Raw genomic sequence first — 57,671 nt, forward strand, 5'->3', positions numbered from 1 at the left:
TGTGAAAATCCTGACCGGAATCCGCCGCTGTGGGAAATCAACTATTTTGAAAATGCTGATAGATGAAATGAAAGAACAGGGTATCCGTGACGAACAAATATTGCATTATAGCTTTGACTCTTTGGAATATGAGGATATAAAGACAGCCAATGCCTTGTTTGCACACTTGAAGCAGCATTTGTTTTTGAAGGGAAAGACCTACCTTTTTTTGGATGAGATTCAGGAAGTAAAGTCATGGGAAAAAGTTGTAAACTCCCTTATGACTGGCTATGATGTAGACATTTATGTAACCGGCTCGAACTCCAGGATGATGTCCTCTGAAATATCCACCTATTTGACTGGCCGTTATATTGCGTTTCGCATTTACCCTTTATCCTTTTTCGAGTATATGATCTTCCGAAAAGAATACACAGAGGTTCTAGATCCTCACACAGAATTGGCAAATTATCTGAGACTTGGGGGCTTCCCAGCAGTTCATCTGCAAAAATACACGCCGGACGAAGTCTATACCATCGTAAAGGATATTTACAATTCTACGATTTTTACTGATATTGTAAGGCGTAATCAAATCCGTAAGGTGGATCAGCTGGAGCGTATTGTGAAGTTCGCTTTTGACAATGTAGGAAGGACCTTTTCCGCCGCTTCCATTTCCAAATATCTGAAAAGCGAAAATCGGGCCATTGATAACGAAACGGTTTATAATTACCTCAGCAAGCTGGAAAACGCCTATATCCTCCACCGCTGTTCACGCTTCGATGTACAGGGCAAGGAAATTTTGAAAACACAGGAGAAATTCTATCTGGCCGATTCGGCGCTGCGTTACAGCGTGCTGGGATATTCAGCGGACAGTGCAGCGGCCATGCTGGAAAATATCATTTATCTTGAATTGCTGCGCCGTGGATATGAAGTGTACGTTGGAAAACTGGACAGCGCTGAAATAGATTTCATGGCCGTTAAGCAGGAAAATAAGCTGTACATTCAAGTGGCCCAAGAAATCGGTTCCCCTGAAACCGAAAAACGCGAATACGGCAGGCTCCTTGATATTCGGGATAACTATCCTAAGTATGTGCTGCGTACAGACGCATTTGCGGGCGGCAATTATGAGGGAATCAAAACCATGCACGTTGCTGATTTCCTGCTAAGTGATGAATATTAAAAAGGGAAAGATGTGTCAGGGATGGCAGCTGGATCATTTTGAATTAGTATCAGAATACGATACCAACTGTTAGTAAGCATCAGGCCGTCACCGAGATGATCAAGGGATTGGATGTGAGGAAACACGCACCCATGGAGGTACTAATGAAGAGCCAGAAATATCAGCACCCTACCAGTCTATATAAGGATCAAGAAAGTCAAAAAAACAAACACCGGATCGATCTGCTTTTTATCGCCGGAGCAGCCCTGTTCTTTATGATCTGGGCCTGGCAGTGGAACCGGTTCGACCTGGGGCTGGACGGTCCGGATGAATGGATGCGTTTTGACATCATCCGTTATCTAACGGAACATTGGGACCTGCCCCGGGGAGACAATCCGGCGATCATCAATCCGATCTGGGGATTCAGCTATGCGTTCCACCCCTATATTCCTCATATCATCAGCGCCCTTTTCATCAGGGCCGCGCGCTTTTTTACCGATGATATACATATCCTGGTTTTTACGGCCCGGCTGGCTAGTGTTATGTTTGGCACCGGAACCGTGTGGATGTCCATAAAAATTGCCAGAAAGATCTTAAAAGACAGGGCGGATCAATGGATCTTTCTGTTCTTTATCACCTTCCTGCCTCAGATGGTATATCTGAACGCATATGTAAATTGTGAGTCCATGGCCATATTTTCCACTGCGGTGATGATCTACGCCTGGCTGTTGGGAATGGAAAGCCGGTGGGATCCGAAGTCCTGCATAATTCTGGGAACCGGGCTGGCCTTGTGCGCCCTGTCTTATGTGACCGCGTATGGTTTCCTGGTATGCAGTTTTCTATTTTTCTGCTTATCCATATTATTATGTCAGGACAAGAAATGGGAATTTAAAACATTATTCCAAAAAGGCGGTATTGTCCTGCTTGTATTTGTGCTGCTGGCAGGCTGGTGGTTTATCCGCAATGCGGTGCTGTATCAGGGAGACTTCCTGGGCATCCGGTCCAGAGACCTGTGCGGGGAGATCCATGCCCAGGATCTCTATAAACCCTCCCTGCATCCCACCTATGAGAAAGACGGGCTGTCCTTCCTGCAGGGAGTTCGTGCGATGTGCAGCGGTCTTGGATGGCACAGGGATACTTTTAAAAGCTTTGTGGGAGCGTTTTATGATACTTCCGTCCGGCTGCCCCAGCTCATATATAACTTATATAAAATCCTGTTCGCGGCAGGAATCCTGGGCTGTCTGTTATCCTTTCGCAAGCTTTTTTCAGTGAGAAAAGACGGCGGATGGAGAGAAGAGGGAATCTTTCACTGGATGCTGGTTTTGGCGGTCATTATTCCAAATTTCCTGAATCTGTACGCATCCTACGCGGTTGATTACCAGCCGCAGGGAAGGTACAGTATGCCCATGCTGCTTCCCTTCATGTATTTTATAACGTTTGGAATCACACAGATCATGGACAGGCTGGTCAAATGCCAAAAAGCCAGGGCCATTATAAAAGGAGCCCTGTGTTTCGGACTCTTTTCTATTGCCGTCTATGCTCTGAGATATTATAGTCTTTGGATTCAGGCACAGTAGCGGTATAACGGGAAGATCTAATATGCTTCCAGGTGGTAAGCGATGGGAAGGGTCAGGGTGAGCTGGTAGGAGTCACCGTCCAGATGGGCCTTCAGGGAGCCGTGATGCAGCTCCAGGATCTCCTGACAGGTGCGGATGCCTACCCCGTAGCTCTCAGGATCGGGATGCTGGGAGATCCTGTTCTTCCCCTTTATGATCAGTTTCGTATCGCACAGGCAGGCATGGTACTGGATCGGGACGGTATTGTCGGCATATTTTAGCAGGTTGCCCTCCAGATTATTGAAGACACGTATGATCTGGATGGCGTCTACCTTCAGGAAGAATTCGTCCTGGATGTCGATATGGATTTCGACTTCGTATCCCTGGTCGCGCAGAACTTCTTTTAAGTTGTTGAGAAGGTAAAGGAGGAAGTCGTTTCCGGTGATCCATTCGTAGTGAAGCTCATATTCCGTGCTTTTGTTGACGAAATGAGTGAAGAGATTGTCGGTCAGGTCACGGATCAGAGAGGATTTCTCTCTGATTTTTTCCAGGTACCGGGTTTGGTCTTTTGCAGGTATCGGATTTGGGGCAAGCATCAGGTCCACGTAGCTGATGATGGAAGTCAATGGAGTGCGGATGTCGTGGGAGATGGAGGTTACCAGACTGTAATTCTTCTGCTGCATCAGCTCCTCACCGCGGCGCTTAGTGTCCAGTTCCTGGCTCATGCGGTTGATGCTGCCCACCAGATCGGCCAGCTCGTCGTCCCGGTGGATGTCGATCTGATAGGTGAGATCGCCGCTCTCCAGGATGTGAATGCCTTTTTCGATGCGCAGTACGGCTTTTACCAGCTTACCAAATTCACGGAAAATGTAAGAGGAAAAGAGCAGGATGCACAGGACGGCAATCGCGAACTCCAGACGGTCTTCGATCCGCTTCCGGTACAGGATATTGACGGAAAGGTAGGCGGGACCGTCTGTGAAGCGGATGGTGACCGGTGTATAACCGATGTTGGATATGGATTTGGTGAACAGGTTTTTAGGAAGATTCTGGGACAGGTAGCTCAGGGAATCGTATATAATCTGGTTATCTTTGATCAGCCAGATATGAACTAATTTTTGACGCCGGTCCCACTGGTAGATCTGGTCAGAGTCCTGGCTGCTCAGTTCGTGCTCGGTTACATAGGCCTGAAAGTCTACCGTAGTCTCATCGATGACGGACTGATAGAGTTCCCGGTCGATATCCATACGGTTCACATAGTAGTCGGCGGCCTCCACCAGCAGGACATAGAGGGCGATGCTGAACAGGGCGGCCGCCACTGCTTTCAGAAAAAAATGAAGGCCCAGCTTAGAGGGCCTGTATCCTTTGTTCCACATAATAGCCTTTCCCCCACATACTCTTGATGTACTCCGGCGTTTTTGGATCTACTTCTATCTTTTTCCTAAGATTGCTGATATGGACGACGATCGTATTATTTTCCACATAACTGTAGGGCTCATTCCAGACGGATTCGTACAGCTCCTGGACGCTGAACACTTTGCCGGAATATTGGATCATCAGTTCCAGGATTCCATATTCGGTAGGTGTCAACAGAATGGGTTCTTGGTTCAGGGAGACGGTTTTGGTGTTGGTGTTAAGGGTCAGACGGCCCAGTTCATAGACCCCTACCTGGGAACCGCGTCCGGGATGGCGGTAAATATAGCAGCGGCGCAGCAGGGCATTGACCCGCAGGAGCAATTCCGCGTTGGAAAATGGTTTCGCCAGATAGTCGTCCGCGCCGGACGAAAAACCGGCGGCTTTATCTGTCTCCTGAGTCCTAGCCGTGAGAAATAATATGGGGGCCATGGATTTGCTGCGGATCTCCCGGCAGGCGAAAAAGCCATCCTTAACCGGCATGGCGATATCCAGGATAAATAAATCGATGTCAGGGGAAGCAAAGCGGATCGCTTCCTCTCCGTTTTTGGCAAGTACGACTTGATAACCTTCCCGCTTAAGGACGATATCCAGGATCTCCAGAATATCAGGATCGTCGTCGGCCGCTAATATTTTAATCTGATCCTTATGCATAGGTCAAATCCTTCTTTCTCCTTCGTCCGAACATTCTCAGATGTATCGTAAAACAGATGATAAAGCTGATCAATAAAAACAGATAAAAACTGATCCCGCGGCTGACGATCATAGCGGTAGCCAGCGCAGACTGGGGAAACAATAATCCAAAAGCCCACAAAAAGCCTCCTTCCGCCGCACCTACAGCACCAGGCAGAGGGACCGCGGATACGGATATGGTCAGTATGGACTGGCAGGTCAGAAAATCCAGAAAGCTGTGACCGGAAAAGCCCAGGCCACAGTAGACGAACCAGGGAACCAGATTGAGGGCAGTCATTTGTATCATCGTAACAAATAGTACTTTAAAAAACAAGGTTGGATTTTTTTTTACATAGCCTGTTTTCTCATGATAGGTCCGGATCGATTCGTGAAGGCGGGTCCGCATCGATCCGGGATCCCGGATCAGACGAAGCCTGCTTCCGATTCGGATCACCAAATTCACCAGGAATGGTACAGTCCGCTTGGAATACATCAGCAGCAGGATGCCAGCCACCGCGGCGGCGTTCATGATCACTCCGTAGACCAGCAGCAGTCCCAGCTTTCCAGCCATCTGCCCGGCCAGTCCCGGCCGGATCAGATACATCAGCCCTCCCAGCAAAAGCATGGCCGTCTGATAGATCAGTACGATAAAGAAAATGGCGACGGAGGAATAGGTAACGGGAATGCGGTCCTTATTCATATAGTACATCTGCATCGGCTGTCCTCCGCTGGAGGAAGGTGTGATTGAACTGAAATAAAAGCCGATAAATGCGTAGCCGACACAGCGCCGGAAAGGTACCGGCAGGGAAAGTTCATGGAAGATCAGTTTCATATTCACCGCTTCACAGCTGACGAACAGAAACATCATACCAAGGCCTGCCAGCAGATAGAGCGGATTCGCTTTTCCAAGGGCCTCTAACAGCTGCCGCGGGGAATAGTCCTTTAAGAAAATCCAGACGGTAAGCGCAGTTAACGCCAGCAAAAGCAGAATCCCTCCGGCCTGTTTTTGGGGTTTTGCAGTTTCATTCATTTGGCTTAAGCTCCTCTACTGTTTTAAAAACGTATTCTTGTTTTAACTCGGGCAGGGCCATGCGAAGCGCTTCGATCGTGCGAAGGGGCGCCCCGCAGGAGCCCCCGGTCTTTTCGCCGGCGTCATGAAGGCAAAGGACAGCGCCGTCAAAGACGCGTGCCAGAATCCGGTCGCTGGTACGCTGGGCCGTGGCTTTTGCCTGCCAGTCCTGTACCATGACATCCCAGAGCACCAGCCGCAGGCCGTACTGTTTTAGGAAATATCCGGTAAATGGATTGCGGGCTCCCCAGGGCGGACGATAAGTATCCGGGCGGCAGCCAAGACTTCTCATGATATCACAACTGTATTGAAAATCCTTTTTCATATAGTGATAAGAACTAAACCATGCATGGCGGTGGTTGTAAGAGTGCATTGCCACCTGGTGATGTTCCGCCAGCATCCGCCTGATCAGATCGGGATTGCTTTCCGCATTGGAAGCAACCACGAAAAAAGTGGCCGGTATATGATGTTCCTTTAACAGATCCAGCAGAAGCCCGGTGTAACGCGGGTCTGGACCGTCGTCAAAGGTTATAGCCAACTGCTTCATGGAGATAATCTCCCTTCTTTAATTGATAAAGATCCTGCAGGGATGCGTAATCCAGTGCCTTTTGGGCCACGTCCAGTATAGAATTCTGAGAGTAGTAGGCTTTTAACGCGTGCATATTTTTCCGCAGAGTCTGCATTTTCCGGTCGTCAGACAGAAAGCCACAGACTTTCCGGATCCCTTCCACCGTGTTTTCATGGATGACAGCGCCGATCTGCATCACCTCCAGAAAATCTCCATTATATACCTCCTGGCGCAGGCCGGGATTCCAGGCAAAAATGGGGGTTTCGCTGTGAATCGCCTCAAATGTAGTGATCCCGCCCGGTTTTGTGACTATGGCGTCGGCTTCCTTCATATACGCTGGAATGTCATTGACATAACCCAGAACCCGAAGAGAGGGATAAGCGGCGCTTAAACGGAGCATGAGGCTTTTGTTCCTGCCGGTGATAATCGTGGTTTCCAGCCTGTTCGCCTGGGATTCCAGATATTGATAGAAGCCCGGGACCGTGGGCAGCATGCCAAGCCCGCCGCCCATGATCAACAGTTTCTTTTTGGGAGTTCCCGTGAAGGAGGAATCTGTCATATGTTCGTGATCGAAGGAAGCCTCCCTGGGCTCATCAAACCTGGGATTGACCGGAATACCGGTGACCGTGATCCTGCCGGAAGGGATGCCCTTTTTAATCAGCCCTTGCTTCACAAGCTCAGAACCGACCATATAAGCGTCGGTTTCCTGGTGAATCCATTCGGAATGGGCGGTGATATCCGTCACGCAGGTAATGAGAGGGACCCGATTACCGGTCTTTTCCCGATAATAACATACAGTCTGTGAACAGAGCGGGAGAGTGGCGATGATCAAATCCGGCTGTTTTTCCCAAAGAAGATGGTGGAAGCGCCAGAGCATCAGGGCCGGAATCTGTGGTTTGAACTCCGTTTGTTTATTTTCCAGGCGGCAGTATCTCTCATTGTAAAATTTTTGTGCGTGCTGAACTATCCAGCCAAATAACCGGTATCCGGGCAGCGAAAGATGCGGGAATACGTAGTGGAACCAGTCAATGACCTCGATCTGGGCATTTGGCTGCGCAAGCTTCCAGTGCTCGGCGATGGCGCTGGCTGCCATATAGTGCCCCATACCGAATTTTCCAGTCAGAATTACGATTTTCATGTGCAGATCCCCCTTCTTTTTGGACATGTGATCAGAGGTCCTATGAAGCTATATAGGAAATTCTATCGAACAATTCTTCAGATCTCCTGAAGGAAATTATTAAGAAAAAAGAAGGAAAATCTAAAAGATTCTTTACGAATAGGCCGGAAAAGTCTAAACTGGAGATAACAGAAAAAGGATAGGGGAGGATGTGCTATGAAAAAGAAACGGGTGATATTAAAAAGTATCCTGGCGGTTCTGGGGGTATTCCTCCTGGTCGTGCTGGGGTATGTGATCTATGTATTTGCCAGTTACCACAGGATAGAGGACCGGCTCGCCGTCGAGCCTGAGAATAATGTGGAAGCTATGGTCCAGACACAGACGCCCTATAAGATCACAACATTTAACATCGGATTCGGGGCATACTCCGCGGATTACAGCTTTTTTATGGACGGGGGAACCGAGTCCAGAGCATTCAGCAAAGATGCGGTGATAGAGAATACGGACGGGGCAGCCGGATTAATCAGTAATCTGGAACCGGACTTTGCGTTTTTTCAGGAAGTGGACCTTGACGCCACCAGGAGCTATCATGTGAACCAGTATGAGATGCTGAAAGAATGGTTTCCGGATCTGGCCGTGGATTTCGCGCTGAATTTCGATTCCGCTTATCTGTTTTATCCGATTCTGGAACCTCATGGGAAGTCAGTAGCCGGCCTGGCCACATTTTCCAGATACCGGATAGAGAGTGCCATGAGAAGAAGTCTGCCGATCGATACCAGCCCCATGAAATTCGTGGATCTGGACCGGTGTTATGTGGTAAGCAGGATTCCGGTGGAGAACGGCCGGGAATTATGCCTGTATAACATTCATCTGTCCGCGTATACGAAGGACGGAAGTATCCGGGAAGACCAGATTGAGATGCTGTCGGAAGATATGCAGCAGGAATACGGGAAGGGAAATTACGTCGTCTGTGCAGGGGATTTTAACCAGGATCTCTATGGGAATTCGGCCGAGATCTTCCAATCAAAGCAGGAGACTCCCGGTTGGGCGGAGGCCTTTCCCAAAGAAATGCTGGGGAAAGGGCTGCGTTTGCAGCTGCCAAAGGTTGATGAGAATCTGGTTCCCACATGCCGGAACGCGGACCGCCCCTATGTAAAAGGGGAAAATTTTGTTACAGTTCTGGATGGATTCATATTGTCCGAAAATGTAGAGTGTACGGCGGTGGAGAATATTGACGCCGGATTCCGGTATTCGGATCATAATCCAGTGCTGCTGACTTTTCAGCTGGGGGAATGATACACTGCCTCAGCCATTTCCCGCAGAGCTTCGATGAGATGCTGATTCGGAAATAGACAGCTGGACCGGTCAATGGCATACACCTCCAGATTCTGAACCGCAGTAATATTTTCCCAGCCGGGCCGGTTCAGGATCTCTTCCACGGCATCGGTATCCGTGCCCGCAGCAGCGGTGAGGATCACATCGGGATCAGCTTCAAGGGCTTGTTCTTCCTCAAGAGTCACCCAGCCGATTTCCCCGTCAAGTGCATTTTGGGCGCCGATCAGTTCCAGCATTTCATTGAGATAAACGCCGGTTCCAAAGCTTTTGATCGAAGGAAGTCCGGAAAACTCCAGCATCACGGTTTTGGGGTCGGAGATGGTCCTGCCGGTGGATGCTATCTTCTGAAGATCAATTTCCATCTCCGCCACAATGGTTTCTCCCTCCATCGTTTTTCCAACACAGTCGGCTACAAACTGTATATCATCCTCAATACTCCCGATCGTATGGGAAGAGGGAATTTCTGCGACACAGATACCGGCCTCCTCAGCGCTCTTATACATATTTACCCCGGAAGAATCCATCCGGGTGTCGGTAAAGATGATATCCGGCGCAAGAGTGAGCATCTTTGGGATATCCGGCACCAACGGATTACACACGGCAACATCTGCCTTTAGACCTGCTATGTATTCCAGTGAATCCGGATCCACGCAGATGATGCGGTTGGAAAGGCCCAGATCACAGAGCAGTTCGGTGACGGCCGGGAGCAGAGATACGATTTTATGGATTTCTTTAGGAATGGCGATCTCATTTCCGGCCCGGTCAATACCGGGAAGCGTACTGGCCAGGGTTTCCGCCTCAGATTCCAGCGAAGATTTGCCTTCCTCCTCTTCGGAGGCGGCGGCAGGACCCGCAGGCATGGGAGAATCCGCCGGTTTCGTGGAGGCAGGAGTACTGCCGCAGGCGGCCAGTGCGCACAGCAGTAATACCGTGAGAAAGAGAACAAGGGATTTCTTCATAGTTTAAAGCGCCTCCCAGTCTCCGGATTTGATCATTTCCTTATAATACTGAAGTTCATCAGCGATAAGCTCATCGATCACCTTCATACCCAGAAGCTCCACGGGTGCCTTGTCATCGGTCAGGATCCGGTTCCCGCCCTTTACCGGTGTAAGTCTGCCGCTCACCTGCTCCATCATAGCGGCGAGATCCGGATCGGAGATAGAAGCCCGGCCCTGATCGAAGGCGGCCAGCATATCCGGATTCATAGATGCAAAAAGTTCGATATTGGTGCCCCGTTCCAAAACGGCCGTATATACCTGAGGAAAAACCGAGGCGATGGTATCACAGAGATATTCGTTGATGGAGCCCTCCTTTGAGGAGTGCATATTCATATTTACCACCATCACCCCTTCTTCGTTCAGATGATCCCTCACCATGGTAAAAAACTCTACGGTAGACATCTGAAACGGAATCGTAATATCCTGATAGGCGTCCACCATAATGACATCATATTTCTTGTCTGTGGACAGATAAGCCCGGCCATCGTAAACGCTGACATCGACGCTTTCGGGCAGATCAAAATAAGTATCCGCCAGTTTGACAATCTTCGCATCGATCTCCACGCCTTCAATCTTTACATCGGGCAGGTATTGGGTGCACATGGAAGCATAAGTGCCGGTTCCAAGCCCCAGAATCAGGATCTCCCCGCCCGGCTGGTTTCCGGCTCCGGCCATATAGGGGGCGGCCATGGCATAATCATAATACATACCGGTCAGATCCGCGTTTTTCATCTTGATGGACTGTACTCCAGCCAGCACGTTGGTGGAGAGGATGATACTGGAGTCGTCCTCCTTCACCTGCAGATAATTATAGATCGACTCCCCCTCGTAGCTTAAGTCCTTTTCCCAAAAAGCGAAGCTGTATTGAACGGAAGAGAGGCTGAAAATTCCGATCAGCAGGACGCTGACCACGCATTTGGCCAGCTTCTTTTTCACGGTGAGGAAATAAAGAATGCCGAGCAGCGCCAGAACAGATGAAAATATAATAAATGTGGCGGCGGTTCCTACGGCAGGTATGGTGACAAAGGTAGGCAAAAATGTACCGATGATACTCCCGATCGTATTTAAAGCGCCTAATTTCCCAACGATCACGCCGTTATTCTCCAGATCCTCCATGGTGTATTTTACCAGAGACGGGGTGACGGTACCCAGTAGCATCAGAGGAAATACAAAGATCACCAGGCAGCAGATCAGAGAAGCCCAGACCAGGAAGTTCTTTTCCACCACCATGGCTACGGCCAGGGAAATCCCGGCGATCACATATTTACCGGCAAAAGGGATCGCGGCGATCCAGACCGCGGCAATTAACAGCCGTCCGAACAGCCGCCCCGGGTCCGGATTCTTATCCGCCATCCGGCCTCCCCAGATATTCCCCAAGGCCATGGCAATCATGATCGTACCGATGATCACGGTCCAGACGATCTGAGAGGAACTGAAATAGGGCGCCAGCAGGCGGCTGGCACCCAACTCAATCGCCATAACCGACATACCGGCGAAAAATTCGGTTGCATACAGAAAATATCTGCTTCTCAATAAATTTCTCTTGTCCATATAATACTCCTTTATCCTGTTGTTGGATTAACATCTTACAGAGTATTATAAAAAATCTTGTTGGCTTTTACAACTAAAAGCTGGACAATGGAGAATTATTTTTGAGACCGGGAAGCCTGAAATCCCATCCAGACCACCCAAACATAGGCGATGGTCTTGGGAATCATGAGGGCTCCAACGGGCGGAATGGTATCGGCGAACAGTACCACAGGAATATACATCAAAAAACTGATGGTGATGGCCAGCCACATAAAACGGAAGTCTTTGTCAAGGTGGCGGCGCGATTCCTGGTAAAAGAGAACGATGATAATAAGGCCGATCAGAGCGAAGGGGATGTTCCGCCAGATACCCCAGGAGAGGGGAGGAGCGGCTTCAAGCCAGGCGTTCTGCGGAAACAGGCACAGGACGACGCGAAGGGCGGCCAGAATGTAGATGGCTGTGGTCAGAGCCCCGCGCTCGGTGATCTCGTAGCGTTTCCTCCAGACGTGATAGAGGAGGACATAGAAAATGGTCATAGTGATGGAGGTGACGAGCTTTCCGATACCCAGGGCGGCGGCATGGGCGGCCAGGCCGTCGGTGCAGAGCGCGTAGGCCCGGGGGATCAGATGGAAGGCGTCGCCGCATCCCAGCACGACGGCCATGATTCCGAACAGTTTGGTTTGGGTGTTGGAGCCGGCACGCCGGATCATCAGGATTCCCAGGGTGATGACGGTGGTTAAATATACGATATCGAATAAAGTTTCCATAATTGCCTGCATAGTAGACATCCTTTCTTTTTTACAATAATGAGTTTCTACAATAAAAAGTTTCTACAATTTTACAATAATGAGTTTCTGCAATAAAGAGTTTCTACAAATATTTGCTTTCTAATTAATTTGTATGGCAGGATTATTTTGTAAAATATGAACAAGGTTCAATTTGAAAGATAAAACTAAATACTTCCGGAACGAAGCTCTTTTACGGAATCGGTACCGATGCGGCCTGTGCGATATAGAATCAGTCATAAAGCAGCCGGTTCAGCAGTTCAATAAAAAAGGAGCATTCAGTCTGGTCATTCCGCAGCATACACATCATGTTGGCAAAAAGGAATAGGGAGAAATTCTCCTTCGTGAAATTTTCGTTCCAGATGTCTTCCCGGATCTGGGAATCCCGTTCCAGCAGAGTCAGAAAGCCTTTTTGAATGTGCTGGAAGGTTTCGGCCTCGGCTTTTCGGCCGGCTTCTTTCTCTGCTACCGAAAGAGAGGCGATCTGCTGCAGAAAATTTTGACGGAACTCCTGGAGATATGTATAAAATTTATGATAGATATCCTCGAAACTTTCCGTAAACCGTGTTTTATCGGACCAAGTGCAGATATCCCGGTGAAACAGACCACACCAGAAGTTTTCGATGACAGCTATGATCAGGGCCGATTTGGTGGGATAGTAGTTATAAATGGAACCAATGGCTATATTGCACCGCTCGGCCACCTTGCGGATACTGATGTTCGCAAGCCCCTCGCTCTTCGCTATTTCCTGTGTAACGGACAGGATATGTTCTTTGGAAGTTACATTTTTGTTCATACGCTATTCATCTCCTCAACTTCAACTTGAACAATGTTCATGATACTACCCTGGAACGAAACTGTCAAGAGGGATATACAGTTTTATGAAGAGCCAGAATACAGTTTAATGAAGTGATCGTATAAAATAAGAAATGCAGGAAAAGAGGATCCGCTACCTGGGAAGAGAATCTAAAAATGTTCGGATATTATAAATAGTAGCCTCATTAATATAATGCTCGATCAATTCTACGGTTTCCAATTCATTGTCGGAGTGGTTGATCAGGCAGAACAGCTGGTGAAGGATATTATGGCGTTCAAGAAGGAATTGCCCTTTTTGGACGCCTTTTTCCGTTAACTGGATATAGCCATAGGGCTGAAAGGACACGTAGCCCATGTCTTTGAGCTTGTTGACCATTTTAGAGGCGGAGGGAGGCGTGACATGCAATAGGGAGGCCAGCACGTTAATGCGCATAATGTTCCCTTCCTGAATATGGCGGCAGATCATTTCCAGATAGTCTTCCATAGCCGGAGACAGTTCACCCGGGTTTCTGGTCTCATAGCCTTTGCTGGTATAAAATTGGTCATCCTGCATGGGTTCACTTCCTGTTCTGTATGTGATATTGAATTTGAAATATCGCAGCAGCGGGATGGATAAATAATCCGCGGAGACATTTCCTTTTTAAGTTTATGTACCTGCATGGCAGGATATGCCCCAGAAGCCGGCAAGGACTTCTGAACGCTGTAAGATAAGGCGAATAGAGGAAAGCGCAGCACATAGGGGAAGCGTGCATGAAAAATCGGTAAAAAACCGGCAAGATCGCTGTAACACTTGAAAGGGGGCTGAATATCATATAGCAAGAAACAAAGTTTCCCTGAACTAAATTTTAAAAAAGGGAAATGGGAAATAACAGGAGTTGGTCGTATGGCAAGAGGAAAATCATTGTGTGACCTGAAAGAAGGACAGTCGGCCATAGTTGCCGGAATTATCAATAAGGGAGCAATGCGCCGCAGGCTATTTGACCTGGGCGTAGTCGCGGGTACTAAAATATTATGCAGGCAGAAAAGCCCCAGCGGTGACCCGGCAGCCTATGAGATCCGGGGAGCAGTGATTGCGCTGCGTACGGAGGATTCCTCCGGTATTCTGGTCTGGGAATGCGCAAAGGAGTAGTCTATGGAATATAAAAATGAAGAACGCAGTATCGCTTTGGCAGGAAATCCCAACGTAGGAAAAAGTACAGTATTCAATGCATTGACCGGCATGAACCAGCATACCGGAAACTGGCCGGGGAAGACGGTAGCGGTGGCTTATGGCCACTGTACATATGAGGGGGAAACATACCGAATCGTGGATCTGCCCGGTACGTATTCCTTATCGCCCCATTCGGCAGAGGAAGAGCTGGCCGGGGAATATATCTGCTCCGGCGAGGCGGAGGCGGTGATCGTGGTCTGTGACGCCACCTGCCTGGAGCGGAATCTGATTCTGGTATTGCAGACACTTTCCTTTACGGAAAACGTTATAGTCTGTGTGAATCTGCTGGATGAGGCAAGAAAGAAAAAGATCAGGCTGAACTTACGGCTGCTTGAACAAAGACTGGGCATTCCGGTAGTGGGAACCAGCGCCAGAAGTAAAGAGGGGCTGCCCGAACTGCTTAAGCGAGTGCAGACATTGCCGGAGTATCTGACGGAGCACGATCCGTACCGGCCGGAAATCAATCGGGAAGACATGCTTAAGAATGACGCGGAGGAGGAGATGACGCATTTGGTGCAGACAGCAGAACAGCTGTGCCGGGATGTGGTTATGATCGAAAATGTAACATACAGGGAGCGGGAACGCAGGCTCGATAAAATTCTGACCAGCAGACTGACCGGAATACCAATCATGCTGTTACTCCTGTGCGCTGTGTTTTGGATCACGATCGTGGGGGCCAATGTCCCGTCCGAGCTGCTGGCGGATCTTTTGTTCCGGATTCAGGATCAGCTGCTTGCGTTCTGTGTATGGATCCATATGCCGGCATGGCTGTATGAACCGCTGATCTTTGGAGTTTACCGGGTCCTGGCCTGGGTGGTCTCGGTCATGCTGCCTCCCATGGCGATCTTTTTCCCGCTGTTTACGCTGCTGGAGGATTTCGGATACCTTCCGAGAGTGGCTTTTAATCTGGATCATTGCTTTCACAGGGCCTGCGCTTGCGGAAAACAGGCGCTTACCATGTGCATGGGATTTGGCTGTAATGCGGCCGGGATAACGGGATGCCGTATTATCGATTCGCCCAGGGAACGCCTGATCGCGATCCTGACCAATAATTTTGTTCCCTGTAACGGCAGATTTCCCACGCTGATCGCCATCATCAGCATGTTTCTGATCGGAACCTGGTCCGGCGCTATGACTTCTGCGGCCTCCGCCATCCTGCTGACACTGGTGATCCTGTTTGGAATCCTGATGACATTTCTGGTATCTTCCTTATTATCCAGGACGGTTTTAAAAGGAGTGCCCTCCTCCTTCGCACTGGAGCTTCCGCCTTACCGAAAACCGCAGATCGGTAAAGTGATCGTGAGATCGATCTTTGACCGGACCCTTTTCGTGCTGGGGAGAGCAGTACTGGTCGCAGCGCCTGCCGGGCTGGTTATCTGGGTTATGGCGAATGTTCAGGTGGATGGGAGAAGCCTGCTGGCCTGTACGTCCGGGTTCCTGGACCCTTTTGCCAGGCTTCTGGGTCTGGATGGGGTGATCCTTTTGGCCTTTATCCTGGGCTTTCCGGCTAATGAAATCGTTGTTCCGATTATTATTATGTCTTATATGGCAACCGGCAGCCTTTTGGAGTTAAATGATCTGGGGGAACTGCGAAAGTTACTGGTGCAGAACGGCTGGACCTGGGTTACTGCCGTATGTACGATGCTGTTCTGTCTGATGCACTGGCCCTGTTCGACTGCCTGCCTGACGATTCACAAGGAGACCGGCAGCCTGAAATGGACTGCCGCTGCCTTACTGATTCCCACGGTATTTGGAATGCTGTTCTGTTTCCTGTTCGCCGCCATTGCCCGAATGACCGGAGCCGCGTAATCAGTGCCGCTTGTGTTTCACCTGCGCCCCACGGTATGAGTGCAGGTAAGGTGCCGTATTCCTGTTGCGGCCCCCTCCGATTTTGTTAAAATTTTAATCATAATGTTAAGATTTTAATTAAATTGACAGTATTTGCCATACGTGATAGCATTATATTGTTAAAACAATAATAATTCCTATTATTAAATTTTTAACAATCTTTTCAGGTGATGGGAGATAAGAAAGGAAGGGAACGTATGAGTATTTATGTAATTACAGGAGGCACCACCGGAATTGGTGCAGCGACCAGGAAGAAATTACAGGATCAGGGGCATGAGGTGTACAATATTGACTACAAAGGCGGCGACTATCTGGCTGATTTGTCTACGAAGGAAGGCAGGCAGGACGCCATTGAAGCTGTTATACTGAAATATCCGGATGGAATAGACGGATTAATCTGCAATGCGGGGGTAGGTCCTACGGCGCCGCCGAAGGTGATTTTTGCATTGAATTTTTATGCCAGTGTTCAGATCGCGGAAGGCCTGCGGCCGCTTCTTCGAAAAAAGAACGGCTGCTGTGTGGTGACTTCTTCCAACTCGATCACAAATATGACCGTGAGAAAAGACTGGGTGGATATGCTGGCGGATGTAATGGATGAAGACCGGACGATGGAATACATAGGAGAGATCCCGGACACATTGACTGCGTCCTGCTACAGTTCCTCCAAACACGCGCTGGCCCGATGGGTACGGCGGGTATCTCCGTCCTGGGCGGTAGACGGACTGCGGATTAACGCCGTGGCGCCCGGCAATACGACTACACCGATGACACAGAATATGACGGAAGCCCAGATGGATGCGGCACTTTTGATTCCGATTCCAACCAGATACGGCAGAAGGGAATTCCTGGATGCGGAAGAGATCGCAAATGGCATTGTGTTTCTGGCCTCCCCCGAAGCCAGCGGGATCAATGGAGTGATTCTCTTTGTGGACGGTGGAATTGACGCGCTGCTGCGTTCCGAACAGATATAAGAAGGAGGGTTCCGAATGAAAATATTAGAGCAATATATTGATTGTATGAAAAAAGGGGACTGCGTGGCGCTGGCGGATCTGTTCAACGAACACGGCGTACTCCATGATTCTTCGGTTAACAAGGCTGGGATGGATACCCTGCATCTGGAAGGGAAAATGGCTATTGAAATGATGTTCCATCATAAATTCGGCTTTAATGGCGGGCCGTTTACCATCCGCAGCGTGCGGTACAAGGGGAATGATATCGTCTGGTACTTTATCATTTACCAGGAGCACGTCGTACCGGTTATGGCATATATATCGGAAGTCGACCGGGAAGGAAAGATAAAGAGACTGAATATTTATCCACTATAGCTATGGAAGGATGACGGGGATATTGCGTGTCTTGTTCTCTTCTGTCACGTAAGGATTTACCTGCTGAAATCTAAATGCAATCGGTCCGGCCGGACCGATTGCATTTAGATTAGTGGATTAATCCAGATAAGCGCCAACATCGTAAGTATTCAGTTGTTTTTTGATCTTTATGATGATAGAACCGTCGTTTTGGGTGTTTTCTTCCAGGATCTTATATTTTGTGTGGCTGCGTTCCAGCTGTCTTTTGTAATTTTCATATTCGCCTTTTACATGGTTCGCTGCGGCAGCTTGGCCGATGTGGTCTTTTAGCTGGAAGTGGATGGTCTGGTTTAGACAGGCCGATTGGATGCGTTTCATATGATCACCTTTTCCTTTTTTGCAGATAGCAATTTTTCCTTTGTTAGGACTAATCCATGTAATTGCCAACGGGATAGTCGTTATAAGACCGGATTATTTTTATGGATACGGAATGTCCGGGCTGTTCTTGCTTGTCTACGATTTTGTATTTGATATGTTTTCGGTCCAGGCTGTTTTGATAAGCTTCAAATTCTTCCAGGGACTCAAATTTTTGTGTCTGTTCCAGACATGCGCTTATGATACGTTTCATGCTTTCACCTCCTTCTGGCCATTATCTGTAGCCTGGATCTGCTCCAGAATAAAGGGCAGTACCTGGCTTGGCTTTATGTGGAGGACCAGGGCTATCTCATCAAAAAGCAGCTTTTCAGCTTCCCGGAAAAAGCGTTCATCGGTGTTGTGAAGCTTTTTTCCTTTAGATATCTGTTCCTGCTGGTGCAGGTACAGGGTTCGCAGCATTTTCAGGAGTTCTGTGCGGTTTCCGTCGGTGAGAAGTTCCCTGTATCTTGTCTTGCGCAGATTTTCATTATCGATCCAATCCTCCTGGTGGTATGGCATTTGCCGGATCATTTCTCTGATTTCCCGGACAGACAGGATTCTGCGCATCTTACCGGTTAAGTTTTCACTGTGGACCGGGACGTAGAGAGTAGAGTTTTCGTTATATACCGGCTTCAGAATATAATATTCCATGGATTTGCCGGTCAGATTCTTTTCCCCGATTTCTGTGATTTGACACACACCGTGTGTCCCGTAAGAAACTGTGTCATTTACCTGAAACATTTGATCAACGCCTTTCTTGTTTATTCCCTGTGAGTGGCTGATGGAATAAGATTAATTTCGAAATAAATATAAAAAACGTGTGGAATGCCGCAACTGGACTTACGTTGTGCTGAGCAAACTACACGTTGGTTATAGTTGGATTATAACATGAATTTTGGAGAAAAACCATAGATAGAAATGCTGCTGTTTTTAAGTTTGTGAAAACTATACGATATAGATGACCGGTATTTTTGGTCACTTTTCATGAGAAAATCGTTTGCGTTTTAGGCCAGACTTTACAGGAATTCCTGAAAGAACAGGCGCTGGTACAGACAGAAAGTATCTGCCTGTCTTTTTCGTTTTAAAAAAGTGTTTCAATTAGTTCACAAAGTTCATTCTTATTGTGTTATAATATAGTATTAAGGCAGGGGAACAGAAAAGGCATATATGAGAATAATAGTTATTACAATACAAATTTAAAATACAAAACAGAAAAGGAGAAGGCATATGGCAAAGTATAAGTGTAGGGTATGTGGGTATATTTACGATGAGGAGGCAATGGGAATCCCTTTTTCTGATTTTAAGCTGTGTCCGGTCTGCCACAGACCGGCATCCACATTCATACAAGTGGAAGAAACACAGGAAATGCAGCCGCAGGAACCGGAAAATTCCCTGTCTTATCCGACGGAATACGCCAGAATGGATGAAACCGCGCGTCATATGGACGATATTCATGAGATGGCTGTCACCGGCCGGTCTATCATAGAAGCGATGGGAACGAGGAGGCCGATGCCTTCCTGGGATGAGATCCTGATCATGGGAGCACAGTTAAATCCGTTCCCGTTAGATGAACATGCGCCGGTAACTACCACCACGATCATCGGAAAACACGCGAAAAAACCGATGGTGTTAGAAAGCCCGATCTATATTTCCCACATGTCCTTCGGAGCCTTGTCTGCAGAAACCAAAGTCGCGCTGGCACGTGGTTCCGCTATGGCAAAGACAGCTATGTGCAGCGGTGAAGGCGGTGTCCTTCCGGCGGAGAAAGCTTCGGCCTACAAATACATATTCGAATATGTGCCCAACATGTACAGTGTGACCACAGAGAACTTAAGAACCTCCGATGCCATAGAGATTAAGATCGGACAGGGAACGAAGCCCGGCATGGGCGGACATCTGCCCGGAGACAAGGTAACGCAGGAGATCGCCGACATCCGCAATAAACCATTGGGCCAGGACGTAATCAGTCCCTCCAGGTTCGAAATGATCCAGTCCAAAGAAGATCTGAAAAAACTGGTTGACCAGTTAAGAGAGACTTCAGACGGCCGCCCCATCGGAATCAAGATAGCCGCCGGACGGATCGAGAAAGATCTGCAATACATCGCATATGCGCAGCCTGACTTTATAACCATCGACGGAAGGGGAGGCGCCACAGGGGCCAGCCCTAAGCTGGTGCGGGATGCCACCAGCGTGCCCACCGTCTATGCGCTGCACCGGGCCAAAAAATATCTGATGGAGCACGACCTGGAAATCGATCTGGTGATCACCGGCGGCCTTCGGGTATCCGCCGACGCAGCCAAGGCGCTGGCGATGGGAGCAGATGCGGTAGCTATGGCTTCCGCCGGACTCATCGCGGCGGCCTGCCAGCAGTACCGGATCTGCGGAACCGGAAAATGTCCGGTGGGTGTGGCCACCCAGGACCCGGAACTCCGTTCCAGATTAAAAATCGACGCGGCCGCCCAGAGAGTGGCGAATTTCCTGAATGTCTCCACCGCGGAGCTTAAGACATTCGCACGTATTACCGGCCACGAAAATGTGCATGATCTCAATATCGAAGATCTGTGTACCATAAGTGACGATATCGCCAAATATACAAATATTTCCCATGCTTAAACACAGGAAAGGAAGAAAGAATAGTGACTGAGGAAAAAAGATTTGCCGTTTTGATCGATTCGGACAATGTATCGTCCAAATATATCAAATACATCATGGATGAGATTTCAAACTACGGAATAGTAACCTATAAGCGAATATACGGAGACTGGACGAGCACATCCTCGTCCAGCTGGAAAAATGTATTACTGGAAAATTCCATTACTCCCATACAGCAATACAGCTACACCGTTGGAAAAAACGCGACCGATTCCGCGATGATCATCGACGCGATGGACATTCTATATTCCTCGAAGGTAGAAGGCTTCTGTATCGTATCCAGTGACAGTGACTTTACCCGTCTGGCGGTTCGCCTGCGGGAATCCGGTATGATGGTGATTGGAATGGGGGAAAAGAAAACTCCCCAGCCCTTCCGGGTCGCCTGCAACATCTTCAAATACCTGGATATCCTGACTGAGGACGCGGAAACCGAAGAGGAAGAAATTAACCTGAATCCCTCAAAATCCAAATTCACCGAGGCAGCCCCGTCAGACAGCCGCAGCCAGAAAGACGTAGCCGACATGACCGACCTGGAAACCATAAAACAGGCCATGATCAATATCATAAACGAGAACGGCGATGAGGCCCGGGGGATCGACATGGGAGAGCTGGGCAACCGCATCCTAAAGCGGCATCCCGATTTTGACGTCCGCAACTACGGCTATACCAAATTATCAAAATTCCTTACCACCTTTGACTGCTTCGAGCAATCGGAGATCAAGAAATCCATTTATGTATACTTAAAAGACAACAAAGCCAACATAGACCACGTCCGTAAAGAACTCCTCAAATACATGCAGGAGAAAGGGGAACCAGAAGTAAACATGAGCCAGCTTAACCAGTGGCTGGTCAGCCGATTCCCCCAGTTCAGCGTTAAAAATTACGGCTACAAAAATTTCTCCAAATTCATCGGGGACATTGACGGCCTTAAGATCAAAAGCAGCGGAGCCAACGGGTGCGTGAAAAAAGTACTGCTGCTTAAATGATCAGATATGGGGTCAGCTATAGGGTCAGGTATGGGACCAGGGCAGGGGAAAAAGGATCGGGTGGCCGGAGGCCAGGGAAGTGCGGAAAGGACGGAGGCGCACGGGGCTTGACCAGTTGGGGCCGGGGAAATTCTCACCTGGGGGAAGGCTGTGTCCAATCATATAAGTTGCACTAACTCCGAAAGAGAAAAAGCCCCCATTACATTTTCTGTCACAAACTCGCCAAAAAATGGCTCAAACAGTGTGACAGAAAACAGGGCTTTTACTCTTTCTGCGTAAGTGCAACTAATATGATTGGCCAATGCCTTCCCCCAGGTGAGAATTTCCCCGGCCCCAACTGGTCAAGCCCCGTGCGCCTCCGTCCTTTCCGCGCTTCCCCGGCCTCCGGCCACCCGGTCCTTTTTCCCCGGAACTCTTTCAGAAACCAGTACGATCACGGTTGAAGCGCCTCCGCCAGGGCCTAAGCAGGGTGAAAAAGAGGAGAAAACCCAGGAGGGAGCAGATGAGACCCAGGAGCTTAAAGGGAGCTTGGTAGGTGATGGTGATTTTGTGGAAGCCTTTGGTTAAGGGGAGACCAACAAAGGCGGTGTTTACTTTTTCATAGGGCTGCGGACGGCCGTCGACGGTGACGGTGTAGCCCTGATCATAGGGAAGGGTGGTGGCCAGGTAACTATCGGCGGGCAGATCTATGGTTCCCTGAAGGATGGGAAGGGAACCGGATAGGGCGGCATCCGGGATCAGGGGGATAACGGAGGTCACAGCGGACTGGAAGGCGGCGGTGTTCACGGTGTAGGCCTGGATGGAGGAGAGCGTGTAGGTGCCGGGGCTGAAGCAGAGGTCCAGGTGGGTTATGGGAGTGTCGGAGGAGATGACGTAACGGAATTGATCGTTATGGTTAGGGTAGGAGGCGGTTTTCTTGGACAGCTTGTTCTGTATTCCGTTGACGGTGACGGAGGTATCAAAGGTGGGAGGATTGAGGGTGTCATCGACCTGGAATTCCAGGATGAGTATCTGGTCGGTGAGGGGGGTGTCAAGTGGAAGGACGGCGGTGGCATTGTCGGCGGCCTCTATTTTGAGGCTGCCGGAGGATTGGGTGATATGGAGATTATCGGGCTCAGTTATGGAAGGAAGGGACAGGGGAGTGAGCCAGGATTCGGTGATGGAAGGGACATCCTGGGAAGCGTGTTGCGTGATGATTCCTTCGAACAGGGGCTGGAGCGTGTAGGGAAAACGCAGGGCTTTGTAGCTGCTTTCTGAGTAGAGACAGTTGGTGGCGTAGGCCAGGGGGCGGGCGTTGCCATTTTCATACAGCGTGGTGGAGCCTTCTGTCTGAAGCGGAAGGCAGCCGGCAGGAACCTGATTCCCGCAGAGAAGATAGCGGACCCCCAGCAGGGACTGGAGAAATATGTTGGATGTGGAGGCGCTGATCAGGCTGGTCCTGGAGGGCTTTGCGTTTCCCAGACATTCGGATAGAAAGTGGAAGTAATCTTTGTTGGAGGTGGAAGAGTATATGGAGGTCCGGCGGGCTTTCAGGCCAAAGGTCTGGTTCATAGTCAGGGCGTTATCATCCAGGTCGTCGGTGCGGCAGGGAACGGAGACCGGGAGGGAGGAGAGGAGCTTTTCCTTTTCCGTCAGGCGCAGGGATTCCGTGATGGATTGGCCGGCCCAAGTCTCGGTGTGATTTACGATGAGAGAAGTGATACAGGAGGTCAGGATCAGGAGATAACACAGGGCGGACTGCCTGCGCAGTCTGCTTTTTAAATACTGCAGTAGATGGAGAGCGGGCAGAAGATAGAGAGGGAGAAAGGGAATCAGGGCTTTGGCGCGCAGGTATAAAGTCCCGTTTAACAGGTATACGAAGAGGGGAATCATCTGCAAAAATATCAGCAGCACAGCGAGAAGGCGGAGCGGACGATTTTTGCTGAGGCAGGCGGCAAGCAGCGCTGCCAGGGAAAAACAGGTCAGTCCTGTACCGTAAGCACTGTACAGAAGCCAGTCTATAGAGAATTTCGGGCAAAGAAGGCTCAGGAAGGAAAGAGAACCGGAACCGCTCCGGCCGTTCAGGATTACATAGGCGACCGGCAGCAGAAGCACACCTGCCATCAGGACAGCAGTCAGGATAGCAGGCAGAATATGCAAGAGAGGACGGAGAGTCTCTTTGCTGAATAGGCGGGTATTCTGCCCATAGCTTAAGTAGAGGGAATAGATCAGGATAGTGCCGATACAGCCTACGCTGAAAAAATAGCTGATCATGATGCAGAAGAAGACACTGATGCAGACCAGAGCCCGTTTCCCGGTTCTGAAGTAACAGTCGGTTCCAATCAAAGCCAAGAGCAGAAAAGGCATATAGTCCATGAACATAATGTGGCGGTGGGAATGGAACAGCACCGGGGAAGCGCACAAAAACAGTACGGATACGGTCAGGCGGGGAAGCATGGCACATGTATGGCTTCTCAGCCAATAGTAAAAGAGACAGACACTGGCGATTACGCAAAGTACCGCCATGACCGCGATATAGTCCGTCATGGGGACAGAAGGCATGAGATAGGATGGCAGGAGCAGGGGGTTAAGCAGACCGTAGTAGGCAAAGTAGTAGATATTCTGACCGCCGCCCAGTTCCGGAGCATAATCTGGAAATAGATTACCGGTCTGGTAAAACAATTGTCTGAAATATTCCGGAAAAACGCTGTGCTGGCTTAACCAATCCATTTTAGAACCATAGTTACTGTGGGCGGGCCAGATCAGTAGAACCAGCGCAAGAGCCAGGGTTGCCAATAGAAGATAAGGAATCAGTTGTTTTATTCTTGGTTTTGTCATCGGATATGCCTCATTTTTTGTTTGTCAGATCTGGAACTCTCTGGTAAATCTAGGAAAATTATAGTATTTAATTCTAAAGAATTTTCACAGAATTTCAGACAGATATTCTAAAGATATTTCTTAGAAATTCAATCAGATATTCTAAAGATAAAAGAAAGAATAATATGGTTGCTATTTTACTAAATGCACTGCTGCCTAAAGAGCAGAAGGCTTAACCAAAATATCCGCTGGGTTAACGATAAGAATCTGTAAGCGGTACATAGTGAAAGAAAATAATGAAAACTTATAAGAATTAAGATATATAAAAAATTACGGCGGTCCCGTATCTGTGTCTGTCAGGATACAAGCCGGGACCGCCGTTTATATATATCGTTAATCAATCATAAATCCTCAGGGAGATCCGTAATACGTTAATCTTCCCGGTGCTGCCGCTCATAAAAATACCGCGCAGTAAACACGGTCGAGATGCTCAGACAGCAGAAACTGACCATCATCCGCAGCCCAAGAGCTGTGAAAGAGCCATTCGCCAAAAACCTGTCTCTGCCGGACAGAATCGAGACCAGCGGAGGGAAGAATCCGACCATTCCGCACAGGCCCAATACCATAATCATTGCCCGATAAGAGCGCCGGACTCCGATATAGGCGTCCTTACAAATGAGCTCTATGGAACCAACCGTAACCGGCAGCATGATCAGAAGCAAAGCCTGATAAAGCTCGTCGGCCCAGATCACGCCGTTCATGCGTAAGAACGCATTTGCCAAAATGAGAAGGGCCATCACAATCAGGGTGTGAAGATACACCGCTCCCCGTATTTTTAACTGTCGTTCATCAAAATCATTGTTTAATAGTTTCTTCATTTTTCCTCCATATATGCATGTTCTGACTCATCCCAGAACAATTCGTCTAAAGTTTTGCCAAGAATTCTGCAGATGCGGATACAAAGGTTGATAGTCGGATTATAGTCACCTTTTTCAATAGCATTGATCGTTTGCCTGGTGACACCTACGGCACAAGCCAGATCCTTCTGAGACAGATCAAGAGCGGCTCTTGCCGACTTAATACGCAGGTTTTTGGGCATGGCATCACATCCTTATCTCAATAATTTCCGAATGGAAGCAGCCTTTTTTTCAGCCTATCTTTCGGCATAATCGTTCCACACAATGAGAGTAACATATAAATGATTAAAAGTCAAATATATTATACATTTCTAAATCCCCCTTCAATCCCATTTTATGCTATACTAAAAAAAGAACAATAAGGGAGGTAAGCACAATGCAGATCAGCCGGCTGTTTGAAATGGTATATCTGCTTCTGGAAAGGAAGAATATGACGGCCTCAGAGCTGGCCCGGCGCTTCGAGGTCTCCACCAGGACGATATACCGGGATGTGGACACGCTGGCCCAGGCTGGGATCCCCATCTATACCAGCAAGGGCAAAAATGGCGGAATACGTCTGCTGGAAGATTTTGTCCTGAATAAATCGGTGCTGTCTGAGGTGGAACAGAAGCATATCCTCACATCCCTTCAAAGCATGAACGCAATCAAGATCGAGGGGGTACAGCCGGTTCTGTCGAGATTGGCAGCTTTGTTCGGAAAAGAGCACACTGACTGGGTTCAGATCGATTTTTCCTGGTGGAATCCGGAAAATTCCGTGAGCAGCCGGTTTGAGCAGATAAAGCAGGCTATATTTTCCGGGCAGGTCGTGGAGTTTGATTATTCGGGTATGAACGGGGAATATGAACGGCGGGACGTGGAACCGGTAAGACTGGTCTTTAAGGGAACGGACTGGTACCTTCAGGCCTTTTGCCGTCTGAGACAGGATTTCCGCTTTTTCAAACTGTCGCGGATGGAACATTTAGATATCCGAAGCGAAACATTTATCCCGAAGATTCCGCCGGATGTTGATGAATCCCGGCAGAGGGAAGCTTATGGGAAACGAATTCAGGTCGAGGTTAGAATCGCTCCGGAGATGGCCTACCGGGTTTATGATGAATTCAGCAGCGCGCAGCGGAGACGTATGGAGGACGGAAGTTTCCTGGTTTCCTTTGAGATGGTTGAAAATGAATGGATGTATGGATATTTTATGGCCTATGGGCCGTATCTGGAGGTGTTAAAACCTGCGGATGTCCGGCAGGAGTTCTGTCTCAGGCTGAAAAAAATGTTACAGATTTATCATATATGACAGTCAGGTGTCATATTAACCATGCTATACTGGCCTCATCAAAGGAAAGAGAGGAAAGAAAACCATGGAATATGAGATCGTTATGCTGGAAGAGAAAAAAGTAATCGGATTAGAGAGAAGGACTTCGAATCAGGACCCGCGGATGCAGGAAGTGATCGGAGGACTCTGGCAGCAGCTCTATGGGCAGGGCTGTTATGGACAGATTCAGGATAAGAGCAATGACCGGTCCATCGGCCTGTATTCTGATTATGAAAACCAAGCGGCAGGGGCGTATTCGGTTACGGTCGGCTGTGAGGTAAAGGCGGTTCCGGCTTTGATTACAGAACCATTTGTATTAAAAATCATCCCGGCCGGCCGGTACGCCAGATTTGAAATTTACGGAGACGAAGTGGAAGCGGTCGGGCAGCTCTGGAACGAGATATGGCAGCTGCCGCTGGAGCGCACCTTTACCGGTGATTTTGAAGAATATTATCCGGTAGAAGAAGGTAAGGAGCCAAAGATCTGTGTGTATGTAGCGGTCCGGTGACGGGCTTTAGAACGGATGGAACAGACAGGAGTGAGCGTATGAGTGTCCTTTTACCGGAAGAGATACCGGCCAAGTCGATTTTACAAAGGGCAGCCCCCAAGAATTATGGATGGTTTGGTATCGACTATAACATGAATCTGTATAAAGGCTGCTGTCATGGCTGTATCTACTGTGACAGCCGCAGCAGCTGTTACCGGATAGAAGATTTTGATCAGGTCAGAAGAAAGGCAGAGGCTCTTAAAATCCTGGAGATGGAGTTGAAAAGTAAGAGGAAGAAGGGGGTAATCGGGATCGGAGCCATGTCCGACACCTATAACCCCTTCGAGAAAGAGTGCTGTCTTACGATGGGAGCGCTCAAACTGATCCGGGATTATGGGTTTGGGGTGTCCCTGGATACCAAGAGCAGCCTGGCAGTACGGGACCAGGAACTGTTTGCCCGGATCGGCAGGGAACAGCCGGTCATCGTCAAATTTACCATAACGGCTGCGGACGATGCGACGGCGGCTGAAATCGAACCGGGCGTCTGCGTCAGCTCAAGCCGGTTCGCGGCGATGGAACAGCTTAGCCGGGCGGGAATCTTTACGGGTGTCTTAATGACACCCTTATTGCCGTTTTTGACCGATACGCCGGAAAATGTCAAAAATATTGTGAGACTGGCCGCAGAACATCAGGCACGGTTTGTGTATGGGATGTTCGGTGTTACCCTGCGGGAAAATCAAAGAGAGTATTACTTCCGGCAGCTGGACCGTCTGCATCCGGGACTGAGCCATAGATACAGGCAGATATACGCTGACCAATACTTGTGTGAGAGCCAAAACAGCAAAACCCTGGCTCGAATTTTCACACAGGAATGTGAGAAATACGGCTTGCTGTACCGCATGAAGGATATTATTGAAGCATACCGGAATATACCTTCGTATGATCAGATGAAATTGATGTTTTGAGTTCTGCCATATTATGTTATAATGTCGATAGACATTTAACTGCGCCGGAGCGCTTACCTTGGTGCGGAGTGTGCATCCTCCCCGGAGGGGTCATGATTGCGTGCAATCATGATGTAATGGACTAATTAGGAAAAGGGACCGGAGGGAGAAGGTTCACGGATCTGAAGACAGAAGGGATAACTGAGATGGCGGAAAAAGAAAATCAAACAATCGGGAATTTCTCAAAATTATTAACGGTTTCCAATCAGGTAGAGGCAGGGATGGTTGAAGAACTGCTGAAAAACGAACAGATCGCCTGTTACCGCAGAGATCGGGAACTGGGAAGCTTTTTAAGAGTCTCCATGGGCTATTCCGTATATGGGGAAGATATTTATGTATCAAAGGATCAGCTGGAAAATGCAAGAGAAGTGTTAAAGGATTCTTTCCTGGCTGTTCAGGAGGATCAGGATGAGGAAGACGCGGACAGGGAAGATTCACAAGTGATGGAAAGCTATGATCGCAGGCGTCGTCTGGCCGCCAGAATCGTGGTAATCGTACTGGCCGTAATTATGATGTTTGTCCTGCTGCTGAACCTGATCCATTAATGCGGGACCAAGAACAACACAGGAGGGGAACAGACAGGAAAATGGCGACAATTTTTGATGTGGCAAAGGAAGCCGGAGTGTCAAAATCCACGGTTTCCAGGGTGATCAATAAGGATCCCAAAGTAAAAGCACAGACGAGGATCGCGGTGGAACAGGCGATCCGGAAGCTGAACTATTCGCCCAGCTATTTTGCAAAGGGAATCCGGACGGGACGGACGAAGACGATTGCCATGCTGGTTCCGGAATACACGAACGTCTTTTATGGGGAAATGTTCCGGGGCGTGGAGGATGTGGCGTTAAAGTACGGATATGTGGTGCTGGTGTGCAATACGGAGCGCCATACCACAACAGAATCCGAATATATAGAAGAGCTGCTGAAACGGAATGTGGACGGTATCATTTACAATACTTATGACATGAATCCGATGATGGTAGACTATTTGAAAAATGTATCTGAAGAACGCCCGGTAGTATTCATGGACGAGACTGCCCGTGATATTCCGGGTATTTCCTATGTCTTTACGGATGGATTTGCCAGTACGAGAAACGCGGTACACTATCTGTATGAGCTGGGAAAGAAAAAGATCGGCTATGTGCGAAACGCAGTCAGTATCAGTGTGACAGAGTCCAGGTACCAGGGGTATCTGCAGGGATTAAGAGACTGCGGCCTGCCATTTTATGAGGAATATGCTTACCGCACCCAGACGGAGGCGGAACAGGATTACATAAAAGCGGGGGCAAAGGCAGCACGCTATTATGCCGGTTTGAAGGAGCGGCCGGACAGCGTCATGACAGCCATCGATCTGCTCGGGATCGGCTGCCTGAAGGAATTCAAAAAGCTTCATATACAGGTGCCCAGGGATATCAATATCATCGGATATGATAATATCTCCTTGAGTGAACTGATGGAGCCGTCCATGACCACCATCGCGCAGCCTACGAGGCTGCTGGGACAGCGGGCGGCCGAAATCCTGATCAGGAAGCTGGACCAAAGTCCGGTCGAAGACAGGGTGGTCTTCGAGGGGACATTGATCGTAAGAGAGACGACGGATCAACAGGGAGGGGTACGGTAAGATGAAGGCGGTTGTATATAAAGGTAACGGCCGGGTGGCGCTGGAACAGCGGCCTGTGCCTGTGATTCAGAGCGAAGGGGATGCGGTCGTCAGGGTAACCCTGACGACCATCTGTTCCAGTGATATCCATATTAAGCATGGAGCGGTTCCAAGAGCGGTGGAAAATACGATCCTGGGTCATGAGTTTGTCGGAGAGGTAGTACAGATAGGGAGGCTGGTGAGAAGGTTTCAGCCAGGAGACCGGGTGGCGGTAAATGTGGAAACCTTCTGTGGGGAGTGCTTTTACTGTAAGCGTGGGTATGTGAATAACTGCACGGATCCTGACGGAGGCTGGGCACTGGGCTGCCGGATCGACGGCGGACAGGCGGAATATGTGCGCATCCCCCATGCGGATCACGGTCTGACCATGATACCGGAGGACGTGAGTGACGAGCAGGCATTATTTACCGGTGATATCCTCTCGACTGGGTACTGGGGCGCTAAACTGGCAGAGATCAAACCGGCCGATACGGTGGCGGTTATCGGTGCCGGTCCTACAGGCCTGTGTACGTTAATGTGCGCCGGCTTATACGGACCATCTGCGGTCATATCCATCGATGTGGATGACAGCCGGCTTGATCTGGTGCGGCGGGAAGGGCTGGCAGACGTGACCCTGAATCCCAGGCATACAGATGTAAGGCAGAGAATCCTCGAACTGACTGAGGGAAGAGGAGCGGATGCCGTGCTGGAGGCGGCGGGTTCGGAGGAAAGTTTCCAGACGGCCTGGCAGATCGCACGGCCCAACGCGGTAGTCTGCGTGATCGCCATGTACGAGCAGGCCCAGGTACTGCCGCTGCCAGATATGTACGGGAAAAATCTGGTCTTTAAAACAGGGGGGGTGGATGCTTCCAACTGTGAAGAAATCATGCGTCTGATCGCCTGCGGGAAGCTGGATACCAGGTGCCTGATTACCCATCGGACGACTCTTGGCAATGCAATGGAGGCTTACCGAATATTTGAAAAGAAAGAGGATTCGGTGATAAAATGGGCAATCACGCCCTGAGTTATGCTATAATGGACGGTACAAAACCCAAAAAGGAGTTTAGACAATGAAAAAGAAGATTCAAATTATGACCGTGGTTCTGTTAATCATGACCATAATAAGCGGCTGCGGAGCAAAAAAGCAGGAGGAACCGCTTCCGGATACAGTCCGGTGGATGAACGCGACCTACGCTATATTGACGAAGGCGAATAACGGGAATCTAAATGCGATCGGCGGCATGAATAAAGTGGTGGGCAGTAAGAAGCTGCTGCTGGCCTCTCTGGAAGAATGGTGGGATATCACCGACCGGGCGTCTGCGGATGAACAGCTGGACTGGCTGATCGGAGAGGGACACCGGGCCCAGTTTGCGTCAGATATTGCCTATCTTCAGGAAAACGGCGTGATGGATCTGAGTGAGGAGGAGCAGAAAACGTTGATCGAAGACAGCTTCGAGGAAGCGGATCAGGCTTATGTGTATTCCATTTTGGAAGCGTACGATACATATGGGGATCACGCAATAGACGCCTGGGATTATTGCAGGGCGAACCAATTGCTGGGACAGTTTTATATCGTAGATTTCTATACGAAAGAAGAAGCGCTGGATAAGTCCCTGGAAATATCTGAAATCCTTCAGGGCACCTATGATTCCTGGGAGGACATGGCAGAGAGCTACCTGTATGGCTATCAGTACTGGCAGGAGGACGATATGGACGAAGAAGGATCTGCCAGCTACGAGAGGCGCATGGTTTACGAAAAGCTGCTGGAACAAAAAGATAATCCTTACCAGATTGACTGGAATCTGAAGCTGGAAAAATCCTGGTGAGGCAGGCTGATGGAAGGAAAAATGTTTGCAGGGCCCTATAGCAGGGCCTTTTTTTATTTCACAGGAAGCTGATCCTATGAAATAAAAAACGCTCCGCGGGATCGCACAGCGGCGGAAAGGAAGATGCCGCTTACGCGGCCCGCCGCAGGCGGAGAGTTTCGCAAGCGAAACTCTTTTTCATTCTGTAGGGTGCGCCCAGCAAAGGGCTTGAAGTCCGGGGGGGTATCATGAATTGCCTTCTTCCGCCATTCTGCGATATAACCGTAATATAGTGCAATAAAAAAGTATCGAAGAACATTGAACCCGTATCTGGCAGCCTATATAATAACATTGGGGGGATAAGCCATGAAGATATCATTAAGAAAGCAGATAGTAATCAGCTTTTCCGTAGCCTTTATGATTATCATCGCGCTGTTTGGAGGCGGGCTGTACAGCTATAACAGCTATCACTATCCCAGACAAAGCTATGAATACTGCAGGAAAATCGTTACGGCTAATATTACTTTGATAGACAATTATTTTGCACAGATTAAAAACATATCCGGTATTGTTGCGGGAGATGCTGATATTAATCAGGCAGTTAGCTTCCGTAATAAGACGGAAGAGGTGGATTACTCCATAGAGCTGTACAACCAGAGGCGGGTCGCATCAAAAATCAAGCAGCTGGCCGCCCTTTCCGATATTACCAATGCGGTTATTATCGGCAGGGACGGACAGTACCTCTATTATTACGGCACCTCTCCGGTAAGGGGCTATAATTTCCATGACCAGATATGGTATCAGGAGGTTACTAAGGACAGCGTAAGACAGGCTTCCTTCACGAACTTTCACGGTACGGAGTATCTGCTGAATGCCCCGGCAGACCGTACCGTATCCATTGCCACGCCCATCAGGGATGCTAACCAGTATATTATGAAGGAGCCTTCTTATCTTCTCTGCGATTTTCGTCTGGAGCCAATTATTGCGGATAAGGATCAGGACTCCGATACCTGGATAGCGGTATATGACGGCTCTGCACCGGTCTATTTTCCAGAGGAGTGCGGGCTTTCAGAGGTACAGAAGGAAGAGTTAAGTCAGCTTTTATCAGGAGAAGACACATCCTTTACGGTGAACAAGAGCTCCGGCAATCCGGTTTCCTACCTGGTGGCAAGAGAACAGTCAGCCATCTCCGGATGGAGTATTCTGGGAATCATGCCCATGACACAACTGGAAGAAATCCAGAGGACGAACGGTATGTTTGTCATCGCCATGGTACTGTTTGCGTGCGTCGTGATATTTCTGACTGCTAACAAGATCTCAAAATCTCTTTTGGGACCGGTGAACCATCTGATTGGAAGTTTAAACCTGATTGCAGAGGGGAAGAAGGATGTGGCGCTTCTACCGACCAGAAGTATGGAGATAGACAGGATTTCGGAGACCGTTGGCAACATGCTGGAGAAAATCGATCTGCTTACGGGAACACTCCTTATGGAACAGAAACGGCTGTCCGAGGAACAGTTAAAGGCGCTTCAGCATCAGATTAACCCTCATTTCCTGAACAATGTGCTCCAGACGATCAAAGCGATGGCGGTCTGTGAGAACACGGATTCCATTTCAAAAATAAGCACATTGCTGGGGAAGCTTTTGACCTACTCTGTGTATAATCCTTATGACCTGGTACCCCTTTATGACGAGCTGGCCTATACGGAGAACTATATCGCCCTCCAGAACATCAGATGGGAAGAAAAGATCCAGTATTCTGCGGACTGTTCAGGGGATTCCCGGATGCTCTTAGTCCCCAAGCTGATGATTCAGCCTATCGTAGAAAATGCCATAGAACATGGATTTGACCGCCGCGGGGGAGGACGCATCGTCATCAGTGCGCAAGAGGAGGAGTTTGAATACCATATTGCGGTGACCAACAGCGGGTGCGCCATAGACTCAGAGCAGGTGGAAAAGCTGAATGAGTACCTTGAAAAAGGGGATACCTACGCAAAAGATAAGAGCATTGGACTTTTAAATGTCTCCCGGAGACTGAAGAGTTGCTTTGGGCCCAGGGCAGGAATCAGGCTGTTTTCGCGGGAGGGTATGAATACCAGCGTGATCATTATTATTCCGAAGGAGGTAGAGCAGGATGCGTAAGGCGCTGATTGTAGATGATGAGATGTTATCTGTGCGTATGGTGAGCCGGATTATTGACTGGGAGAAATATGGAGTCAGGATATGTGCCGCCGCGGAGGATGGAATGGATGCGCTGGAGCAGTTTGAAATTCACCGTCCCGACCTTATACTGACAGATATACGGATGCCCCGGATGGATGGATTGGAATTTATACAGAAGGTAAAGGAAAAAAAGCCGGAAACAGAATTTATCCTGATCAGCGGATATGCTGATTTCAGTTATGTCAAAAGAGCCATGGAGATGGGCTGTTCCCATTATATACTAAAACCGGTGGATGAAGCCGAGCTGGAGACGGCGGTCCGGTTTCTGATAGATAAAATGGATAAAAAAGAACGGCAGGAAGAGATATTGGAAGAAAACCAGCGGATCAAGGTCAGGAGACAGCTGAGCCGCTTTATGCGCACTGGTGGCAGCCAGGCTGAGGCCCTTCGCCTGATGGAACAGATTCCGGAGGAATTTTCCGTATACCGTTTGGCAGGTATCATGATAGAGGAAAATTCTATCAATGATTATGTGGAACTTGATTCCCGCCTGACTGTCGGAATGGAAGTGCTGGAAAACCGGCTGGAAGAAGATCTGAACCGAAAACGGCGGTGTATGCTGCTGGACTATGAGGAAGGCTGCTGGACCGCCATGATCTCGGCATACGCGGATGAGGAAGAACCTTCTGAGGTATGGGCTAAGGAAATTTGCAGTTACTTCCGGGCTGAATATGAGATGGCAGTGCGGGTCTGCTTTACGCTGCCCTACGATAATACCTCCCATCTACCCGCCGCTTTTATGAAGCTCTCCAATCTGGAGCGTTTCAGCTTCTACGTGGGAGAGACACCGGTACTGGGCTATGGCTATAACTGCGAGGAAAATGAATTTGACCAGCTGGATATTTTGGATCGCACAAAGGTTATCGCCCAGGCCCTTTCCGGCCGGGATTTTGCCGCCGCGAAAAAGATTCTTGCGGAAGTGCTTGGGCTGTCGGTTCATTTGAATCCGACCAACCTACATCTGGTCTATGAATTTTGTTATAACGTAATATGCGGCATCAGGGAGCAGTTTACCCGGGAGGAGCGGCTGGAGATGAGGGACCTTCCTTTGATGAAAATGAGCTATCGCGATGTGTCGGAGCTGTCCACGGTGTATGAGCTGGGGCAGTTTATGGAAAAGGCCATGGAATGCCTGGCGGGAGAAGCGTCGGAATGCCGGTCTGCATACGGCTGCCTGGTGCAGGAGGGCATCGGTTACCTGGAACAGCATTTTGACAGCAATATATCGTTAGACAGCATGTGCGCTGTATTGTCAGTAAGCAAAAATTATTTCTGTTATTTATTCAAGCGGGAAACAGGGGAAAATATATGGTCGTGTCTGACGCAAATCCGCTTAAAACAATCAAAGAAGCTGCTTCTCACAACGGACTATAAGAGCTATGAGATTGCTTATATGGTGGGATACGATAATCCCAGCTATTTTTCCCGTTTATTTAAAAAATGTACGGGGTACACGCCCAATGAATACAGGGCGGTCCGCACAAGAGAAGCGCATGGGGGAGAAAAAAGATGAAGATTCATTGGATTCAGGGAGAGTACTGGTACGGAGGAGCGGCCTGCGACGGTATAAGACAGCCGGTGGGACAGGGGGATATCCGGGAGATCAATCTGGAGCCCAATTCCACGCCCAATCAGGCAATGCCGTTCTTCCTGTCCTCCAAGGGGCGGTATCTCTGGGGGCGGGGAGGGTTTTCCGTCAGGTTTGACAGGGAGGGAATCACCTGTCCCGATGATGCAAAACTTGGGAAGGGATTTGGCACACTGCGCGGGGCTTATCTGGCGGGTATGAAGAGGCACTTCCCCTTTCATCCGTTTCGGCTGTCGGAACGCCTGTTTGACGCACCTGTTTACAACACCTGGATAGAGCTTACGTTTTATCAGTCGCAGCAGGCGGTGCTGGATTATGCACGGGGGATTGTGGGGCACGGTATGGAGCCCGGAGTTCTGATGATTGATGATGGATGGAGCGAATGCTATGGAGACTGGCGGTTCCACAGCGGCAGGTTCCCCGACCCGGCCGGGATGGTAAAAGAACTGAAGGCTATGGGATTCTCTGTGATGATCTGGGTGTGCCCTTTCGTGACGCCGGATTCCATAGCCTGGCGGGATGCCGGGGAAAGGGGAATCCTGGCGGCGGGGCCCGATGGGGAGCCGTACCTTTCCCGGTGGTGGAACGGATATTCCGGGGTACTGGACTTCTCCAGGAAGGAAGCGGTTTCCTGGTTTGACAGACAGATGATGCGGCTTCAGGAAACAGGCGTGGATGGCTTCAAGTTCGACGCGGGGGACAGTATTTACTATCCCCGGGAAGGCTGCGGCAGAAATGAACAGTCACGCCTGTGGGCCCAATACGGTGAAAGGTACAGCTTTAACGAATACCGTGCGTCCTGGAAGGCGGGGGGCTATTCTCTGATGCAGCGGCTTTGCGATAAGGAGCATTCCTGGGGTGAGAAAGGAATCGGTGCGCTGATTCCCGACACATTGGTTCAGGGGCTGACCGGACATCCGTATTGCTGCCCGGATCTGGTGGGCGGCGGTGAGTATCTGAATTTTGCAAAAGAAAAGGAGGCCGGGCTGGACCAGGAGCTATTCTTATGCCACAGTGAAACCGCATGTATGATGCCGGTAATCCAGTTTTCCGCCGCTCCCTGGAGAATTCTGGACGAAGAGCGGTTTAAGCGGCTGAAGGAACAACTGGATATCAGAAAAGCCTATGGAAAAGAGCGGGCGCAGGCGCTTTCGCAGGCGGCTGCAACAGGGGAACCGGTGATACGGCCTATGGAATATTCATTTCCGGGACAGGGGATGGAGACGGTTATGGATCAGTTTATGATGGGAGAACGGCTGTTAGTGGCTCCCTGTATTAAAAAAGGGGAGACGGGAAGACTTGCCGCACTGCCAAAGGGACGCTGGAAGTACGGCGGACACTGTATCGAAGGGGGCGGAAGCGTTTATCTTAGCAGGGAGACGGCGGGCCCTATTATCCTGGAATATATGGAACCGGGATGCCGGCGGTAACCGAAAGCATAATATAGTGACAGGAATGCGGAATCCAGTTACTTTTCTCCTGCAGGAGATTTCTCTATAATAAGGGTATCACATGGCAGCAAGGAATAAAGGCCAGAAAACAGGAGGGAATTGTTATGAAGAGAAAAAACGTTATAGCCCTGATACTCACGGGGGTCATGATGGCTTCGGCACTGACCGGTTGCCAGAAAACGGCTGGCGAAGTGCCTGAAACGGCGAAAACAGAGGCCGGGCAGGAAGAAGCCGGGGCCGGCTCACAGGAGGATGATAAGGAGGATGAGGCACAGAGCCAGAGCGCGGGGGAGCCGGTGGAAATCCGGCTGATGGCTTACAATGCGGAGGCCACCCGGGCTACATATCTCACTTTGTTAAAGGAGAAGTTTCCGGATATTAAGATTAACTTTGAATTCGTGGCCCTGGATAATTTCAACAACGTGCTCAATTCCCAGCTTCAGGCGGGGCAGGGGCCGGACATCATCGAGGTGGGCGGTGAGACAAGGCTTCTGGCCAATGCCGGTTACTTAATGGATCTGACGGATCAGTCCTTTACCGGAAAATATGCCCAGGCAGGCCTGACACCCTATTCCGTGGACGGAAAAGTTTATGCGACACCGCTTCAAAGCTGGTATGAGGGAATATTCTATAACAAGGCTCTTTTCCGGGACAATGGTATCGAAGTTCCGAAAACCCTGGATGAGTTCATCCGGATCCATAAAGATTTAAGCGCCAAGGGAATTAAGCCTCAGACCATGGGAGCACAGTCCTGGGAGCCCATGATGAAGCAGAGCATTGGCGTGGTAAACAATGAATTCTATTCGGATCCGGAAAATAAGGATTTCGACAGTAAGTTCAATGCCGGCGAGGCAAAGCTGTCCGAGGCATGGCTTCCATATGTGGAACAATGGTCGAAGGTTATTACGCAAGGATGTCTGACACAGGATATGCTGGGGTTAAGCTATGACCAGGCCCTGGATGAGTTTGCAACCGGGAAAGCGGCCATGTGGGAGAGCGGTCCCTGGGCAGTGGGGACGATCCAAGAGAAGAATCCGGAGATGGAGCTGGGAATGTTCCCGATACCGGGCCTGAAGGAAGGCCCCGGATGGCTGGTCGGCGGCCCGGGATCCGCTTTCGCAGTCAATAAGAAGACAGAGCACGCTGAAGAAGTGCTTAAGATCCTGGAATTTACAGCCACGGAAGAGGCGCAGCTGGCGCTGATTAAGGACAATGCGGGAAGCTCCTTCTTAACCGGTGTGGACGTTGACCTGGGAGATATCTATACGGATTGCGAGGAAGCGTTTAAGGCAGGTAATGTCTATGCGCCGTGGACTGCTTCCTGGATTGCAGGCAACCCGATTGTTGAGGGATATGGAAAGTCCCTTCAGGAAGTATTAGCGGGTACGAAGACGGTAAAAGAGGCGCTGGCGGATGCGGATGAGATCAATGACACCATGCGGGAAACATTGAATTAATTGGTTTAAAAGTACACAAACCGGGATAGTGTATTGGTGAGGATGGCGCATAAATTGGGAATAGCGCATAGTTGAAAAAAGTGCAAAAGGCTGCTGCAGAATGCTGCGGCAGCCTTTTTATACCCCTCATAGAGCATGAGACTGCGGCAGGGACCAGAAGCCGCAGGCAGCAGGAAGGAAGAATGATAAATGCGTTCTAATAGAAAAAATTTTGTGTTTTTATTCATGGCAATGCCGGCGTTTTTGGGGTTTGTGGTATTTTTTCTGCTTCCCACCCTTATGAGCTTTGGCTACAGCGTGACCAATTGGTCCATATACATACCGGATTACCATTTTGTCGGGCTGGATAATTTCCGGAAGCTGTTTCAGGATACAAAAAATATGCATGCAATCTGGAATTCCGTCCGTTACGCCGCTGTGATTACTGTCGTCCAGAATTCTCTGGCCATTGTATTCGCGGTCCTGCTGAACCGGAAACTATTTATGGCGAATGTGGCTAAGTCGGTGTTCTTTTTCCCGGCGGTTTTGAGCATTCTGGTAGTCGGCTATCTGTTTCAGTATATTATGACCAGCGCGGATTACGGTCTTTTAAATCATATGATCCAGAGCTTTGGCGCAAAGCCGGTAAACTGGTTGGGAAATGAGAAGCTGGCCTTATATTCGGTTCTGGCTACCCAGGTGTGGCAGTGGACCGGATGGAGTATGGTTATCTATATTGCAAATTTAAAATCCATCGACCCGGGTCTGTATGAGGCGGCCAGAATCGACGGAGCCGGGGGAGTCAGGCTGTTTTGCAAAATTACGCTGCCGCTTCTCTATCCGGCGGCGTCCTTTAATATCCTGATGAGTCTCATTGGCGGCATGAAGGTATTTGACGCAGTGTTCGCCATGACTAAGGGAGGTCCGGGGTATGCCTCAGAGACAATCATGACGACCATGATCAGAGAGGGCTTTAACAGCGGCAGGAATGCGTACGCCTGTGCATTTGCCGTGCTGTTCTTTCTCATCGTATTTGCAATCACCAGGGTGGTTACCTATTTCTTAAACCGCTGGGAGGAGGGGATATCATGAGAAAGCATGCTGGTCTCTGGAATCTGCTGTATGGCGCGCTGTCCGTATTTATGATGATTCCCATTTACTATCTTCTGGTTACCACCTTCAAGACGCCGGCCGAGGCAGCGGCACATCCGTTGGGACTGCCGGTCCGTCTGACATTGGCAAACTATAAGAAGGCACTGGATTCCATGGAATATCTGCGTGCGCTTAAAAATAACATGATCATTACAGGCTGCGCAGTGGTTGTGCTGTTAATCATTTCTTCCATGGCTGCCTATGTGATTGCCAGGAGGACTAACAGGATATACCGCATCATGTTTTCGGTATTTATGGTTGGACTGATTGTGCCCTTTCAGATTGCTATTATACCCCTTTATCGGATTATCAGCGGCCTGCATCTGATGAACCGGCTCGCGGGAATCATTATAATCGATGTGTTCTGTATCAATCTGCCGCTGTCGGTCTTTTTGTTTAAGGGATTTATCTCCACCGTCCCCATCGAACTGGAGGAAGCCGCGGAAATTGACGGATGTGGGACGCTGGGGATATTCTTTCGGATTGTTTTTCCGTTGTTAAAGCCCATTGTGTCCACGGTTGCGATATTGGATGCCCTTGCTGTCTGGAATGACTTTATGACCCCGCTTCTCTTTCTTCAGGATCCGAAGAAGGGCGTTCTGCTCCAGGAGGTCTATAAGAATGTGGGGCCGTTTTTCACAAACTGGACGTCATTCTTCCCCATGCTTGTGCTGGCCACTTTACCGCTTGTGCTGTTTTATTTTGTGATGCAGCGGTATATTATTGAAGGGGTGGTGGCCGGATCGGTGAAAGGATAAGTGCCGCGGAAATTTGTATTTGGTTTACCAGGTTGTTAAAACAGGACGATGAATGGAAAAGGGGCGCCGGATGGCGCCTCTTTGGTCTGCGGACTACTTTTTTCATCTGGGGAGACTGTCCGAAAACTAAATAAAGTTATTTTTACTAAGGTCCGGGAAGAGAGGAACGCGGCGGGGCCTTAGTAAAAATAACTTTATTTAGTTTTCGGACAGTCTCCCCTTTTATACCTTTCTGATAAATATAATTTTCGGTTGACAATAATGTGTAATACACAGTATAATGAATTTAACAATAATTTATACTTAAGAAGAATTTGATCCAAGGGAAATAAATCTGATAGGAGAGAGCACATGAAAGAACGGCAGGAGATTCTGAACGGATTTGCAGTCGAGATGCGCAGGGGCACCGTTGTTTTGAGTGTCTTGAGCAGGCTGCAGTCGCCGAAGTACGGGTACTCCCTGATTCAGGAATTGAAACAGAATGAATTTGGCGTGGAAGCGAATACTTTATACCCGCTGCTGCGAAGGCTGGAAAAACAGGGGATTTTAAGAAGTGAATGGGAGACGCAGGGAGCGAAGCCCAGGAAATACTATGTGTTAACGGATTTCGGCAAAGAGATTTTTGAGGAACTGAAAACCTACTGGAAAAATATGCAGAGCTATTTGAACGTGCTGGTGAATGGGGAGGATTGCTAAATGGATATCAGGAAATATACGGAGGACATGATCGAACGCTATATTTATCAGGTGGCCCGATTTCTGCCCGGCAGGAATAAGGAAGATATTTTAAAGGAACTGCGCACTTTGATCTGGGATATGATAGAGGAACGGATCCGGGACAGAACTTTGGAAAAGAAAGATGTGGAGATCGTGCTGATGGAGCTGGGCACCCCATCAGAACTGGCGGCCAAATACGGGGAAAAGAAGCATTATCTGATCGGGCCTGACTTGTACCCGAGATATATCTGGATTCTCAAGATTGTGCTATTGATTGCGGTGATTGCGGGACCAGCAGCGGTATTGATCAGCCGGATGACTTCCGGGTTGGATATTGAATTCGCGGGAACCGGCCAGTTGTGGTTTATGGCTGTCTGGGAGATGCTGGAGGCATTCTTCGGCAGCGCTGTCACCGCCTTTGCCATGGTTACGCTGATCTTTGCCGTCATGGAGCGGATCGGGGTTCAGGGGGATATTTTCAGTTTTCAGGAGGGAATGGATTTCCTGCCGCCGGTGCCGGAGAAAAATGCCAGAATTTCCAAGGGGGAGCCGATTGTCAGTCTCGTCTTTTTGATGATACTTTTTGTGATCATGGTGTTCATACCCCAGATTATAGGGGCAACCGTGTATAGAGACGGTGTTATCACCATGGTTCCGATTTTTCAGCTCAGTGTCCTGCAGAGGGCTCTTCCGCTGTTTTGCATCTGGTTTGCCTGTTCGGCTGTCGCTGAGATCGTCAAGCTGGTTGAAGGCAGATATACCATGCGTCTAGCGGTAGTGGTTCTGATCGGAAATGGAATATCCCTGCTGCTCAGTATTTTTATTTTTACCCAGTTTAAGATCTGGAATCCACAGTTTATACCTCAGCTTCAGGAAGCTTTTCCGGGAATGAATCCAGATCTTGGAGCGCTGATCTGGAATCTAATGACGAATTTCTTTTTGCTGATTGTGATCTTTGCAATTTTGCTGGAGTGTGGTACTGTATTGTACAAAGGAATCAAGTACAGAGGATATGACAGATAAAGGAGCAGGGAACAGATATGTCAATGATAAAATCATCAGATGAATTGAGACAGATATTAAAACGGATCGATCGCAAGAGCTACGGATTTTATAAGGATCTGGCGGGCGGCTATGATTTCGGCGAATATCAGCTTTTTTTAGACCACGTACAGGGGGACCCCTTTGCCAGTCCTTCCAGGGTGCGGTTTGTGGTAGAGCGGAAGTTTCATCAGTTTCCAGCCCGGCTGTATGATGAAAAATGCAAAAAAACCGCGTTGGAGGACTATCTGCTGCGGCTGCTGAACCGCAACATACGTGCCGTAGAGCAAAAGGGAATGGGGTCCGGAAAAAGCGGGACTATCACCACCTGCCGTCCGGGGCAGGAGATGTTTGAGCGCACGGCGGTGACTATGGGGGAGAAGTTAGAGGTGCGGATCGAAGTTGGCTTTCCGGCCAGAGGACGCACGATACTATCGGATGAAATGGAGAAAATACTGTTCGTGCTGCTGCCCCAGATAGCCGGAAGGACTTTTTATTATGCCCGTCTGCGCCAGGAGGAGCTGGAACGCAGGGTGGAACTGTCGGTAGATCAGCAGGCCATCGCCAAAGAGCTGCGGCAGAAGAATCTGGTGGCTTTCGTGGCGGATGGTTCCATATTGCCCCGGTTAAGCGGAGTTTCCGATCTTCCCATGAAGGAGGGGATCCCATTTACCTCTCCGGAAAGCCTTCGGGTGGAAATGAACCTCCCATACCATGGCAGAATTCAGGGGATGGGCATTCCGAGGGGAATTACCGTAATTACCGGTGGGGGATACCACGGGAAATCCACGCTGTTAAGAGCGCTGGAAGCCGGTGTCTATCCGCATATTCCGGGAGACGGCCGGGAATATGTAGTCACTGACATCACAGCGCTTAAGATACGGGCGGAGGATGGAAGGTGTATTCATCACTGTAATATTTCCCCTTTTATCAGTCATCTGCCGGGGGGACAGAATACCGAGGATTTCATTACGGAAAATGCCAGCGGAAGCACCTCCCAGGCTGCCAATGTCATAGAGGGAATCGAGGCGGGCGCGAAAACCCTGCTCATCGATGAAGACACTTCGGCTACCAATTTCATGATCCGGGATGCGCTGATGGCGAAACTGGTTACGGACGACAAAGAACCGATCACCCCGTTTATCCGGCGGATCCGGAGCTTATATGAGGATGCGGGGATATCCACGGTGATCGTGATCGGCAGCTCCGGCGACTACCTATCCGTGGCGGACACGGTGCTTCAGCTGGATCATTACCGGGTAAAGGATGTGACGGCCAAGGCAGGTGAACTGTGCCGTCTGGAAAACGCCCAGGTACGGCAGCAGGAGGAGCCTTTTCCGCAGCTGTTATTTGAACGCCGTCTAAGAGCCGACGGTAACGGGCAGCAGCAGAGGGATGCGAGGGGACGAAGAGACGATATCAAGATCAAGACAGGCGGCCGGGACTATGTGATGATCAATCACGAGACCATAGATCTGCGTTATCTGGAACAGCTCACCGACAATGGTCAGGTCGCTGCGTTAGGTTACATGATGCGGATCGCGATACAACAGCTTCTGGGCGGAAACCGTACAGTCCGTCAGGTTGTGGAGCACCTTTACAGCCTGATCGAAAAAAATGGTATTCTATCCATCGTCCCGCCCAATTATCCGGCCGGCCACGCGGTCCTTCCACGCCCCCAGGAATTCTACCAGTGCCTCAACCGGTATCGCCTGCTAAAATAAGGCCAAACGATTTGGGCCATACGATTGGGGACATGTCCATTTCGGTTTGGGACATGTCCATACCGGATTGGGACATGTCCAAATGGAACCGGGGTGAAATGGACATGTCCCTATTGGTCTATTTGCAGAAAGGATGAAACTATATATGAAAACATTACAGCGAAGCGTAAAGCTTCTGCTTATCCTGATCATAACAGCAGCGGCCATCGCAGGCTGTTCCAAAAAAGAACCGGCCGCCGATCCGCAGCCTCCTGTGCAGACCCCGGAAAGGGAGTTGGAGACCAATCTGCCGGCGGAGCAATCGATAGAGCCTACAGCGCCGGCATCGACGCCGGACGCCGCACCGGCAGAGTCACCCGAACCCACAGATGCCGGCGGGGACACTTCCCTGGGAGCGGAGGTACCGGATGCGGACACAGGTGCGAACATGCCGGAAGAAACAGCCGGACAGACAGCGGCCAAGGACACGTTAAACGGTCATATCGTAGCGATTGATGCCGGACACCAGGCGAAGGGAAATAATGAGCAGGAGCCCATAGGCCCCGGGGCCTCCCAGACCAAACCCAAGGTGGCGGCCGGCACATCCGGTACGGCCACAGGTCTGAAAGAATATGAGCTGACCCTCCAGGTATCCCGAAAGCTCAGAGATGAACTGGAGAACAGGGGATACCAGATCGTGATGATCCGGGATACCAATGATGTGAACCTGAGCAATAAGGAGCGGGCGGATCTGGCCAACGAATCGGGGGCGGAGATCTTTGTCCGGATACATGCCAACGGATCGGAAGATTCCAGCGTCCACGGCGCGCTGACCATGTGTCCCACCAGCGGTAATCCCTACGTCAGTGATCTGTATGATGACAGCCTGAGATTGTCGGAAAGTGTGCTGGATCAGATGTGTGAGGCCACCGGAGCGAAAAACAGAGGGGTATCCAAGACAGATACCATGAGCGGAATCAACTGGTGCCAGATACCGGTCACTATCGTGGAGATGGGATTTATGACGAATCCCAAGGAGGATCAGAAGATGGCCGCGGAGGAGTACCAACAGGACATAGCAACGGGAATAGCAGATGGGATCGACACTTATTTCCAACCTGTGGACTGAAATAAACCATCAATGAGGAGTATCTATGGCAACGATTTTACTAATTATCATATATCTGGCGTTTATCAGCCTGGGGCTGCCGGACTCGCTGTTGGGATCGGCCTGGCCGGTAATGAACCAGGAGCTGCAGATCCCTCTTTCCGGAGCGGGAATGCTATCCATGATTATCACTGGAGGGACGATCCTGTCCAGTTTTTTAAGCGGAATCTGTATCCGCAGATTTGGAACCGGTATGGTTACGTTTGTCAGCGTTTTGATGACAGCGGCGGCGCTTTTAGGTTTTTCGCTGGCGCCTTCGTTTCTGTGGTTATGTATCCCGGCCGTCCCGCTGGGCCTGGGCGCGGGAGCGGTAGACGCGGCACTCAATAATTTTGTGGCTCTGCACTATAAGGTAAGCCATATGAACTGGCTCCACTGTTTCTGGGGACTGGGGGCTATGTCCGGGCCCATGATCATTTCCGTGTTTTTGCAGGAAGAGCAGGGATGGAGAAAAGGATACCGGACGATCTCAGTAATACAGTTTGTGCTGGTCCTTATTCTATTAGGGACGCTGTTCCTGTGGAAAAAATTCGAAAACAAAGATACGGACAGAGAGAATGAAAAGCCCACAGGAGAAAAAATCCGGGTTTTGAAGCTGCCCGGAGCGATTCTGGCTTGGCTGGCTTTCTTCTGTTACTGCGGGGCAGAACTGACGGCCGGCCTGTGGGGCAGCAGCTATCTGGTAAAAGCGAAGGGAATCTCCGCCGATACGGCAGCCCGGTGGATATCCCTGTTCTATATGGGGATCACCCTGGGCAGATTCCTGTGCGGCTTTTTGGCAGTCAGGTTTAAGAATAGAAGCCTGGTGCGCCTGGGACTGGTAATCTGTCTGGCAGGCTGCCTGCTCCTTTTGCTGCCCCTGCCTGCTGCCGCATCGATGCCCGGCTTTGTCTTGTTTGGACTGGGCTGTGCGCCTGTATTTCCGGGACTGCTTCACGAGACTCCGGTGCGCTTTGGCAGAGAGGCCTCGCAGGCTATGATGGGAACACAGATGGCTTTTGGCTATATCGGAAGTACGATACTGCCGCCGCTGTTCGGCCTGGCTGCCTCAGGAGGCTTTATCAGTCTCTTCCCATGGTTTTTGCTTCTGCTGACAGGGGGCATGATCCTAAGTTCTGAGGGAGTGGACTTAAGGGCTGTGCGAAGGCAGTAATATCTTATATGCTCCTGGAATAGTATGGAGTATGAAGAAAAGAAACAGCTATTTTAAAATTATAATGAAATATAGCGGTGCCCTGATCGCTTTTTTGATCGGTTCTGGATTTGCCAGCGGCCAGGAGGTGTTGCAGTTTTTCAGCGCTTACGGGCCGATGGGAAGCCTGGGGGCCGGTGCATTGGCCTGTCTGCTGTTATTTTGGGCATTCCGGACCGTTTTGCGGGATGTGAGGTTATGGAACCTGGAAAATACAAACCAGATCTACCGCAGATACTGCGGCAGGATTCTGGGTGGTATTTTTGAATGGCTCACCCCCATATTTCTCTTTCTGCTCTATGTAGTCATGCTCTCCGGAGCAGGGGCGCTGCTGGAAGAGAATTACGGATTACCGGTGTGGATCGGCCGCTTTCTGATGCTGGGACTAACCCTGTTCACGGTATTGCTGGGGCTGGATCGCCTGGTGGATATCATCGGGAAAATAGGACCGGTGATCATAGCCTGTGTCGTGTGCATGGGGATCGCCTGCATGATCCAAAAACCGGTAACCATCCCCCAGATGTATGAAAAAATGTCCGGACTGACTTTGACCAGAGCCGCCGGGACCTGGTGGCTCTCAGGCCTTAGTTATGCCAGCTTCAATATCATGACGATCCTCCCGTTTCTGACCGGAATCGGACAAAAGCTTCCGGACTACAAAACCAGCAGATACTGTGCCGCGGGCAGCAGCCTGTCTTTTATGGCGGCGGCCATGATTCTGAACTTCGGAATGCTTGGGTCCATCGATCTGGTCTGCGGCAGAAACATACCGGCTCTGGTGATCGCCGGGCAGTGGTTTCGCGGTGCCTCTGCTGTATTTACGCTGATGATGTTCGCGGGGATCTTTACCACGGCGGTACCGATGTTGTGGTCCTCCTGCAGCCGGGTCTATCCGGATGATAAAAGCAATGCGTTTCGGTGGACCGCGCTGATCCTGGCAGTCGCCGCCTTTTTTGGGGGAGGCCTGCCTTTTGCCAAACTGGTGAACCTGATCTATCCCTGTATGGGCTATCTGGGATTCCTGGTCTTGGCCGGGATGCTTGCGAGCGATATCCGGCTGCTTCTACAGGTCAAGAGGAAGCACATGCCTCGTTAGGTCCTCTAGGGTCTCCCGCTCACGGATCAGCTTCACCTGGCCGGATTCCCGGATCAGGATCTCCGCAGGGCGCAGTCGATTGTTATAATTGGAAGACATCGTGTAACCATAGGCGCCGGCATCCTGGATGCCCAGGATATCGTGCCGGAAGATTTCCGGCAGTGTCCGGCAGGAGGCCAGGATATCCCCGCTTTCACAGATATTGCCGACGATCGTGACTTCCTCGAGCCTGGTGGAAGGGGCATCGCTCTCCCGATAGATTTCCACCTCGTGGTAGGAATCATAGAGAACTGGGCGGGCCAGTATGTGAAAGCCGATATCACAGCCGATATATTTGTGGGAGTGGTTGTATTTTACCGCGTGCACCTGGCCTAATAAAACGGAACACTCCGCGCTGATATAGCGGCCCGGTTCGATTCGGAAGGTGACCGGACTGCCGTATTCTTTTGCAAAATCATATAAGGCCTGATCAAGACGGGGGCCCAGAGAGGACAGATCCAGAGGTTGTTCTCCCTGGCCTTTTTTATAAGGAATACCGAAGCCGCCTCCCAGATCGATAAAGGAAAGCCCCGGAAACTGCCGCGCGATGGAGAAAAGGGAGGGCAGGCTGTCCAAAAAGGCCTGATCGGTCATAAATAACGACCCGATGTGCTGATTGATACCCACAAGTGTCAGATGATACTGATCCAACAGCTGCTTTACCTGGGGAACACAGGAGGGGTCCACGCCGAATTTGGTCTTTTTGCCTGCGGTAACCACTTTGCTATGATGACCGGCGCCAACGCCCGGGTTAAACCGGACTGCCACCCGCCCACCCGGGCAGAGCTGTCCGAACTGTTCCAGCTGGCTTAAGGAATCCACGCTGACGGTAACGCCCTCGTCTATGGCATAGCGCATTTCTTCCTCTGACACGTTATTGCATATATAGAAAATCTCATCGGATGTAAATCCGGCCAATTTTTCCATATAGATTTCTCCCGGGGACATGGCATCCGCTTCCAGCCCCTCGGAGCGGACGATCTGCAGCAGCGCGGGATTACTGTTCGCTTTGGCCGAGTAATCCACCACAAAATCGGGATACGTAACCAGATTCTTAAGCCGGCGGCAGCGGCTGCGCAGAATTCTTTCATTATAAACATAGAGCGGCGTACCGTAATCCCTGGCCAGCTCTACAGGATCCAGTCCCTCGAAAAAACCGGTTTGATCCGTTATCTTTGAATAAATTTTATGCATATGGCAATGCCTCCTCTTACGTCGTTCCTGATTGAAACGGTAGTTCTTGTTTTATTATAATCCCGATCGTATAATTTGTATAATGAATTTAATAGGGAAAAAGAGCAAAGAGGCAGGAGCATTGTCTGACTGGATAATGAGAAGGGGCGTCAGCGGGAAAAGCATGTATTATGAAGGGCCTTGCAGGATATAATATAGTAATGTCTAAGATACATACAACTCAGTTCCTGAAAGGAGAATATCTATGAAAAGAATAGCAGTGAGTCTGATGGCAGCGGTCACGATGTTATGCTCGGCATGTGCCTCTTCGGTGGATGCCGTATATAACAGCAATGTAAAGATCTCCGGTCCTTCCAACACCTATAACCTGAACAACGATGTTCAGACCATAGACGATCAGGATTATGAGGGGGTTATGGAATTCGGCGGTATGGGGACGGTGTGGACCTATGATGCCTCAGCGGAGGAGGAAATCGATATCTCTTATCAGCTTTCCGTTTCCGAGGGGGACGCGAAACTGGTAATGATCAGCCCCGACGGCACGCTGACAATTCTGGTAGAAAATACGAGCCAGAGCCAGCAGGAGGAGATAGAGGCCGTGAATGTGAAGATACAAAAAGGAGAGAATCGGATCAAACTGGTAGCTACGGATCAATCAAAACTGGAACTGCTATTGAGTGCCGAAGTCGGAGAATTTCACGAAATCGGCTTATAGATATAAATTTAACAATAAAAATTGTAAAAATTAGCTAAATTATATAGCTGAACCGTGCCTGATTTGACAAAAGATGACATATTGTTTAAGAAATAGATATATGTTATGATAGAAATGGTAAATACATCAAAAAACGGGGGTGTATCCCATGGATGCAAAGGAATTATTACTACGGAACACCGGAAAACTCAAACCATTTCTGCATATGTATAATACAGTTGCGGGGAGAAATCGTTTGAGGGCGGGAACCAACAATACGCTGGATATAGGATCCTCCTATCTGAAAGGTGTAAAGCTGGACATCCGAGGACGCAATAATACGATCATCATTGGGGACCTGTGTATTCTAAAGAATTGTACCATCCGCATTATCGGTAACCATAATGTACTCTACATTTCCGATCGTGTGTCAGCCAATCAGACGGAGTTTTATATGGAAGATGACAGGAATGAGATACGAATCGGTTATCATACCAGTATAGAAGGCAGAACTCATCTGGCAGCATTGGAGGCAACGAAGATCCAGATCGGAGAAGAATGTATGTTTGCCAGCGAGATTCATTTCCGGACCGGGGACAGTCATTCCATTGTAGACCTGCAGGGCAGGAGATTTAATTTTTCCAAGGACATAATCATTGGCCGGCATGTCTGGATCGGCTATCGGGTTATTTGCCTGAAAGGTACAAAAGTTCCGGATAACTGCGTAGTTGGAGCGGCTTCCCTATTGAACAAAGAGTACACTTCCTCCAACAGTATCATAGCCGGGCACCCGGCCAGAGTGCTGCGTAACGATATAAACTGGCTGAGAGAACGGATAGCTGAGAACTGCATATCGGTAGCCGAACCGAATTTCTGGATGTCCGAAGAGCAGATCGCAGAGCAGATGTAATCGGCAGCCAATGAGGCGCTGTAAATTAAACTAATTGAATAATAGACAAATGGTTGCAGGTGAAAAGCGGGGATTCGTTTTTCACCTGTTTTGGTTTGCCCTTGCAGGGCTTGCTGCTATTGACATAAGTGTTACGATAGAAGATATAGTAGGTGGCATAGCGGTTAAACAGCAAATTCAGATAACAGGAAAAAGGAGAGAAGTATATGAAGGTAAAAGTGATTTATTGCAGCCATACAGGAAATACAGTTCAGGTGGCTAAGGCGATAGCCGAAGGCCTTCCGGTAACGTCTGTTTTACAGAAACTTCAGGCCGGCTTTTCCGATGAGGATGCACGAATCGATGAGGACGATCTTATCTTTGCCGGATTCTGGGTTGACAAGGGCAGCTGCCCGGAAGAGATGGCGGAACTGCTCAGAGGAGTACATCACAGAAAGATAGCTTTGTTCGCAACAGCGGGTTTTGGACAGGATCCTGCTTATTTTGCTCAAATTGAGCAAAGGGTCAGAGCGTTGATTCCAGACAGCAACCGGTACATGGGGGCATTTTTTTGTCAGGGAAAGATGCAGATATCCGTCAGACACCGCTATGAAGAAATTCAGAAACAAAATCCGGAAGATTTAAAAATAAAGCAGAGTATTGAAAATTTTGACCTGGCTTCGACGCATCCGGATGACCAGGATTTGAATCATGCAAAAAAATTTGCAAAAGAAGTATATCAGGCAGCGCTGGATAAATGACATTTTCTGAAAGGAGAAAAAAAGAGATGATGAGAAATCCGGAGCAGACGATCGGCAATCTGCTGGATAAACAAAAGGTAGTCTATGTTGGTTCTGTTGATGTGGAAGGATTCCCGAATATCAAAGCCATGTATGCGCCGAGAAAGAGAGAGGGAATCAAATCGTTTTATTTAACAACTAACACATCATCCAGACATGTCGGTGAGTTTTTAAAAAAACCGCAGGCTTGTGTCTATACCTGCGACAGAAGATTTTTCCGGGGAGTCATGCTGATCGGTACGATGGAGATATTAGAGGACCGGGACAGCAAGGAAATGATCTGGCAGGAAGGGGATACGATGTATTACCCGGGCGGAGTGGAGGACCCGGATTACTGTGTGTTAAAATTTACAGCGGTTAAAGGCAGATACTACAGTAATTTTAAATCCGAAGATTTTAATATTTAAGATTATTAAGATAAGATTTGAAATATGAAGATTATAAAATATAAAGATCACAGGGCTGTGCACCAAATTTTGAATTTCACATATCATACAGTATATAATTGATAAGGAGTGTATGGATATGTGTGGAAATCAAGGAACAACCCTCCCGGGATGCGGCTCTGGATCTGTGCGGCCTGACTGTGGCGGTAAGGAAGCACGATGTGACTGCGGATGCAAACAGGTGAGAAACGACTGTACATGTAATAACACACGCCCGGACAGAGGATGCGCCGGAGCGCGTGTTGAAAATAGATGCAGCGGGGTACGTCCTGACTGCGGATGCAATAACGCGCCAGTATGCAGGGAAACACCGGTTTGCCAAAAGGTGCAAGTATGTAAAGAGGTAAAAGTATGCAAAAAGGTGCCTGTCTGCACGGAAGCTCGCCCGATGCCCGAGTGCAGGCCGCAGAATCGGCCGTCCTGCGGATGCCGTCCCGAGAACCGTCCGGTGCCCGGATGCCGTCCTGAGAACCGCCCGATGCCGCCGTGTCGTCCCGAGAACCGCCCGATGCCGCCGTGTCTCCCTGAAAACCGCCCGATGCCGCCGTGTCGTCCCGAGAACCGTCCGATGCCGCCGTGTCGTCCCGAGAACCGTCCGATGCCGCCGTGCCGTCCTGAGAACCGGCCCTGCAGTCCGGTTCGTGACGAGAGTTATGCACAGGGCTATAAGGATGGTTATAAGGCCGGATATGCAAGTGGTTATGCGGCAGGCATGGAGTCAGGCAGAAATGCTGCTTCCTGTTTCGATCCGTTCGCAAAACCGGAATCAGTTTGCCTGGATACCAGGGACTGTGATTGCTAAAAAGAAGTTCGGCAATTATTATATAATATAATAGAAAGAGATCACCGGTCATTGACATCTTAGATGTTGATACCGGTGATCTCTTTTCTGGTTATGTGTGATGTTTCCATGTTCCGTGCCGATATTTCAGTTAGATAAAGTGTTGATATTTCGGTGTCAGTATTTCTGAGAAACTTAGTTTTGTTATTTCAATGCCGATTTCAGTGTAGATAATCTAATCCGTAGATTTTTTATTAATATATACATAACTAATGTCATTAGCGGGACATCATTTGTGCCATTGGCGACACATCATTTGGCGCTTGCAGTAATGGTCTATTCGTGATAGACTAAAAGAAAAGAATGGTCTATTAGTATTAGACCAATGCTTGGCGAACTTCGGGACCATAGGGGGAAACAAGATGGAAGAACTGTTTATCACGATCTTAAACATGAGTATAACCGCCAGTTATGTGATACTTATCATCATGGCAGTACGGATGCTATTAAAAAAGGCGCCAAAGATATTTTCCTATATACTGTGGTGTGTGGTGCTGTTCCGTTTAATCTGCCCATTTACAATAGAAGGAATCTTCAGTATTCTGCCATCTGGGAACGCAGCAATCCCGGAGGCGGCAGTCTATCCGGAAAACTCCAAGTCTGCAGATTCTGAACCCGAAGCAGCGGCAAATACAAGACAGGCACCGCAGACGTCTGTCCACCCGGATAATAAAACGTTACCACAGCCGGGCATGATGGCGGCAGCAGTCATATGGTTGTCGGGCATAACCGGAATGCTTGCTTACAGTATTCTATCTCTGACTAAGATGAAGAATCTGAGGAGATCTGCCTATCTGTACAAAAGAGACGAAATACAGGGGATATTCAGAAGAAGGAAAATAAATATATATGAAGGGGAGTATCTGGAGACGGCTTTTGTGATGGGAATTTTCCGTCCGGCCATATACATACCAAACGCATTAGAAGAATCAGAGAGAAGCTATATTATTTGCCACGAACAAGTCCATATCAAGCGGCTGGATTACCTGATCAAACCGGTGGCTTATCTGGTTCTATGCATTCATTGGTTTAATCCGCTGGTTTGGGCAGCCTTTCTGCTGATGGAAAAAGATATGGAATTATCCTGCGATGAACGGGTACTGCACGATATGGGTAAGGAGATCCGCAGGGAATACGCCTCATCTTTGTTAACGCTGGCTTCCGGCCGCAGAACCTTAAGCGGGGGCCCCCTCGCTTTCGGTGAGAACGACATAAAAAGCCGTATCCGCAATGTGTTGAATTATCACAGGCCTGCTTTCTGGGGAATCATCGCGTCGGCAGTGATACTGATCGTCATATCTGCCGGCTTGATTTTCAGTCCGGCTACCCGTGATTCCATGAAATGGGCGAAAAGTCTGAGACCGGAAGAGGTAGTCAAAATTGAGCTGGTAGTTATGCCATCCGACGAAGGAAAGCAATACCGCGTGTATTTACCTGAAGAATACCCGCAGATTGTAGAGCTATTGCATCATTCCCGCGGCCGATATGTGGAGAATCCGGAGGTATTGGCCGGCGGAGGTTTGAGTTTTTATATCACTACAACGGATGGAGTGAGACATCAGTTCACCAATTATGGCAACACCTATCTGGTGATCGATGAAGACAGTTATCGCTCGTCCTACGACTGGCTGTCTCAGTGGGACTATGAGGGCAATGACAAGCTTCCGGAAGGATTCTTCAAGAATCAGAAATCGTCGGTGGATGATAAAAAGGAATCGGCAGATGCAGAGGCTGATAAAGATGAGTCTATAGATGAGAAACCCGCTAACCTTGATACTGATGAGGAAAATACAGGCGGTGAAAATGCAGGTGGTGAGGATACTGGCGGAATGACATTCCCCTTCTCCATGGGAATCACGCCCATGACCCTTGCCGATGGAAGCGGCATTGATGTGGAGCTGGTAATGACGGATGGAAAACTATGGAGATCCGACGATCCGGACTTTATATATGGCGGTTATTTCCAGGACGGAGAGAACTATGTGGGGCAGTTTGAACTTCGTACACTTAAGGAAGGCCGGATCCTGGATCAGATGCCAGTACAGCTGACCCAGCCGGAACTGTGTTTTTACGGCCCGGTAACCCTTGCGGCAGCCGACTATAACGGAGACGGAAACCCGGAGTTTACTCTGGGCAGCTGGGTGTGGAGCGGAGGGAACGAGTATAATCTATACAGTATAGATACCAGCGGCCGCCTAACCCTTCTCAGCTATATCGAACGCCATGACGAAAAAGAAGCTTCTGTATTGCTGGACCAGCCCACCCCCGGCAGCTTCTCGGTAAATTGGTATAACCAGCAGACAGGAGAACGCGATCCGGTTCTCTACCACTGGAATGGTGATACCTATCTACAGGATCAGTAAAATATAGTATAATAATATAAAATAATAAAATAGAGGGAGATAAACTATGAAAGTAATATACCATATTGATGAAACAGAAAAATGGGATTTAGTTTTGGGCAACGCAATGAATATGCTGAATTATGGAAAGGAAAACAATACGACATTTGAAATTGAAATCGTAGCGAACGGGATAGCAGTCACCGGATTGTTCCAGCATGAAGCGGAAGAAGCCAATCTCTATTCAAGGATGGAAGAGTTAGATGCACAGAAAGTTACATTTGCCGCCTGTAACAACGCGCTCAAAAAATACACCACTCCAAATACCATCCTGTGCCCCTTCGCAGCGGTAGTCCCGGCCGGCGTGGTAGAGCTGGCCCAAAAACAGCAGGAAGGTTATTCTTATATCAAACCATAAGCAGGATACAAATCCATTGTAAAACACCGACCCCCCTTCCGGAACATCGCCGCTTCCCCTCAACTATACCAACGTTCTCCCTGTAAAACGTTAAAGCCCTAAAATAAAATACGTGCAAAATTATAAAATCTCAAGTTCCGAAGCAAAATAGGTTTTATACTTCTCATTGAGATGGACCCCAAAATCCTCTGTCTGATACATAACGATTTTTGTATTTTGAGGCTGCATCATATTATTATCCATCTGAACCCTCTCCTTTTTTGCTTTTTATGTGTTTATTCTACCATATTCATTTTAAAAGAAAATATTAAAAGCGCCGGAGCTTGTACGATTCTGCTCCGGCGAAAAATCAAACTTAATTATTTTGTTTCTTTCCCCAATTTGTCTATGCTTAAAAGTAGTATGCCCACAAAACCCTTGTGGTTGCTGGATTCCTTGAGGTTCTCCTTGGTGATAAAGCAGACGTCGTAGGCGGGAAAGTGGACGTCTGTTATTTCATCCCGTGCTATAATGCTATAATAATAGTTTTAAAAGTCCTCCCATATAGAATGGCCATCTTTATCATAACTGGTTTCTTCGCTAGCATTTAAGATGTCCCCTGTCGTAGCATCAATAACAACATGCGCAAAATTACCATTAGGTGAAATTCCATATACTAAAATAGCCAAATAAGAGGTATCAAGATCATTACTAAGTTCTGCATATCGCAGCATATAATCATAGCCTTTAATCCATTCATCCTGTTTTTTTCCACTCGCCTGCAACCCCTTCTCCTTCGCTATATCGAGAGCCTCTGGAGAATCCACAATACTATTAATATCTATAGGTGGTCTTGTGCTGGTTCCTTCACCACCATCTTCCTCAGACTTAGTCACTTTACCATCATGTATTCCAACTAAATAACTTGAATTTTTTATCTTGCTTTCAAGGAAACAAGTCCATGCCCTTCTAGTACCATCATTACCGCTTTCATAATTACTATCTGACGTGTCAACACTTGTTATATAAACGAGCGTTGCATCATCCGCCCATTTTTTGGCTTCAGAGATAGACAATTCTGCAGCCTCTTTTAGTGTTAACAATTCACTTAGTTCATTTTTGTTATTATTCTGGTTAATGATAGTACAGACAGAAATCGCTAGTATAACGATCGTCACAATAACTATTATCCATTTTTTTTTCATTATAAAATCCTCTAGAGAATCGTCCGCCACAAATAATTAATTTATAAGTTTTTTACTAAAATACTGATAATTGTAGTATTTTACATAGTCCAGAATAGGGTATTATTACGGGGTAGAAATATCATATGCCCAATGTTTAACCCCAAAATTTAAGGCGGGCGAGTCCATATCCGGTTTATAACCAAAATAAACATCCGTCCACCAATAGGAACGTGATCCTCCGGTACCTGTATCATCAACCGTAAAACTTCTTCTAGAACTACTTCCTATTTTAATTGACTCTGGATATGTTACGGTGCTTCCATACGGTATATAAGGACTTTTATCGTCATAACGATGGCAAGCCACATTACCTACATAAGGATAAACTCCACTTGCTGTCTTCCTACCTCTTTCAGCAGTATAAGCAGTTACATCTTGGTTAATTACGCTAAAATCGCCCCTTCTTTGTACACCATTTGGTATAATTACATCAGAGCTTTGGTTCGTGCCCGGAATTTCTATATCTGAAAATGGTGAAAATACATCCGAATTTAGTGCATTCTTAACGGCTTCTCTTAATTCATTCTCATCCACATTGTATTTTTTACTTAAACCTTTGATATCAAACGAATTAAGCTCCTGATTCAAACTTTCCGGATTTTGCCTTGAACTGGCAAAAACCAAGCTGAAGTTACTAATTACTAAAATACACACTAATAATAAACCAATACTTTTTTTCATTTGTATCCCTCCAACAGGATTGGTGGCGGACGATTATTAGAAAAAGATAGTTTTGATACAGGATTGAATACTATTAACATTGTTTAAAATACATGATACAATGGAATCACTTTCTTTCAAAATAACTTAATTTTAAAATTTTATTAAATGGATAAGTAAAAATACAGATGTATAATTTAGAATGAATAGAAGTCAATGCTTAGTCCTTAAAGAGTATCCTTAAATGCTTTAATTTAAGTATAGTATATATTTTATAAAAATCAAATACATTAAACGGACACTTTTATGCATTTTATGCCAGTCCAAATTCTGTTCCTAAAACAACTTCATAATACATTCTTCCGGCACCTTATCACGATTAATACCCTTGAATGTTGGTATAATGGAGCGTGAAATTCAGACTACAGAGAAATCGGCGCAGCCCAGTATTTATAAGAGTTACGCCGTTTTTAGTTCAAAACTCTAGAATTTAAGCAGGATACAAATCCATTGTAAAACACCGACCCCCCTTCCGGAACATCGCCGCTTCCCCTCAACTATACCAACGTTCTCCCTGTAAAACGTTAAAGTCCTAAAATAAAATACGTGCAAAATTATAAAATAGATGATATAATGCTATTTATACTATTGAATAATGGGGGAAATAACATGATTTGGGCAAAAGAAGAAACACTTCCCAGAGCCGAGATAGAAGAGATCCAGCTGGCCAGGCTGCAGAGTACCGTGTCCTATATTTACGAACGGGTGCCTTCTTATCGCAAGAAAATGGAAGAGGCCGGCGTGAAGCCGGAGGATGTGAAAACATTAAAAGACCTTCAGAAGCTGCCGTTTACGAACAAGAGCGATTTCCGGGAAAATTATCCCACCGGAATGTTCGCGGTGCCGGGCAAACAGCTGCAGCGGGTACATGCATCCTCAGGAACCACCGGCAAGCCGACCATCGTCGGTTACACGAAGAACGATCTGCATATGTGGACAAATAATGTATCCAGGATCGCCTGTCTGGGCGGCGCCACCGGTGATGACATCGCGCAGATCTGTTTTGGTTACGGGATGTTTACCGGGGCGCTTGGATTACATATGGGTCTGGAAAATATAGGTGCCTGTGTGATGCCGACTTCTACAGGAAATACGAAGAAGCAGCTGATGTTCATGCAGGATATGGGCACGACCCTTCTTGTGGCGACTCCATCTTATGCGTTGAGAATTGGCGAAGTGGCAAA

55 protein-coding genes (2 of these 55 cut by a window edge) are annotated in these 57,671 nt (G+C 48.7%); 35 read left to right on the forward strand and 20 right to left on the reverse strand.

Translation table 11 applies throughout. The features are described from left to right. Positions 1–1,156 carry the 3' portion of an ATP-binding protein gene (locus tag KTH90_RS15620; protein WP_158352205.1) on the forward strand. The gene continues 56 nt to the left of window position 1, outside the view, so 1,156 of the gene's 1,212 nt are visible here — the last part of the coding sequence; the start codon falls outside the window, past its left edge; it ends in the stop codon at positions 1,154–1,156. Between the two features lie 143 nt (positions 1,157–1,299). Then, positions 1,300–2,712: an ArnT family glycosyltransferase gene (locus KTH90_RS15625; protein WP_238727032.1), complete on the forward strand. Its 1,413-nt coding sequence runs from the start codon at positions 1,300–1,302 to the stop codon at positions 2,710–2,712. Between the two features lie 17 nt (positions 2,713–2,729). Here KTH90_RS15625 and KTH90_RS15630 read toward each other — a convergent pair whose 3' ends face one another. Genes KTH90_RS15630 through KTH90_RS15650 form a run of 5 tightly spaced genes read right to left on the reverse strand, consistent with a single transcriptional unit; the run spans position 2,730 to position 7,548 of the window. Next, the gene (locus KTH90_RS15630; RefSeq protein WP_158352203.1) at positions 2,730–4,064 is read right to left on the reverse strand and encodes a HAMP domain-containing sensor histidine kinase; all 1,335 of its coding nucleotides are present in this window, start codon (positions 4,062–4,064) and stop codon (positions 2,730–2,732) included. Next, positions 4,036–4,755, reverse strand: coding sequence for a response regulator transcription factor (locus KTH90_RS15635; protein WP_158352202.1), 720 nt, complete (start codon positions 4,753–4,755; stop codon positions 4,036–4,038). Before KTH90_RS15635 ends, KTH90_RS15630 begins: the two co-directional genes overlap by 29 nt. Next, the gene (locus tag KTH90_RS15640; protein ID WP_158352201.1) at positions 4,748–5,803 is read right to left on the reverse strand and encodes a lysylphosphatidylglycerol synthase transmembrane domain-containing protein; all 1,056 of its coding nucleotides are present in this window, start codon (positions 5,801–5,803) and stop codon (positions 4,748–4,750) included. Before KTH90_RS15640 ends, KTH90_RS15635 begins: the two co-directional genes overlap by 8 nt. Next, positions 5,796–6,389 (reverse strand): polysaccharide deacetylase family protein, encoded by a 594-nt coding sequence (locus KTH90_RS15645; RefSeq protein WP_158352200.1) that lies wholly within the window; start codon positions 6,387–6,389, stop codon positions 5,796–5,798. Before KTH90_RS15645 ends, KTH90_RS15640 begins: the two co-directional genes overlap by 8 nt. Then, positions 6,364–7,548, reverse strand: coding sequence for an MGDG synthase family glycosyltransferase (locus tag KTH90_RS15650; protein ID WP_238727033.1), 1,185 nt, complete (start codon positions 7,546–7,548; stop codon positions 6,364–6,366). The genes KTH90_RS15645 and KTH90_RS15650 overlap by 26 nt, the downstream gene beginning before the upstream one ends. A 195-nt stretch (positions 7,549–7,743) precedes the next feature. Here KTH90_RS15650 and KTH90_RS15655 point away from each other — a divergent pair, with 195 nt between their 5' ends. Beyond that, positions 7,744–8,823, forward strand: a complete 1,080-nt coding sequence (locus tag KTH90_RS15655; protein ID WP_158352198.1) for an endonuclease/exonuclease/phosphatase family protein — start codon at positions 7,744–7,746, stop codon at positions 8,821–8,823. On the opposite strand, the gene KTH90_RS15660 is transcribed toward KTH90_RS15655, so the two are convergent. The 5 genes from KTH90_RS15660 to KTH90_RS15680 all read right to left on the reverse strand — a co-directional run bounded on the left by KTH90_RS15660 (position 8,808) and on the right by KTH90_RS15680 (position 13,544). Then, entirely contained in the window at positions 8,808–9,821 is a 1,014-nt protein-coding gene (locus KTH90_RS15660) for an ABC transporter substrate-binding protein (protein ID WP_158352197.1), read from the reverse strand. The two genes, KTH90_RS15655 and KTH90_RS15660, sit on opposite strands and share 16 nt — an antisense overlap. Before the next feature lie 3 nt (positions 9,822–9,824). Beyond that, positions 9,825–11,411: a spermidine synthase gene (locus KTH90_RS15665; RefSeq protein WP_158352196.1), complete on the reverse strand. Its 1,587-nt coding sequence runs from the start codon at positions 11,409–11,411 to the stop codon at positions 9,825–9,827. 95 nt (positions 11,412–11,506) lie between these two features. Beyond that, positions 11,507–12,169 carry a hypothetical protein gene (locus KTH90_RS15670; RefSeq protein ID WP_158352317.1) on the reverse strand — a complete coding sequence of 221 codons (663 nt, stop codon included), beginning with the start codon at positions 12,167–12,169 and terminating at the stop codon, positions 11,507–11,509. A 238-nt stretch (positions 12,170–12,407) separates the two neighbouring features. After that, a complete protein-coding gene (locus KTH90_RS15675; RefSeq protein ID WP_238727034.1) occupies positions 12,408–12,971 on the reverse strand; it encodes a TetR/AcrR family transcriptional regulator in 564 nt (187 codons plus the stop codon). A gap of 153 nt (positions 12,972–13,124) precedes the next feature. Beyond that, positions 13,125–13,544, reverse strand: a complete 420-nt coding sequence (locus tag KTH90_RS15680) for a metal-dependent transcriptional regulator (RefSeq protein ID WP_158352194.1) — start codon at positions 13,542–13,544, stop codon at positions 13,125–13,127. 330 nt (positions 13,545–13,874) lie between these two features. Between KTH90_RS15680 and KTH90_RS15685 the strand changes: the two genes are divergently transcribed. From KTH90_RS15685 to KTH90_RS15700, 4 genes are all read left to right on the forward strand, one after another. Continuing rightward, the gene (locus tag KTH90_RS15685) at positions 13,875–14,120 is read left to right on the forward strand and encodes a FeoA family protein (protein WP_158352193.1); all 246 of its coding nucleotides are present in this window, start codon (positions 13,875–13,877) and stop codon (positions 14,118–14,120) included. A 3-nt stretch (positions 14,121–14,123) separates the two neighbouring features. Beyond that, entirely contained in the window at positions 14,124–16,010 is a 1,887-nt protein-coding gene (gene feoB, locus KTH90_RS15690; protein WP_158352191.1) for a ferrous iron transporter B, read from the forward strand. Between the two features lie 236 nt (positions 16,011–16,246). After that, the gene (locus KTH90_RS15695) at positions 16,247–17,020 is read left to right on the forward strand and encodes an SDR family oxidoreductase (protein ID WP_158352189.1); all 774 of its coding nucleotides are present in this window, start codon (positions 16,247–16,249) and stop codon (positions 17,018–17,020) included. 15 nt (positions 17,021–17,035) lie between these two features. Then, a complete protein-coding gene (locus KTH90_RS15700) occupies positions 17,036–17,374 on the forward strand; it encodes a nuclear transport factor 2-like protein (protein ID WP_158352188.1) in 339 nt (112 codons plus the stop codon). A 117-nt stretch (positions 17,375–17,491) separates the two neighbouring features. Here the strand turns inward: KTH90_RS15700 and KTH90_RS15705 are convergent, their stop codons facing one another. From KTH90_RS15705 to KTH90_RS15715, 3 genes are read right to left on the reverse strand one after another with little or no spacing between them, the layout of a single operon-like run. Further along, positions 17,492–17,731, reverse strand: coding sequence for a hypothetical protein (locus KTH90_RS15705; RefSeq protein ID WP_158352187.1), 240 nt, complete (start codon positions 17,729–17,731; stop codon positions 17,492–17,494). Positions 17,732–17,780: 49 nt separating this feature from the next. After that, entirely contained in the window at positions 17,781–17,981 is a 201-nt protein-coding gene (locus KTH90_RS15710) for a hypothetical protein (RefSeq protein ID WP_158352186.1), read from the reverse strand. Then, positions 17,978–18,508 (reverse strand): CarD family transcriptional regulator, encoded by a 531-nt coding sequence (locus KTH90_RS15715; protein ID WP_158352185.1) that lies wholly within the window; start codon positions 18,506–18,508, stop codon positions 17,978–17,980. The genes KTH90_RS15710 and KTH90_RS15715 overlap by 4 nt, the downstream gene beginning before the upstream one ends. A gap of 486 nt (positions 18,509–18,994) precedes the next feature. On the opposite strand from KTH90_RS15715, the gene KTH90_RS15720 reads away from it, so the two are divergent. Both KTH90_RS15720 and KTH90_RS15725 read left to right on the forward strand, forming a co-directional pair. Beyond that, positions 18,995–20,380, forward strand: a complete 1,386-nt coding sequence (locus KTH90_RS15720; protein WP_158352183.1) for a glutamate synthase-related protein — start codon at positions 18,995–18,997, stop codon at positions 20,378–20,380. A gap of 23 nt (positions 20,381–20,403) precedes the next feature. Then, the gene (locus KTH90_RS15725; RefSeq protein WP_330656046.1) at positions 20,404–21,405 is read left to right on the forward strand and encodes an NYN domain-containing protein; all 1,002 of its coding nucleotides are present in this window, start codon (positions 20,404–20,406) and stop codon (positions 21,403–21,405) included. 417 nt (positions 21,406–21,822) lie between these two features. On the opposite strand, the gene KTH90_RS15730 is transcribed toward KTH90_RS15725, so the two are convergent. The 3 genes from KTH90_RS15730 to KTH90_RS15740 all read right to left on the reverse strand — a co-directional run bounded on the left by KTH90_RS15730 (position 21,823) and on the right by KTH90_RS15740 (position 25,300). Then, complete coding sequence (locus KTH90_RS15730) at positions 21,823–24,222, reverse strand: YfhO family protein (protein ID WP_158352179.1); 2,400 nt, start codon at positions 24,220–24,222, stop codon at positions 21,823–21,825. Between the two features lie 410 nt (positions 24,223–24,632). Continuing rightward, entirely contained in the window at positions 24,633–25,079 is a 447-nt protein-coding gene (locus KTH90_RS15735; RefSeq protein ID WP_158352177.1) for a hypothetical protein, read from the reverse strand. Next, the gene (locus tag KTH90_RS15740; RefSeq protein ID WP_158352175.1) at positions 25,076–25,300 is read right to left on the reverse strand and encodes a helix-turn-helix transcriptional regulator; all 225 of its coding nucleotides are present in this window, start codon (positions 25,298–25,300) and stop codon (positions 25,076–25,078) included. Before KTH90_RS15740 ends, KTH90_RS15735 begins: the two co-directional genes overlap by 4 nt. Before the next feature lie 194 nt (positions 25,301–25,494). Here KTH90_RS15740 and KTH90_RS15745 point away from each other — a divergent pair, with 194 nt between their 5' ends. The 19 genes from KTH90_RS15745 (at position 25,495) to KTH90_RS15835 (ending at position 46,878) form a co-directional block, all read left to right on the forward strand. Then, positions 25,495–26,403, forward strand: a complete 909-nt coding sequence (locus tag KTH90_RS15745) for a helix-turn-helix transcriptional regulator (protein ID WP_158352173.1) — start codon at positions 25,495–25,497, stop codon at positions 26,401–26,403. 64 nt (positions 26,404–26,467) lie between these two features. After that, positions 26,468–26,929: a GyrI-like domain-containing protein gene (locus KTH90_RS15750; RefSeq protein ID WP_158352171.1), complete on the forward strand. Its 462-nt coding sequence runs from the start codon at positions 26,468–26,470 to the stop codon at positions 26,927–26,929. Positions 26,930–26,967: 38 nt separating this feature from the next. Next, positions 26,968–27,873, forward strand: coding sequence for an SPL family radical SAM protein (locus KTH90_RS15755; protein WP_238727035.1), 906 nt, complete (start codon positions 26,968–26,970; stop codon positions 27,871–27,873). A 185-nt stretch (positions 27,874–28,058) separates the two neighbouring features. Continuing rightward, positions 28,059–28,457 (forward strand): putative signal transducing protein, encoded by a 399-nt coding sequence (locus KTH90_RS15760; RefSeq protein ID WP_158352168.1) that lies wholly within the window; start codon positions 28,059–28,061, stop codon positions 28,455–28,457. A gap of 41 nt (positions 28,458–28,498) precedes the next feature. Next, a complete protein-coding gene (locus KTH90_RS15765) occupies positions 28,499–29,530 on the forward strand; it encodes a LacI family DNA-binding transcriptional regulator (protein ID WP_238727036.1) in 1,032 nt (343 codons plus the stop codon). A 1-nt stretch (position 29,531) separates the two neighbouring features. Further along, positions 29,532–30,572, forward strand: a complete 1,041-nt coding sequence (locus KTH90_RS15770; RefSeq protein ID WP_158352164.1) for an alcohol dehydrogenase — start codon at positions 29,532–29,534, stop codon at positions 30,570–30,572. Between the two features lie 46 nt (positions 30,573–30,618). Continuing rightward, positions 30,619–31,374, forward strand: coding sequence for a DUF1266 domain-containing protein (locus KTH90_RS15775; protein ID WP_158352162.1), 756 nt, complete (start codon positions 30,619–30,621; stop codon positions 31,372–31,374). Positions 31,375–31,719: 345 nt separating this feature from the next. Next, positions 31,720–33,495, forward strand: coding sequence for a cache domain-containing sensor histidine kinase (locus KTH90_RS15780; RefSeq protein ID WP_158352161.1), 1,776 nt, complete (start codon positions 31,720–31,722; stop codon positions 33,493–33,495). Next, positions 33,488–35,089: a response regulator transcription factor gene (locus KTH90_RS15785; protein WP_158352159.1), complete on the forward strand. Its 1,602-nt coding sequence runs from the start codon at positions 33,488–33,490 to the stop codon at positions 35,087–35,089. The genes KTH90_RS15780 and KTH90_RS15785 overlap by 8 nt, the downstream gene beginning before the upstream one ends. Beyond that, complete coding sequence (locus KTH90_RS15790; RefSeq protein ID WP_158352157.1) at positions 35,086–36,594, forward strand: glycoside hydrolase family 31 protein; 1,509 nt, start codon at positions 35,086–35,088, stop codon at positions 36,592–36,594. Before KTH90_RS15785 ends, KTH90_RS15790 begins: the two co-directional genes overlap by 4 nt. Positions 36,595–36,719: 125 nt before the next feature. Continuing rightward, positions 36,720–38,072: an ABC transporter substrate-binding protein gene (locus tag KTH90_RS15795; RefSeq protein WP_158352155.1), complete on the forward strand. Its 1,353-nt coding sequence runs from the start codon at positions 36,720–36,722 to the stop codon at positions 38,070–38,072. 189 nt (positions 38,073–38,261) lie between these two features. After that, entirely contained in the window at positions 38,262–39,143 is an 882-nt protein-coding gene (locus KTH90_RS15800; protein WP_158352153.1) for a carbohydrate ABC transporter permease, read from the forward strand. Next, positions 39,140–39,961 (forward strand): carbohydrate ABC transporter permease, encoded by an 822-nt coding sequence (locus tag KTH90_RS15805; protein WP_238727037.1) that lies wholly within the window; start codon positions 39,140–39,142, stop codon positions 39,959–39,961. The genes KTH90_RS15800 and KTH90_RS15805 overlap by 4 nt, the downstream gene beginning before the upstream one ends. Positions 39,962–40,312: 351 nt before the next feature. Then, on the forward strand, positions 40,313–40,657 hold the full coding sequence (locus KTH90_RS15810) for a PadR family transcriptional regulator (protein ID WP_158352150.1): 345 nt from the start codon (positions 40,313–40,315) through the stop codon (positions 40,655–40,657). After that, a complete protein-coding gene (locus KTH90_RS15815) occupies positions 40,658–41,701 on the forward strand; it encodes a hypothetical protein (protein ID WP_158352148.1) in 1,044 nt (347 codons plus the stop codon). 26 nt (positions 41,702–41,727) lie between these two features. Then, a complete protein-coding gene (locus KTH90_RS15820; protein WP_158352316.1) occupies positions 41,728–43,443 on the forward strand; it encodes an ABC-ATPase domain-containing protein in 1,716 nt (571 codons plus the stop codon). Positions 43,444–43,588: 145 nt separating this feature from the next. Then, on the forward strand, positions 43,589–44,551 hold the full coding sequence (locus KTH90_RS15825) for an N-acetylmuramoyl-L-alanine amidase (RefSeq protein WP_238727038.1): 963 nt from the start codon (positions 43,589–43,591) through the stop codon (positions 44,549–44,551). 25 nt (positions 44,552–44,576) lie between these two features. After that, a complete protein-coding gene (locus KTH90_RS15830) occupies positions 44,577–45,743 on the forward strand; it encodes an MFS transporter (protein WP_238727039.1) in 1,167 nt (388 codons plus the stop codon). Positions 45,744–45,774: 31 nt separating this feature from the next. Next, on the forward strand, positions 45,775–46,878 hold the full coding sequence (locus tag KTH90_RS15835; RefSeq protein ID WP_238727040.1) for a YkvI family membrane protein: 1,104 nt from the start codon (positions 45,775–45,777) through the stop codon (positions 46,876–46,878). On the opposite strand, the gene lysA is transcribed toward KTH90_RS15835, so the two are convergent. Continuing rightward, positions 46,846–48,111 (reverse strand): diaminopimelate decarboxylase, encoded by a 1,266-nt coding sequence (gene lysA / locus KTH90_RS15840; protein WP_238727041.1) that lies wholly within the window; start codon positions 48,109–48,111, stop codon positions 46,846–46,848. The genes KTH90_RS15835 and lysA overlap by 33 nt on opposite strands. A 244-nt stretch (positions 48,112–48,355) precedes the next feature. Between lysA and KTH90_RS15845 the strand changes: the two genes are divergently transcribed. The 6 genes from KTH90_RS15845 to KTH90_RS15870 all read left to right on the forward strand — a co-directional run bounded on the left by KTH90_RS15845 (position 48,356) and on the right by KTH90_RS15870 (position 54,541). Continuing rightward, positions 48,356–48,826 carry a hypothetical protein gene (locus tag KTH90_RS15845; protein ID WP_158352138.1) on the forward strand — a complete coding sequence of 157 codons (471 nt, stop codon included), beginning with the start codon at positions 48,356–48,358 and terminating at the stop codon, positions 48,824–48,826. A gap of 148 nt (positions 48,827–48,974) precedes the next feature. Next, complete coding sequence (locus KTH90_RS15850) at positions 48,975–49,715, forward strand: acyltransferase (RefSeq protein WP_158352136.1); 741 nt, start codon at positions 48,975–48,977, stop codon at positions 49,713–49,715. A 206-nt stretch (positions 49,716–49,921) separates the two neighbouring features. Continuing rightward, the gene (gene bilS, locus KTH90_RS15855; RefSeq protein ID WP_158352134.1) at positions 49,922–50,455 is read left to right on the forward strand and encodes a flavodoxin family protein BilS; all 534 of its coding nucleotides are present in this window, start codon (positions 49,922–49,924) and stop codon (positions 50,453–50,455) included. A gap of 29 nt (positions 50,456–50,484) precedes the next feature. Further along, on the forward strand, positions 50,485–50,901 hold the full coding sequence (locus KTH90_RS15860) for a pyridoxamine 5'-phosphate oxidase family protein (RefSeq protein ID WP_158352315.1): 417 nt from the start codon (positions 50,485–50,487) through the stop codon (positions 50,899–50,901). Between the two features lie 1,242 nt (positions 50,902–52,143). Next, entirely contained in the window at positions 52,144–54,144 is a 2,001-nt protein-coding gene (locus tag KTH90_RS15865) for a M56 family metallopeptidase (protein WP_158352132.1), read from the forward strand. Between the two features lie 46 nt (positions 54,145–54,190). Continuing rightward, positions 54,191–54,541, forward strand: a complete 351-nt coding sequence (locus tag KTH90_RS15870) for a DsrE family protein (RefSeq protein ID WP_158352131.1) — start codon at positions 54,191–54,193, stop codon at positions 54,539–54,541. 120 nt (positions 54,542–54,661) lie between these two features. Here the strand turns inward: KTH90_RS15870 and KTH90_RS24930 are convergent, their stop codons facing one another. The 3 genes from KTH90_RS24930 to KTH90_RS15880 form a co-directional block, all read right to left on the reverse strand. After that, the gene (locus KTH90_RS24930; protein WP_275061417.1) at positions 54,662–54,784 is read right to left on the reverse strand and encodes a hypothetical protein; all 123 of its coding nucleotides are present in this window, start codon (positions 54,782–54,784) and stop codon (positions 54,662–54,664) included. A gap of 284 nt (positions 54,785–55,068) precedes the next feature. Next, positions 55,069–55,725 (reverse strand): PepSY domain-containing protein, encoded by a 657-nt coding sequence (locus KTH90_RS15875; protein WP_158352129.1) that lies wholly within the window; start codon positions 55,723–55,725, stop codon positions 55,069–55,071. Positions 55,726–55,830: 105 nt separating this feature from the next. Then, positions 55,831–56,448, reverse strand: a complete 618-nt coding sequence (locus KTH90_RS15880; RefSeq protein ID WP_158352127.1) for an RlpA-like double-psi beta-barrel domain-containing protein — start codon at positions 56,446–56,448, stop codon at positions 55,831–55,833. 648 nt (positions 56,449–57,096) lie between these two features. Between KTH90_RS15880 and KTH90_RS15885 the strand changes: the two genes are divergently transcribed. Further along, positions 57,097–57,671: the beginning of a phenylacetate--CoA ligase family protein gene (locus tag KTH90_RS15885; RefSeq protein WP_158352124.1), read on the forward strand. The gene runs 736 nt beyond the window's last position; 575 of the gene's 1,311 nt are visible here — the first part of the coding sequence; it begins with the start codon at positions 57,097–57,099; its stop codon lies beyond the right edge, outside the window.

This window comes from Diplocloster modestus (assembly GCF_019042245.1).
GTDB classification, from domain to species: Bacteria; Bacillota; Clostridia; order Lachnospirales; family Lachnospiraceae; genus Diplocloster; species Diplocloster modestus.

Excerpts from the sequence above, each read along its gene's own strand:
- KTH90_RS15720 (WP_158352183.1), top strand. The coding sequence starts at position 18,995 with ATGGCAAAGTATAAGTGTAGGGTATGTGGGTATATTTACGATGAGGAG.
- KTH90_RS15660 (WP_158352197.1), bottom strand. The coding sequence starts at position 9,821 with ATGAAGAAATCCCTTGTTCTCTTTCTCACGGTATTACTGCTGTGCGCA.
- KTH90_RS15705 (WP_158352187.1), bottom strand. The coding sequence starts at position 17,731 with ATGAAACGCATCCAATCGGCCTGTCTAAACCAGACCATCCACTTCCAG.
- KTH90_RS15835 (WP_238727040.1), top strand. The coding sequence starts at position 45,775 with ATGAAGAAAAGAAACAGCTATTTTAAAATTATAATGAAATATAGCGGT.
- KTH90_RS15735 (WP_158352177.1), bottom strand. The coding sequence starts at position 25,079 with ATGAAGAAACTATTAAACAATGATTTTGATGAACGACAGTTAAAAATA.
- KTH90_RS15875 (WP_158352129.1), bottom strand. The coding sequence starts at position 55,725 with ATGAAAAAAAAATGGATAATAGTTATTGTGACGATCGTTATACTAGCG.
- KTH90_RS15810 (WP_158352150.1), top strand. The coding sequence starts at position 40,313 with ATGAAAGAACGGCAGGAGATTCTGAACGGATTTGCAGTCGAGATGCGC.
- KTH90_RS15700 (WP_158352188.1), top strand. The coding sequence starts at position 17,036 with ATGAAAATATTAGAGCAATATATTGATTGTATGAAAAAAGGGGACTGC.
- KTH90_RS15785 (WP_158352159.1), top strand. The coding sequence starts at position 33,488 with ATGCGTAAGGCGCTGATTGTAGATGATGAGATGTTATCTGTGCGTATG.
- KTH90_RS15710 (WP_158352186.1), bottom strand. The coding sequence starts at position 17,981 with ATGAAACGTATCATAAGCGCATGTCTGGAACAGACACAAAAATTTGAG.
- KTH90_RS15760 (WP_158352168.1), top strand. The coding sequence starts at position 28,059 with ATGGCGGAAAAAGAAAATCAAACAATCGGGAATTTCTCAAAATTATTA.
- KTH90_RS15815 (WP_158352148.1), top strand. The coding sequence starts at position 40,658 with ATGGATATCAGGAAATATACGGAGGACATGATCGAACGCTATATTTAT.
- KTH90_RS15625 (WP_238727032.1), top strand. The coding sequence starts at position 1,300 with ATGAAGAGCCAGAAATATCAGCACCCTACCAGTCTATATAAGGATCAA.
- KTH90_RS15770 (WP_158352164.1), top strand. The coding sequence starts at position 29,532 with ATGAAGGCGGTTGTATATAAAGGTAACGGCCGGGTGGCGCTGGAACAG.
- KTH90_RS15635 (WP_158352202.1), bottom strand. The coding sequence starts at position 4,755 with ATGCATAAGGATCAGATTAAAATATTAGCGGCCGACGACGATCCTGAT.
- KTH90_RS15800 (WP_158352153.1), top strand. The coding sequence starts at position 38,262 with ATGCGTTCTAATAGAAAAAATTTTGTGTTTTTATTCATGGCAATGCCG.
- KTH90_RS15790 (WP_158352157.1), top strand. The coding sequence starts at position 35,086 with ATGAAGATTCATTGGATTCAGGGAGAGTACTGGTACGGAGGAGCGGCC.
- KTH90_RS15675 (WP_238727034.1), bottom strand. The coding sequence starts at position 12,971 with ATGAACAAAAATGTAACTTCCAAAGAACATATCCTGTCCGTTACACAG.
- KTH90_RS15805 (WP_238727037.1), top strand. The coding sequence starts at position 39,140 with ATGAGAAAGCATGCTGGTCTCTGGAATCTGCTGTATGGCGCGCTGTCC.
- KTH90_RS15740 (WP_158352175.1), bottom strand. The coding sequence starts at position 25,300 with ATGCCCAAAAACCTGCGTATTAAGTCGGCAAGAGCCGCTCTTGATCTG.
- KTH90_RS15695 (WP_158352189.1), top strand. The coding sequence starts at position 16,247 with ATGAGTATTTATGTAATTACAGGAGGCACCACCGGAATTGGTGCAGCG.
- KTH90_RS15640 (WP_158352201.1), bottom strand. The coding sequence starts at position 5,803 with ATGAATGAAACTGCAAAACCCCAAAAACAGGCCGGAGGGATTCTGCTT.
- KTH90_RS15780 (WP_158352161.1), top strand. The coding sequence starts at position 31,720 with ATGAAGATATCATTAAGAAAGCAGATAGTAATCAGCTTTTCCGTAGCC.
- KTH90_RS15655 (WP_158352198.1), top strand. The coding sequence starts at position 7,744 with ATGAAAAAGAAACGGGTGATATTAAAAAGTATCCTGGCGGTTCTGGGG.
- KTH90_RS15850 (WP_158352136.1), top strand. The coding sequence starts at position 48,975 with ATGGATGCAAAGGAATTATTACTACGGAACACCGGAAAACTCAAACCA.
- KTH90_RS15650 (WP_238727033.1), bottom strand. The coding sequence starts at position 7,548 with ATGAAAATCGTAATTCTGACTGGAAAATTCGGTATGGGGCACTATATG.
- KTH90_RS24930 (WP_275061417.1), bottom strand. The coding sequence starts at position 54,784 with ATGGATAATAATATGATGCAGCCTCAAAATACAAAAATCGTTATGTAT.
- KTH90_RS15645 (WP_158352200.1), bottom strand. The coding sequence starts at position 6,389 with ATGAAGCAGTTGGCTATAACCTTTGACGACGGTCCAGACCCGCGTTAC.
- KTH90_RS15715 (WP_158352185.1), bottom strand. The coding sequence starts at position 18,508 with ATGTTTCAGGTAAATGACACAGTTTCTTACGGGACACACGGTGTGTGT.
- KTH90_RS15680 (WP_158352194.1), bottom strand. The coding sequence starts at position 13,544 with ATGCAGGATGACCAATTTTATACCAGCAAAGGCTATGAGACCAGAAAC.
- KTH90_RS15765 (WP_238727036.1), top strand. The coding sequence starts at position 28,499 with ATGGCGACAATTTTTGATGTGGCAAAGGAAGCCGGAGTGTCAAAATCC.
- KTH90_RS15870 (WP_158352131.1), top strand. The coding sequence starts at position 54,191 with ATGAAAGTAATATACCATATTGATGAAACAGAAAAATGGGATTTAGTT.
- KTH90_RS15795 (WP_158352155.1), top strand. The coding sequence starts at position 36,720 with ATGAAGAGAAAAAACGTTATAGCCCTGATACTCACGGGGGTCATGATG.
- KTH90_RS15755 (WP_238727035.1), top strand. The coding sequence starts at position 26,968 with ATGAGTGTCCTTTTACCGGAAGAGATACCGGCCAAGTCGATTTTACAA.
- KTH90_RS15685 (WP_158352193.1), top strand. The coding sequence starts at position 13,875 with ATGGCAAGAGGAAAATCATTGTGTGACCTGAAAGAAGGACAGTCGGCC.
- KTH90_RS15750 (WP_158352171.1), top strand. The coding sequence starts at position 26,468 with ATGGAATATGAGATCGTTATGCTGGAAGAGAAAAAAGTAATCGGATTA.
- KTH90_RS15665 (WP_158352196.1), bottom strand. The coding sequence starts at position 11,411 with ATGGACAAGAGAAATTTATTGAGAAGCAGATATTTTCTGTATGCAACC.
- KTH90_RS15860 (WP_158352315.1), top strand. The coding sequence starts at position 50,485 with ATGAGAAATCCGGAGCAGACGATCGGCAATCTGCTGGATAAACAAAAG.
- lysA (WP_238727041.1), bottom strand. The coding sequence starts at position 48,111 with ATGCATAAAATTTATTCAAAGATAACGGATCAAACCGGTTTTTTCGAG.
- bilS (WP_158352134.1), top strand. The coding sequence starts at position 49,922 with ATGAAGGTAAAAGTGATTTATTGCAGCCATACAGGAAATACAGTTCAG.
- KTH90_RS15825 (WP_238727038.1), top strand. The coding sequence starts at position 43,589 with ATGAAAACATTACAGCGAAGCGTAAAGCTTCTGCTTATCCTGATCATA.
- KTH90_RS15830 (WP_238727039.1), top strand. The coding sequence starts at position 44,577 with ATGGCAACGATTTTACTAATTATCATATATCTGGCGTTTATCAGCCTG.
- KTH90_RS15845 (WP_158352138.1), top strand. The coding sequence starts at position 48,356 with ATGAAAAGAATAGCAGTGAGTCTGATGGCAGCGGTCACGATGTTATGC.
- KTH90_RS15730 (WP_158352179.1), bottom strand. The coding sequence starts at position 24,222 with ATGACAAAACCAAGAATAAAACAACTGATTCCTTATCTTCTATTGGCA.
- KTH90_RS15880 (WP_158352127.1), bottom strand. The coding sequence starts at position 56,448 with ATGAAAAAAAGTATTGGTTTATTATTAGTGTGTATTTTAGTAATTAGT.
- feoB (WP_158352191.1), top strand. The coding sequence starts at position 14,124 with ATGGAATATAAAAATGAAGAACGCAGTATCGCTTTGGCAGGAAATCCC.
- KTH90_RS15865 (WP_158352132.1), top strand. The coding sequence starts at position 52,144 with ATGGAAGAACTGTTTATCACGATCTTAAACATGAGTATAACCGCCAGT.
- KTH90_RS15670 (WP_158352317.1), bottom strand. The coding sequence starts at position 12,169 with ATGCAGGCAATTATGGAAACTTTATTCGATATCGTATATTTAACCACC.
- KTH90_RS15775 (WP_158352162.1), top strand. The coding sequence starts at position 30,619 with ATGAAAAAGAAGATTCAAATTATGACCGTGGTTCTGTTAATCATGACC.
- KTH90_RS15630 (WP_158352203.1), bottom strand. The coding sequence starts at position 4,064 with ATGTGGAACAAAGGATACAGGCCCTCTAAGCTGGGCCTTCATTTTTTT.
- KTH90_RS15745 (WP_158352173.1), top strand. The coding sequence starts at position 25,495 with ATGCAGATCAGCCGGCTGTTTGAAATGGTATATCTGCTTCTGGAAAGG.